Origin of the sequence: Colwellia sp. MB3u-55, assembly GCF_014076785.1 — a bacterium.
In the GTDB taxonomy this organism is placed as follows: domain Bacteria; phylum Pseudomonadota; class Gammaproteobacteria; order Enterobacterales; family Alteromonadaceae; genus Colwellia_A.
Genome location: NZ_JACGUS010000068.1, coordinates 173,014 through 216,162 on the forward strand (window position 1 = coordinate 173,014; position 43,149 = coordinate 216,162).

Below are 43,149 nucleotides of genomic sequence, written 5' to 3' on the forward strand. Positions count from 1 at the left end.
TAGCGGTACTCTTAGTCATAGCCTTGTTTGTTATTGTTGCTTTATCTCTTGCGGGTTTAGTTGGTAAATCACTTACTGAACTATCCCTTAAACTACCTGAATATCGCGAGCAATTAAGAGTACAGTTTATTTGGATAACTGAGCAGTTAGCCGATAAAAATATCATTATATCGTCAGCGTTATTAATGGAGTATTTTGACCCCGCTGCAGCCATGGGCTTAGCAGCCGATATGCTTAGTGGATTAGGCAGTGTGATGGCCAATTTATTTCTTATTATCATTACGGTTATTTTTATGCTTTTTGAAGCTTCCTCTTTACCTAAGAAGTTACATTTTGCCTTAGCGGATCCCGAAATGCGCTTAAAGCAAATAGACCGTTTTCTTACCTCGGTAAATAACTATTTAGCGATAAAAACCTTAGTGAGTATTGCTACCGGTACTATAGTATCAATAATGCTCTGGGCGTTTGGTTTAGACTTTTACTTGCTTTGGGGAGTGCTTGCTTTTCTGCTTAATTATATTCCTAATATTGGCTCTATTATAGCAGCGGTTCCGGCGATGTCACTGGCCGTATTACAATTGAGTTTACCTGAGGCAGGCCTTATCGGTTTAGGCTACATCACTATTAATATGGTGATGGGAAATATTGTTGAACCTCGTTATTTAGGAAAAGGCTTAGGGCTGTCAACCCTAGTAATTTTTCTGTCGTTAATCTTTTGGGGTTGGTTGCTTGGCTCTGTGGGGATGTTACTTTCGGTGCCATTAACCATGATCATTAAAATAGGCTTAGAGAACGCAGAAGAAGGTCGTTGGTTTGCTGTGCTATTGTCAGGTGAAGACGATATTAACGAACTTGAACATGTTAAGCGCTAAGCCTAAATTTAATCAGCTGTATCTGTTTTTACTTTTTTAAGCCAAGCTTACATTGACCATTAGATAAAAATTGTACCGCTTCTTTACGCTTTTTTCCGATAAGAAGTGGTCCATCATCCATAAAGAGAAAGTTCTTCCAACAACGTTGGAAAACAGCCCAAGTTGTTTCAATGACATTGTTTTTTGCACTACAAAAATAAACCACGGTATTATTGTCCCACGCTAAATGAGCAATAACTTCTGCAGGCAACTCTGCTTGTTCACTGTCCCAAACACTTTCCCAAGCCAATGTTTTCTGCCAGGTTGTTTCTTCAAATGGCCAATCACCCTTTTTGAAAAAATCAGGATGGTCAACTTGCCGACTAATAAAGGTATCCCAAACAACTTGTGCGCGTGCTTGAACCATAGGTTTTATTTTTGTTTTATCTTTATCATCGATCGGCAGGCTTTTATGTCTAAAAATCCAAGCATTTTTAAGGTCATCTAAAGGAATATAATTCATGAAGTCACTAGTATTGGTTTAATGTTATAAGCAAAAGTAGGCAGATGATACACCATTATGATTGAGTTTTTATCTTGAGACTGGGTTATTTTTTATATCGCCTGCACAGCCAAGCTAAATAAAACATATTTTTATAAATATTTAACCGCTTAGGGATCATCTAACTTAGCCAGTAGCAATTAAATTAACTGACTTAAATCTTTACGATATTGATTTGTCAATTTTATTGAACTAAAGTTATGGTATCTTGATTTAAAGCGCGATTTACAGGGACTAAAAGGGTCAGGTTTTATTGGCGATGGTAGCAATTGAACCCTAATATATCGAACTTTAACAATAATGAAATTGATGTTAATTATGTCTGTATAACGGGATAAAAATGAATAAAAATAACACACTATTTACATACCTTTTATGTGTTTTATTTGCTGAAAGTTTACTCTTGGCTTTCATCTACGACTCATACCTATTAGCACTTATTATTGGCCTACCCGCATTACTTGTGCCGATATACTTCTACAAAACAGCTGGAGCTGGTGCTATTTCAGGTCATGTTTCAGCGCTCGCAGTCATGATATTTGCAGCCTTGCATATTCACCAAGCACAGGGCTTAATTGAAGTTCACTTTGAAATCTTTATCCTTTTAGCGTTTTTAATTATTTTTCAAGATTGGCGGGTATTTATTACCGCTATTCTTGTTGTTGCCGTACACCATTTTTCTTTTTACTACTTACAGGTAAATGACACGGGTGTTTATATCTTTGACGAAGATAGATTACTCTTTTCAACCGTGATAATACATGCTGTTTATGCTATTACTGAGTCTATTATTGCTGGCTACATAGCACACTCTATGAAAGTAGAAAGTGAAGTCGGTAAAGAATTATCATCAGTTACCACTTCATTAACGGTAGATGTCAATGCGATTGACTTGAGTATCAAGGCAAGGGCCAATAATAATAGAACTTTACTGTCTTTTAATGAATTATTAGAATTATTATCAAAGGTTATTCAAGGGGTAAAAGAGCAAGTTATAGAATTAAATGCTAATTCACAAAATTTAAATAGAACCAAAGAAGAACTTGAAAGCTCGACAGCACAGCGTCAACAAGAAACTGAAGTGATTGCGACATCAGCAGAAGAAATGGCAGTGACAGTAGCATCTATCGCGCAAGAAACGACCCAATTAAGTGATCAGATGAAAGAAGCTACTGACTTTACGAAGGCATCTAATGAAGAAATTATTAGCATTAATAATCAAAACAAAAATTTAACATCTGCACTTGAAAAGACCAGTGAACAAGTGAACGATCTCGCTAACTCTACAGAAGCTATTTCGAAAGTGTTATCTGAAATAAGTGGTATTGCTGAGCAAACAAATTTATTAGCGTTAAACGCGGCAATAGAAGCAGCAAGAGCAGGAGAGCAAGGTCGAGGGTTTGCTGTTGTTGCCGATGAAGTACGTGCGTTAGCAACTCGCACTAAAGAAAGTACTGACAAAATAGGTCAAACGCTTTCCCTGTTAAAAAGTTACTCTAAGTTAACAACAGACTCAATGACCCATAGCATTGGGATTGTGCAATCGGTCATTGAAAGTGCTGATAAAGCTCAAAAACAAATAGCTCAAGCGTCAGCACTTGTGGAGCATTCCAGTGCTATATCGATTAATGTCGCCGCAGCGGTTGAGCAGCAATCAGTAACCACTGCAGATATAGCAAAAAGTGCCGAAACGTTAAGAGATACAGCTTTAGTCGACAGAGAAAGAGTCCAAGCATTAGCTTCAGAAGCGGATAGTGTTAGTGTTACCTCGAATGCAATGGCACTTAATATTGCTCGTTTTAAATAAACTAATGTCAAAACTTCAGTTGGGTGTACTTACCGTGTGGATAGCTTTTACGCTATCTGCATTTGGTTACCTGATAAAAGATAGGCTTGTTGAGTTTGATGAGAATAATAAATTAGTGGGTGTAGAGTATCAGGAGCTATCAAGTTATTTGCTACCTTTTGCCAAGCCGGCCAATATTACGGGTCAAAAAACACTACTACATTTTTCTACAGCTAGTTGTAAATGCCAACAGTACAGTGAAAAACATATTAAAGATCTCAATAAACTGGCGGGTGCTAATGATTTTTTAATAAAAAATGTTGTCATTAATGAGCACAATGTTATTCCCTCAACGCCCTCTGTAGCATTAATAGATGAATTAGGAGAGGTTGTCTATTTTGGTCCTTATGGACAAGGTTTAGCTTGCTCGCAAACATCAGGTTATGCTCAGACTATGTTAAATAATTACTTAAAAGGTTATGCCGCTAATCTTGTTGTTAAAGAAGCTAAAGGTTGTTATTGCAATGTATAAAGTTACTTTATGTTAATCTGTCGCTAACCATTTTTGTTATGGTTATTTTCTTTACTTAGGTTGTTTTTACTCGGTTTATACGCTGCAAATAATTTAAGTTATTTTACCAACAAATTTCAAGTGAAAAAATATGAATAAACATCTTAAATTAGACATTGTCTCCGACGTTTCCTGCCCTTGGTGTATTATTGGATATCAGTCTTTAAATCAAGCATTAACCAAACTTGCGGATGATATTTCAGTTGATATCACCTGGCAACCGTTTGAGCTCAATCCTGATATGCCAAAAGAAGGTCAGGATATTACCGAACACATTACTGAAAAATACGGCATTAGTGTTGAACAAAGTGAGCAAAATAGATTGATGATCAAGCAACGAGGCTTAGCGCTTGGTTATGAATTTGGTAACCGTGGTGGCGGTCGAATATATAATACATTCGATGCCCATCGGCTGCTTCATTGGGCGAAAGAATATAATAAGCAGACTGAACTTAAACTCGCCTTGTTTGATCTATATTTTAAAGAGAGTGGCGATCCCAGTGATCATCAAAAGCTACTCGATGTAGCGCAAAGTGTTGGTTTAGATAAAGAAAAGGCTCAACAAATATTGGCCTCTGATGAATATAAAGAAGAGGTGCGTACTTTGCAACGCCATTATCAATCGATGGGCATAAGCTCAGTACCTGCCGTGATAGTCAATGATAAGCATTTGATCAGTGGTGGTCAGCCAGCGGATGTTTTTGAACAAGCATTGCGTGAAATAGCTAAAGAAAGTTAAGAAACGTCCTAACAACCCTTTATAAATGAAGGTTCAAATGGTATTTAAGTGGATTTAATCGGCCTTACATAAGCTGCTATGAGTTTTACAAGGTTCTTATTCGAATGCGCTTAGGTTACATTTTTAACCAATAAACGCTGCCACTTAACTTATCGTCTCATTAATATCACCAGCTGTTGCGCGGCGAAAGCTTATCTAAACGTTAGCTAGTATAAATATCATAAAAGAAATATAGGGTGGTTATAGTACTCGCGAAAATAACAAAATACCTGACCTTGGCTTGTGGCAGTTTGCGTGAAACATTTGCGGCAATATAACCTCCAGCTAATGTGCCACACAGCACAATAGTTCCTTGATACCAGGCAATCACATCATTGTAAATAAACACTGTGATAGCAATTAGTGACACTGCCGAAGATATCAATAGCTTTAAGCCATTCATTGTATTGATATTAGTGTGACCAGCTAAGGCTAGATAGCTAAGAGTAATTATGCCTAAACCAGCATTAAAAAAACCACCATAAATAGCGATACCTAACAGAACAATGATCAGTAATAAACTACCTATTGATGAGGCATGTTGGTGATTGACGGCCATTTTTTTTAGTCCAGCATTAACCTTGCCGCCAAAAACAAACAATACACTCGCAAATAACAGTAACCAAGGGATAGCCTCACGAAACAGCACTTCAGGTGTTTTTAGTAATAACCATGCACCGATAATACCGCCGATTACGCTGATTGTTATAATGAATGGTAGTTGAGCTTTATTAGCAGCAATTTCTTTTCGAAAAGCATAAGTACCGCTCATATAGCCAGCACATGAGGCAAAAGTGTTGGTCGCATTTGCGATAATGGGAGGAACGCCAACAAAAATAAGTGCGGGGAAGGTAATAAAACTGCCGCCACCAGCAACTGAGTTAAGCACACCACCAAAAAAACCGGCTAAGAACAGAAAAATCAATTCAAATGACATTAAAAATAATAAACCTGAGCGATTACATTAGCTAGACGGTAACATATTTACATTGAGTCCAATAGCAACATATAGTTTACTGACAATCTAAAAATTAAAGGGGCTATAAAGGGTGGGGTAGTGCAGTAAAGCTATATAGAAAGGGGGCTATTAAGTTGCACATTGAAATAATATTTACTTACGCGAAAAAGTATTCATTGCACTAAATATTATCATGGCTGAGCACTCATTTTTGGTAAAAAAATCTATAAAGATAAAGTCTCTGGTGATTCTTATTTATATGACTATCTTGTATAGCATTTATCACTATTGGTGATTTACCTATCTACCCCTTTAGTTATAAAGTGTAAGATATAGCGAAGAAATGTTTTTTGGACAAATATGCCACAATTTCACCGAGACAGTAACCACTCAATTTTATTAGCAGGTATCTTAGCCCTTGTGGTTGGGGTTGGTGTTGCTCGTTTTGTTTTTACGTCGCTGTTACCGACTATGCTAGAGGAGTCAATCAGCATCGCCTTCGCTGGTGTACTTGCCTCAATCAATTATCTTGGCTATTTGATGGGCTCTGTTTTTTCTATTTTTATTAAAGATATACATGCCAAGGTTAGGTATTTCAGATTTGGTTTGTGCCTTTGTGTGCTTTCTTCTTTTGTTTTAGGCGTTACCGAAAATAATACTCTATGGATTATTGCGCGATTATTGGCGGGATTTGGTGCTGCAATGGCACTCGTTGTTGGCTCTGCTGTTGTTATGTTAAAGCTAAAAGCCACCAATAAGACTAAGGCGATGGGCATTCACTTTAGCGGTTTAGGTTTTTCAATTGTCATTACTGATTTAGTTATGAGAGCGGTATTTTATTTTGGTGGCGATTGGAAAGATGCATGGCTAGTACTCGCTATCCTTGGCGCTTTTTTATCTTGTTATTCGGCTTATATCTTAAGGTTTGATAAACAACCAAGCAGTGAAGTGGTGAAACACAAATTTGATAAAACGCTTTTTTCACCTATGGTTATTGTCTTAATCTTGGCTTACTTTACCGAAGGTATCGGTATGGTGGTACAAGCAACATTTCTGCCTGATATCGTCAATTCATTAGACGGATTAGCAGGATATGGTGGCTATGTATGGTTAGTCGTTGGTATTGCTGGCATCCCTTCTTGTATTATATGGATGCGGTTAGCACATCGCTTTGGCAGTATTAATATCATGATGGCTGCTATGTTGTTGCAGATTGTTGGTATCTTAATTCCTACTTTTTCGAATAATATTATTATGAACCTTATTAGTGGTTTGTTTTTTGGTGCAACATTTATAGGTTTAGTTGCTTTGTTTATGAATTTCGCTGGCCAACTGTCCAATAAAAACCCGGTCTTTATCATGGGCGCAATCACATCAGCTTACGGCCTTGGCCAAATTATTGCCCCCTTGTATTGTGTGGCACTTATTGAACAATTTACCACTTATAACTATGCCTTATATTTAACGGCTATTATCGTTGCGGGTGGTATTTTGTTATTGACTTATGCCAAGTTAAACTTCAAAGAAGCCAAGCAAACTCTGCTGTAGATTTCAGTGTGCGCTTTATCTGCAGGCACAGATAAAGCGCATTGTAGGTAAACGGTAAGTTTATTATCAAGTGTGACTGCGCATAATGATTGATATTAGTCTCATTTACGGTTGGTTTTTTTTAAAGGGATACAGTTAAGGTGGCTTGTTTGAACAAACGATTGTTCAGTCATAATATTTGAGATTCAATGGAGTATTTAGGATCACTTTCTGCACTTTACATAACGAGTTGAAAAATTTAATGTCTTCTTAAATACGATAGCAGACATTAGCATCAATAGATTTTTTTATCTGTTTGTAGTGTTCAGAAGACCTAGTTTACCTTTACGCTGACAGACAACTAAGCCACTATTGCGGTCGTTGATCATCAAATTATTAATGCTAACTTTGTGCGTAAAGAAGAAGTTATATTTTTATATTGTGAGCGTTGATGTAGGTCAACAGTACAACCGTTGGTTGATCTAAGCAGGTCGATAGCCAACCTAATGATCATCGACTAAGCGGACGTTGACAAAATAGGTTTTGCGACTTACTTAATTATCACAAAAAGCAATTTACTGTCTCATCATCAACGTATCTCTATAAGCCAATAAATGCCATCCTAATTTAGTTTTTACTGTGTTTACAGTTTTAGGTTAATTTCATACAAACTTAGTCTGAATTAATAAAACCCCATACCAAGTATCTGACGTTCAAAGGCAAGCAGTGTTTTTCAAGATATTTGGCACTGCTTACCCAAATTTGAAATAATATATTTATTGTCTATTGATCGATATCCTAATCAAAACCCATGCAATTCATACCTTTTGTATCTTGGTATATGTGGTATATTACACAAGTGATTTTTTCAAATTAAAAAGTTATTATCAAATTTATAATAATAAGTTATTATCAAATTCAAAAAGATAACTTACTATAATAAGTGGACTTTCTATGAAAAAATTACTTATTATATTTATTGCCTATCTCTTGTCTGCCTGTGAGCAAAAAACGACTGACAATACCTTGCAGTATAGTAGTACCTCACCCAATGACAATGGTGTTATAATCTATCGTCTTGCTATTCACCCGTTACATAATCCTCAAAAATTGTTCGAGGCTTATCAACCGCTGGTTGATTACCTAAATAGCGAACTACAATATATTAAGATTGAGTTGGAAGCATCTCGAGACTATCGTACGTTTGAAAAGAAATTTCGTGCCCGCCAACCGGAGTTGTTATTACCAAATCCTTGGCAGACACTGCAAGCAATGGATAGCGGTTATCATGTTATAGGTATGGCAGGAGACGCTGATGATTTTAAGGGGATATTTATTGTTCGTAAAGATAATGATATTATTGAACCCCTTCAATTAGAGGGTAAACGTGTAAGTTACCCAGCGCCCACAGCACTTGCCGCCGCGATTATGCCGCAATATTTTTTGTACACTCATGGCATCGATATCAATCAACATACTGAAAATGTTTATGTTGGTTCTCAAGAGTCTTCAATCATGAATGTTTATCTTAGTAATGTCACTGTAGGTGCCACTTGGCCACCATCTTGGCGATCATTTAAAAAAGATAACCCCGAACAAGCAAAGCAACTGAAAGTTGTTTGGCAAACGCCCTCATTGATTAATAATTCAGTAATGATAAGAGATGATGTCCCTGACAAAATTAGTAAACAAATACAGAGTTTACTCATCAATTTAGGTGATTCAGAGCATGGGCAAGTTATTCTCACAGGCATGGAAACAGCTCGAATCACTAGCGCCAATGATGAGGACTATGATGTCGTACGTACTTACATAAAAAACTTCGAAGATAAAGTACGTCCAGTGGAGAATAAATAATGTTTAAAACGCTGCAACAATTAATGTTAGGAAGCTTACATCGTCAATTAATTGTTGGTATGACGCTAACGGTGACATTAATGATGGGGTTATTTGTCTGGAATATTATCCATCACGCGCAAACGGTTAAAATCGAACAATATAAAGTTCAAGCCGTTGCCCTTGCTGACAGTTTATCGACCTCATCGGCAATCTGGGTCGCTTCACGAGACTTCAGTGGTTTACAGGACATTGTCGATGGTGTTTCTCGCTATCCCGATTTAAAACACGCCATAGTATTAGACCCTCGTGGACAAGTTATGGCACATACGGAGAAAGATAAAGTCGGCTTGTACATAACTGAATTACCAAAAGAAAACGAACATCAAACTGTACATTTGACCACTAATATTATTGATGTCACCAAAGCCATCATTTTAGCGGACCGAAAAATTGGCTGGGTACGTATTGGTTTAGACCGTAAACCCTTTGTCGATCAAATAGCAAAAATTAAAACAAATGGTTTTTATTATGCACTAATTACTATTTTATTGGGTACACTCATTACCACACTGGCTAGCCATTACTTGACCCGCCGCTTGTTTACTATTCAAAAGGTCGCTAATAAAGTACAAGCAGGTGCTAATCATTTACGTGTCAACATGCAGGGTACTGATGAAGCGGCATTACTCGCTCGACAGTTCGATCGTATGCTCGATAGTTTAACCCAAAGAGAAATGCAATTGGCTTCATTTTACTCATTAGATCTAGTGGGTTTAGCTATCACCTCTCCCGAAAGAGGTTGGATAAGTGTCAACAATTGCTTGTGCAATATGTTGGAATATTCCGAACAAGAGCTACAAAAGATGACTTGGGCTGAACTAACACACCCTGATGATTTAGAAACCGATATACAACAATTTAATAACATATTTTCTAATAAAGTTGAAGGTTACAGCTTGGAAAAGCGTTTTATTAGTAAAACAGGCAAAGTTATTACCACCATGTTAGTGGTGCGCTGTGTTCGTAAAATAGATGGCAGTGTTGATTATGTTATGGCAATGGTTGCAGACATTAGCCAACAAAAAGCTGATGCCATTAAAATAGAGCAACTTGCTTTTTATGATCCCCTAACGCAATTACCTAATCGACGACTGTTAAGTGACAGGTTAAAACAAGCATTAACGTTTAGCGCTCGTAGGCACCTTTATGGCGCTGTGCTGTTTCTCGATCTGGACGACTTCAAGACACTTAATGATACACAGGGTCATGATATAGGTGATATCTTACTCAAAGAAGTGGCTAAACGATTAACCGCTTGCGTACGAGATACTGACACGGTATCACGTTTTGGAGGCGATGAATTTGTCATTCTATTAGAGGGATTAAATTGTAACAGAATGACTGCGGAAGAAGAGACGAAAGTTGTTGCAGGTAAAATATTAGATAAGATTAACGAGCCTTATAAAATGGCTAACTATACCCATGTTGGTACTATCAGTATTGGCGCGACATTATTTTTCGGCCACGAGTTAACAATTGAAGAACTGTTAAAACAAGCTGATATTGCCATGTATGAGACTAAGAATGATGGCCGTAATGCCTTATGCTTTTTTGAACCACAGATGCAGACTACCATTAATCACCGAGTAGAGCTTGAACGTGATTTGATCTACGCACTAGAACATCGACAATTCCAGTTGTATTATCAAATACAAATGGATAGTTCAAATAAACCATCAGGTACGGAAGCACTGATACGCTGGATTCATCCTAAGCAAGGTTTAATTTCTCCTTTTCATTTTATTTCAATAGCAGAAGACTCAGGTATTATTGTTGAAATAGGAATATGGGTATTGGAAACCGCTTGTGCTCAACTTAAAGCTTGGCAAAGTAATGCTGATACCGCAGGACTATCAATAGCAATTAACGTCAGCGCTAAGCAATTTCATCAAATTAATTTTGTAGACACAATCAAAAATGCTATAGATATTTATGACATCAATTCGTCACTCCTAAAAATCGAGTTAACTGAAAGTTTATTGTTGATAAATATAGAAGAGATTATTGCCAAAATGAATGATTTGGCAGCAATTGGTATTCAGTTCTCATTAGATGACTTTGGTACGGGTTATTCATCGTTACAATACTTAAAGCGATTGCCATTGTATCAGCTTAAAATTGATCAATCCTTTGTACGTGATCTAGGTATAAATATTAGCGATGAAATCATTGTTACGACTATTATTTCGATGGCACATAGTTTGGGGTTGAATGTGATTGCAGAAGGTGTAGAAACTGAAGAACAGCAAAGATTTCTATTAAGTCAAGGGTGTAAAAATTTTCAGGGCTATTTTTTTGGTAAGCCAATACCTATTAATGAGTTTGAAAAATTATTATCTGAATCGAAGCCTAAATGATAAAAATGGTGATTTATACGCCATTTAATATGAATAAGATTAGCGGGAATTGCTCAATTAACTATAATTAATCAGTCCTGCTGAATGTGAAGCGCTGCATTATTATTTTCATTCTGCGACAAGGTAAGCTTAAAGTTTGACTGATGTCTTTAATATGAGAATGTAAAGTATCTCAAATATCATGTTACGTTAAAAAATCATTGGTTTTTTCGTATCGCTTCATAACGGTACCAGATAAATGCTCTTAATTAATATTAACTCACTGTTCGACTGTTTGTTGTATTGATGGCGGCGGTTCATCGTTCTTCAGTCTTATGAATTAAAAAGTATCGCTAATTCCAGTAAAGCACAATCAGTTTTGCTAATGAAATCCTGTGAACGACGCCACAGTCTATTTTACATTCAGGTTGAGCGATTCATAGACAAAACTCATCATTTTTTATATTTATGAGGAACGTCCACTATCGGGAAGTTGGAATAGTAATTTGATTGTTCAGCCATGTCCGCTCTAGATCAAAAAATACAAAATTTTTCAGTATAAATTCTCAAATGCTAATGTCTTCAGTGCGGCATTAGTTTGCGTTAAGAGGCGAAACACCAACAGGAGCTATGAGCTTAAAGCTGTCTGACAAACGAGCTATAAATTTCGGTTAGTATTACCCTAAATATCATCATGACTTTTGGCGTAAATGTTTCAAATAATTTAACTCAGTTTAGCTACAGCCCAGAAAATCCTACTCAAGAATTCTCATATACAGAAATTATATTAATCTGTGACTGCGCATAATGTTTGAGACTACAAATCACTAAATGATATTTGTTACTCAGTATGTCACGTATTGAAATTAAAGGATTTTAGGTAATATTCACTTATGCCACAAAGGGGGCATTTCATTTTTTTGCTGAAAAGTTGATTCAGATTAGAAATATTATATTATTATTTAGAAAAATGGCTCATCAAGTAATGATGATTGGCAAACCTAAAAATCATAACCATATCGTCTAACTATCTGCTCAATTAATTCATAGAACCATTTTGGAGCATTTGTTGAGATATACACCTTATGAATGAGCTTTTCTATATCAATGTTTATATTGATTCCAGATTCTGTATTACCCTTTGATTTTATCAACCCTCTTAGAATTATATTTCTTAGATGAATATTTAGACTTTTTTTAAATAAGTTGAAATAAATTAAATGACTGGGTTAGCGTTTGCGTAATTTATATTTTTTACCTATGATTATTTGCGAACACGGAAAGTTAACACTGACATGCTTTAGGAACCCTCCTTTTTTAGTGTTTATATGGTATAAGGATATCCCCCTTCATAATTAAAACATTTGGGTATCGCTTAGAGGTTGCCTCCGGAAATCGTGATTGAGTAATGAGGGTTAATTGTAGAAAATTAACCCACATGCCTTTCACTCTCTAAACTTTATTTAAGGTATAAATATGACTGCCACATCAACCCCAGAAATTAAAGCAACAGAAATTCAACCGCCTCCTAAGAACCCACATAATATTGAAGCAACAAAATATTATGTATTCAATCAGACAGGCAACATTATGATGTCTAGTACCATTGATTCGAATACGCCTATTTCAGAAGAGGTTCAAAAGATATTTGCAGAAGTATCAGTATTTTTCGCTGGTATGTCTCGTGCTATGTCAACGACATTAAACCCTATAACAGGAAAACCCTATTCACTTTATAATTATGCAGCTTTAAAAAGTGTGATAAAAGGGTCAGGATTATTTGTTCATGTTACAGAAGAGGATGTAACACATACCAGTAAAAGCGGTGGCGCGACATTCAGTAAAGAGCTTATTGAATCATTGCTTGGTTTAGCAACCGGTACTGGCGCATTAGGTTTTGCAACTTCAATGATCCACTCGATTGGTAAAGAAGGCTTAACTATTTCAGCAAGCAATGACCATACTGACAATAAAGTGTGTAACATAGTATTTGTATGCGAATATTTACTTGGAATGCCTTCTGTAAGCGCAATCGTTGTTTATGCTGACATGACTAAAAACGAAACGTCTTTTCAAGTAGGACCTTGTATAAAAGGACATTCAGAAAGCATTAAATTAGAGTTGCATAAAGATACTTATATGTTTGTCACGCCAACCTTCATTCATGAATATGCTGGTGATTTAGATTCTATTAATTCAGATGCAAAATATCTACAGATGATAAGTTGGTTGGAAGGTCTTCTGCTGAGAACCCCTACAATATTTAATTTAGCTGACAAAGGTAATAGTTACGCGACAATTGAGTCTGGGCAAGAATTAACACCGAGTCATCCTTATGTATTACAAGGCCAATTTTTACCTATAGCTGTTGCAAGTACAGGTGCTGGCCAAGAAGAAATTACAGTCGAACTTAAATGGGCTGATCCAAATGCAACAGCAACATTCACAGCTCCTGATTTCACTGAAGATCAAATTATATTCACAGTTGCAGGTGGTCCCCAAGAAGCTGAGTCAGCAATCCTTGTCGTTGTGAAAAAGGGGACGGGTGAGCCTAAAACCGTAGCAGTATCAAGTGGTGCATACAAGGTTGGAGCCAGCTAATTATCGTAACTTATAGCTTAGCTTTTGTAATGAGTAATTCAGAGGCTAAGCAGTCTAAGCGTATAATTTTTAAATAACCATTAGTGGGGCATTAAATCAACGGCATGCTAGCTCATCAACAAGGCTTGTGGATAATTGTAATCTTTGTAGTGCTAATTATTATTGTCAATACCACATTTATTCTAATCAAAAGAAAGATAAATAAAATCACCGGCAAGAGTAATGTTGTTGATGTGAAATGCTATGTTGTCTTAAACGAAACAGGTAATATTATTATTAAAACTAATCAAGATCCCTCTGAGAAACTACCTGACAATTTGATAAGAATATTCATGGAAGCAGTATCATGCCTGTGCATGATGACTAAAACTATTTCAACAACCATAGATCCAAATACGGGTAAATTCTTTTCAATTTATGAACATTCAGCTCTCGAACAGTTGCTGCAAAATCATCCACTTTTTTTACTTCTATCTAAGGAGTCTTGCGCATACAAAATCAAACACGAACAAGATTTTGCTGATAAACCTTCTAATGACCACTTAGGCTGCAATACTCCCCCTGACGTTAAGCGAAAAATCAGATCAATATATTCCAATATGTATATGGCATCAAAGCGTATTAAAAAGGAAGAAGGCCAAAGCGGGAACTCTCGATTAGGACACTTAACCCTATGTTGTGAAAGTCTTTTAGGTATTCCTTCTATTTCGGTGGTAATGATACATGTCAGTCGTACAGAATGTGAAAAAATCCCTTTAAAACAGAATAAGAATTGGTGGGACGTTTCTAGTGAAGTTGTTGAATTTAGAAAAGACACCTACCTTTTTAATAGTCCATCGTTATTTCTAGATTATGACAATTCTTTTCCAAGCAATTAACGATACATTAAGCGTAACTTTATAAGGAAATATTTATGCATATTACATCAAAGCAAATAATGGGTTGGACTCAAGATTTAATTATTAGTTCTCAATGCGAACGCTACAATAAACTTATAGCTGCATGTTTAACAAAAGGAGGCGCGGAATGTTGGGTACAAGTTGAACTTGACGCAAAGTATAAAACACTACCAGATGAGCCGACTGTTCAAAGAGAGCAAGCCATATATACAGATAAGAACCTATCAGTCGACTTTCTTATTTCAAATGTTGATGGAAGTATGTGTGTTGAATTAAAGGTTGAGTCTTTGTTCCAGAGTGCTGGAGATGGTCATGTGACGATTCCTCATGGAGGGTATAAAAAAGTAGAAAAAGATGTTGAAAAGCTCCGTGACAAAAGAAGTGAAGAATATAGATATATTGATGCCTGTGTTGTCGCCTTAGTCTGGTCGACACAATTAAGAGGTGCAATGGGTGAGTGGCTGATGGAATCAGGTTTGCATTATGAAGTAGAGGAAATTAAAGCAATTAACGACGGAGAGGAATACATTGTAAGCGTATATGTAATTGAGATTTGATGCATGTAGTCTGATCTGATTGTATATACCTTCATGTTAATCTCGTTATTGAAAGTAATAATAACTCTAACGGATCCTCTAATTAAATTGTACCGTCCCGTTACACATATGTGGATCGTCAAACATAATGAGAAATGCGTCACACGATGAGAAAATTTAACATTTAAGTTACACTAGATAGACATTTTGTAACTCGCCAACGATCCAATAAGGTCAGCTCAGATACGATAGCGGACCATTTGGATTTTAATACAGGAGCCGTTCAGTAAGCATTGCTGACACTATCTAAAAACTTTTTGTTTTATATTACTTATCTCATTCTATCAAATCGACGTCACTAATATTAAACTTTGGATGATGATTTTAATTAGAGGGGGATTTCAATTAAATATTTACTAATTCGCCATTTCGTTGATAACGAGTAGACAACGCTCTTTCTAGTTCTGTTATTAAAAGCGGTTTTGGAATAAAGTCATCCATGCCTACTGCGGCACAATCCTCTCTATCCTTCTTTAGTACATTAGCCGTCATGGCAACTATAATGGGGCGCTTTTGTCCGTAACGTTTGACGATTTCTTTTGCAGCAGTCAGCCCGTCCATTTCTGGCATTTGTAAATCCATAAAAATAATGCTGTATTTGTCACTATTTAACGCTTCTAATGCTTCAAGACCATTAGCGGCAACTTTACATTCAAAACCTAATTTAGATAACATCATTTTTATGATGGTCTGATTTATACGTATATCTTCAACAACAAGTATTTTATGATTAAGGTTGATAGCATCAGATAATTCACCTTTAGCGCTTTTTTTAACATAGGCTTCTTGAATATTCTGAATGGTTTTTAAGGGAAAAGATAAGTGGAATACAGTGCCTTTTTTTTCTTCGCTTTCGACTCTAATGTTGCCACCCAATGCTTTGGCAAGGTTAGCTGAAATAGCAAGTCCTAGACCTGTGCCTCCAAACCTCCTACTCATTGAATTATTGGCTTGAGTAAATGGTTGAAATAGATTTTTCTGATCGAGTCTACTAATACCAATCCCCGTATCTTTTACAATTATATTAACTTGATAGAGAGAGAGACCTTTTTTTTCACATTTCACAGCAATATTAACTTCACCTACTTCAGTGAATTTAATGGCGTTATTTAATAGGTTAATTATTATTTGTTTTATTCTTGCTATATCACCGCTAAGTATTATGGGTGTATCGCCATCAAAAAAAGTGGTTATTCTAAGTCTTTTAAGGTCAGCCGCAGCAGAAGATAGTTTAACCACCTCTTCTAAAGACTGAATAAGGTTAAAATCAACTTCATCTAACTCCAGATTACCGGTTTCTAAATTACTATAATCTAATATGTCATTGAGTATTCTTAATAATTCGTCGCTGCAATTCGTTACTGTACCAAGCATTTCTGATTGTTGGTTATTGAGCTGCGTATCTTTTAGTAACTGTACGACTCCCAAAATACCATTCATTGGTGTTCTTATTTCATGAGAGATAGTGGCCAAAAACATAGACTTTAGCTTATTGGATTCTTCTAAAATTTCTTTTTCATTGTGTAATTGTCTATTTTTAAATTCGTTATTCTTGGTTTCCAATAGTTTTTTGACGGATGCACAAAATAGCTCTAACACAATTGAACTTTGGGAAGAAAAACGTTCAGAACGTTGTAAAAAGAGTATCAATTTAGAGCTTTTACTGTCTTTATATAACACACTGTAAAATAGGTGATAGTTGTTTTCAGATAACGAAATTGGCATGTTTTTAATATAGTCTAAAATCGGTAGTTGGTTTAACGATTCGAAATCATGGTTTGTATCCTCGTTATTTAAAACGAGTTCAAGGTGACATTTTTTTGACTTTTCAAGGATAATACATAGATCAAAATTGATAATCCACATCAATTTATCGACAGACTGACTTATTATTTTACTGACATCTATAGAAGGATTGATACTATCTTCTGCCATTGTATTTGTTAATTCAATTAAAGACGCTAATTGGTATGTATCAATTAGGTTCTTAGGCATTATTAAGCAAACTCACAACTTTTTGGTCAACATCAATCATAATACCTTGCGCTAGTGTATTTGAATAATTGACCAAACTAACGAGAGCCATCAATTCAAATATTTGGCTTTTTGTCAGACCAGAGTCGAGTAAAATATGATGGTCTGCTTCAACAATTGATTCTGGATTAATAGCCATTTTTTTAGAAAAAGCAATGGATAGCTTAACCCTTTTGGGGTTTAAGTTAGTTGCCTTTTCTAATACTTTTTGAATGTCCCCTTCATTTACATTAAGAAGCTTACACATCGCTGTATGAATATCAGTGCAATAGCTGCAGTTTTTTTCATTTGATACCGCAACAAAAACTAGTTCCTTTAATGGCCGAGGTAATTCACCTTTCACTAAAATGTTTTTTAGGGCATGCCACGTTACTTCTAATACAACAGCGTTGTAGTTGCCAAGTACTTTAAAATAATCAACAAGACCTTCGTTGCCTAAATACTCAAATATATCATCATAAATCTCTTTAACTGACTCAGAAGCGTCTTCATATTCCAATAAACAATACATTTCTTGACCCTAATTAAAAAGTTACACTAATTGTAGTCCATTACTTTGATCTGATCCAATTGTTATGGATAGCTTGGTATTGTTGTTCTTAAGTCTATTAATAGCGCTCAGTTGACCTAAAGAGTAGCCAATAACTTACTTCCGCTTTTGGCTAAGAGAAGCATTCTTCTCTTACATACGCATAATGTCTGCTATATATAAATTTTAGTGTTTTAAACCATACTTATAGTCCCTTCAAGAAAAGGAGTACTATTATGTATAACAGCAAATCAACTTCACAAAAACCTGTTGGAATAAAGGCAAGCTAGTTTATGGCAAGTTTATAAGAAGCTATTAGACGGACATTGCTGAGAAGTTTACATAAGAAGTTTTAGCTTTATTATGCTTACTCTTTAATTACGCAGTTATTTTAAGGAAAAGTAAAATGAACAAATGGATTGGTGTAATATTAATAAGTTTTGTATTTATACATTTTGATTGTAAATCAAAAGAGGTACAAAAATTTTATTTTGGGGCATCAATAGTCATAGTTGGCTATGCTGATGCAGATATTACTCCTTATAAAGTAGGTGCAGGTTACAATTTTGATAAAAATTTCTCTATCGAAGTAAATTCTTTTAAATTTGGGGAGAAAGACCTATTTTTCGCTTCAGAAGAGTTTACGGGAGACGGATACTCTATTGAAATGCTCGCTAAATATCCTTTTGGTGATCTTTCTTTATATGGGAAATTAGGGGTTTTGCGGTGGTCAGAAGAATGAATGAAAAATGACTCTCCTATGGAGGAAAATAACTTAATTCACATAAAAGATATAGGAACTGATTTAATCTGTGGTTTAGGTTTTAGTTATAATATTACGGAAAATTTTTCTTTAAAAATTGAATACCTAAAAAGTAACATCAATAAACATGCAGTAACCCTTTTTCTATTGGATTCGATATTATTTTCTGATAAAAAATAAAAAGACATTCAAGCATGACAAATAGCAATTGGCTATTAATGGAGTGTTATTAATACTAATCCAAATTCAGTTTTATCGCATTAGTGCTAATGTCTCAAAAGTGGCAAAAATGATCATTAGAAGCCAATTTCATTTAGTTATTGGTAATCTCAAACATTATGCGTTTTCACACAAGATCATCATTTTAATATTATTCATATGATGACCTTGCTTATATTATGCGTCTATTTACTGACTTAATACTCTATTAACTAGTTAACTCTTTGCTAACTATAACTTTTAACTAAGTCTATCAAACGCTGCCAATACTCGTTTATAATCCAAGTGTCATTCTTAATAAAAGTATAAAAAATGAAAAATAAAATAGCTTTAACCTTATTTACTTTAGCGCTGGTAAGTGGCTGTGGCAAAGAAAGTAATGTTTCAAAAAATACCGAAGTAGATGTTGTGGCGAGTTATCAAAGCATTAACAAAGAACAACTTATTGAGCATATTAAAGTACTTGCTTCAGATGAGTTTGAAGGGCGCGCACCGTCAAGTAAAGGTGAAGCGCTTACGCTTGATTACTTAACTAAACAATTAACGGCAATAGGTTTTAAGCCAGGCAATGGTAATAGTTTCCTGCAAGCTGTACCTATGGTGTCAATTGAGGCATCACCAGACATGACATTGTCAATTGGTGATAAAGATTATCAATACGGAACGGATATGGTAATGGGCTCTGCTCGCATAAGTAACCTTGAACAACTTAAAGACTCAGAATTAGTCTTTGTTGGTTACGGTATTAACGCGCCAGAATACAACTGGAATGATTACCAAGATTTGGATGTTAAAGGTAAAACTGTTGTTATTTTAGTTAATGATCCGGGTTTTGCAACTCAAGACGCTAAACTTTTCAACGGTAATGCGATGACCTATTACGGGCGCTGGACCTATAAATATGAAGAAGCCAGCCGACAAGGTGCTGAAGGTGCGATCATCATTCATGAAACCGCTCCCGCATCATATGATTGGTCGGTAGTAGAACACTCGTGGTCTGGTCCTCAATTTGGCTTTGTGCGTGAAGACAAAAATAAAGACCGTGTTGCGGTTGAAGGTTGGATAAATAGCGAGGTTGCCAAAGAATTATTTACTCAAGCCGGTGTCAACTTCGAACAGGCTAAAGTTGCGGCTGCCAAGGGAAGTTATCATCTTGATATGGGCGACTTAACTGTTTCTGTTACTGTAAATAACATTGTGAAAGAATCTGTATCTTATAACTTTATCGCCACTTTACCTGGAAGCGTTAAGCCTGATGAGCATATTTTATATACCGCACATTGGGATCATTTAGGCAAAGATACCAGCTTAATTGGCGACCAAATTTATAATGGCGCTGTCGATAACGCATCGGGTACTGGGGCACTTATTGAAGTCGCTGAAGCCTTTGCTAAATTGCCTGTTGCACCAGCGCGTTCCATTACCATCATGGCAGTAACTGCAGAAGAACAAGGGTTGTTAGGTTCTAAGTTTTATGCGGCTAATCCTATTATTCCAGCGGCTAAGACAGTTGCAAATATTAATATGGATGCTTTAGGGGTGAATGGTCGCAGTAGCGATGTCTCTGTCTATGGATTAGGGCAGTCAGAACTTGATAACTTTCTTAGTGATGCAGCGAAGAAGCAAAACCGCACCATCGCCGGGGATCCTCGTCCTGCTGCGGGTATCTATTACCGCTCTGATCACTTTGCCTTTGCAAATGTCGGCATTCCAGCGTTATATGCTAAAACGGGAGAAACTGCCGTTGATGAAGCGACTAAAATGTTGCGAACCAAGTTAAAGGAAAGTCTTGGTAAGTGTTATCACAACCCTTGTGATGAATATAATGATACATGGGATCTTTCTGGCGCTGAAGAAGATATGCAAGCATTTTTTGACATTGGTTATCAGCTTTCTAAAGAAAATGTTTGGCCACAATGGAGTAAAACATCAGAGTTTAAACGCTAAACGCTAAACGCTGAATATAGCTAAGCGAGTACAAGTCTGCTTTATTGATGACTTTGCTCGCTTAACTCGTTAATAAAGTGTTTTTAGATGATTTTTATACCAGTCTTTCGGTAAAAAAGGCTAGGGTGCGATGCCAGGCAAGCTCGGCATTTTCTTTATCATAACGGCTGGTCGAGTCATTATGAAAGCCATGTTTGGCATTTTTATAGATCTGCATTTGATAGGGAGCTTGAACAATTTTTAAGTCACTTTCATAGTCAGGCCAAGAATTATTAACCCTTTCATCGAGTTCAGCCAATTGAATCAGTAACGATGCCTTAATATTTTTACGCAATTCTTTTTTGGCTGGTGTGCCATAAAAAGGTACGCCAGCAATAATCAAATCAGACTCCACTGCGGCTAAGTAATTGACTATGTAACCACCAAAACAAAAGCCAACAGCACCAAGTTTTCCATTACTTCTGTGATGTTTTTTGATGAATTTTGCTGCTGCAACAAAGTCATGCTGTATTTTTTCAGCATCCATCGACTTTTGCATAGATCTGCCTTCATCATCATTACCTGGATATCCTCCTAAAGGGAACAATGCATCTGGAGCAAAGGCAAGATACCCCGCTTTAGCTAAACGTCGAGCAACATCTTTTACGTAGGGATTTAAGCCTCTGTTTTCATGAATAACTAAAACAACAGGCAAGGTTCCTGCTTTGTTGGTTGGTGTTACTAAGTAGCCGACACCTTTACCGTAACCTTCGGGTGAATCAAAAGTTTCATAGGTAGCTTTTATTTCATCATCATTAAAAGAAACTTGTTCGGCTAGGGCATAATTTGGAAGCAATGCTGATGTTAGCACTGTCATTGAGTATCCCACTGCAACTAAAGTCACTAACTTTGCCATAAAGCTTCTGCGATCCATACCGCCATGAGCGTATTCGTCGTACCAGTCAAATGCTTTTTGAGGGATATCACTAGCTGATTTTTTTGACATTTATTTATCTCACTTATTATTTTAAATAACCTAACCGTTCATAAACAATTTATAAAATATATTTATTTAAGTATTTTCGCAAATTTATTAAGATAATTTAGTCCTGATCACTCAGACGTTATCCTGAACTTCGACAATAAAATTTTATAGTTTTTTTGCCATAGTTCATTGGTGAGCTTAGGCTATTACTAAAGAATAAGGTGACAGTATACTTGTAGCATAAGGGATGATTTTTTTAGTAGATAGGGTGGGTGTGACTATATTTTATCCATTTTTATTATAAATATGTTAATTAAACTGATCTTAGTTGTTTAACCGTACGTAAATAATGGTCGAAACTAAATATTATCTATTAAATAGGAATTAACATGTTAAATAAATTTATTACAACAGGTTTACTTGTAGTTGCCAGCTTAGCTTTTATGCCGACTTCTCATGCTGAACATCATGGTATGAAAAAAGACATTGTTGATGTAGCTGCGGCAAATGGTTCTTTTAATACCCTTGTTGCTGCCGTTAAAGCCGGTGGACTTGTCGATACACTCAAAGGCAAAGGGCCTTTTACTGTATTTGCACCAACTGATGAAGCTTTTGCAAAGTTGCCTGCAGGCACAGTAGAAATGCTATTAAAGCCAGAAAATAAAGATAAATTGGTATCTATTTTAACTTATCACGTCGTTGCTGGAAAAGTGATGTCTACCGATGTTGTTAAAGTAGACAGTGCTAGTACAGTACAAGGTCAAATGTTGATGGTGAAAGTAGACGGCGGCAATGTAATGATAAATAATGCGAAAGTAATTATGGCTGACGTTAAAGCAAGTAACGGTGTCATACATGTCATTGATACAGTCTTAATGCCTAAGTAAAAGTTATTATAAAGTATTGCTTTAACTGCTGATACTTAATGAATTGTTTACTATAAAGCCAGCTTTAGCTGGCTTTTTCTATCGCGGTGCGAATAAAAAAATTTTCACCCAATTATCTGTTTGCTGATAAATCAATAATAGTGGCAATAAACCTTGCTGCACCTCCAAATATAGTGATAATCGGGCAAGGTTCTATTTACTGAGTTTATAAAGTGCAACTATTAGCAGTAACGTGTTTGAACAAAACACTACGATTAGAAGGTTCAATGGCGGGATGGCAACAACTTTTTTGGGACGACCAGTGTGTCTCACAAATTGACGCTGTCGATGGCAACGATACCTTTACACATCAATTCTCTCTACAAAGTGAGCAAGGTGAATTACATATAGAACTTAAAGGCACACTGCATTGGCAGCCTTTTGTGCTTAAATACCAGCTTTTTATTGATAATAAACTTCAACAAGAAGATACCCTCATTGAAAAAGATATAGAACAACGCCAAGTTAGCAAAGCTACCAAGCAACCGATGAAATTTAGTTTCATTGGCATGGCTGGACTTGGCTTGAAATTGTTAAAAAGTGCCAAAGTCATCAAAGTGCTATTTGCTGCTGGTAGTTTGGCCGCATATAGTTGGTTATTTTCTATTGAATTTGCCATAGCACTTATTCTTTGTCTCGTCTTTCATGAATATGGACATATTAAGGCGATGAAATACTTTGGATTGAAAACCAAAGGTATTTACCTTATTCCTTTTGTCGGAGGCTTAGCATTGAGCGACGATAAAATTAATACCCGCTGGCAAGATGTTGTTATTTCGATAATGGGCCCTTTCTTTGGCCTAATACTCTCTATTGCTTGCTTGGTAGCTTACTGGCTAACTGATTTAGAAATACTGGCAGGTTTAGCGGTCTTTAACGCCTTACTTAATCTATTTAATTTGTTGCCGGTATTACCCTTAGATGGTGGACACATACTCAAGAGTATTGCCTTTTCAATTAATACCCGCGTTGGTTTAGTTGCTTGTGTATTAGGTGCAGCATTAGGTGTTTATATTAGTTATCACTCTGGTTTAGCGCTATTAGGTTTTTTACTTGCTATTGGTAGTATAGAAATTTTCTTTGAATATAAACGTCGACATTTGAGTGACCTATTACCTCTAAACCGTTATGCTCAAATTGTCTCAGTATTATGGTATGTCATTACATTAGGCGGACTAAGTGGCATTATTTGGTTTGTTGGTCAAACAGGCAACAGTGCGTTGTCATTACCGCTGAAAATACTGGGAAGTTAATTTAACAGCTCGACAATTACCCCGCTATTATTGCGTTAAGGGCAAACGGTCATCTTTTTAAAGCACTTTATTATCCTTTCTTCGTTAACACCACAATGATAACGGAGGATCGATAGCGACTGCTTTTATAATATCGGTACGCGAAATAATACCCACTACTTTGCCATTGTTTTCTAAAATAGGAATTGTATGCAAACGATTTTTTACTTGTAGCACCGCAATCCGTCGGATGTCTGTAACCGGTTCTGCGGTATAAATTTTAGAATGCTCATTGAGAAATAAATCAGCGACACTTTTTGATTTTGCACTTTTATCAACATCAGTGCCATGCTTTAAAAGATATTCGTACAGTTGTTGTCTAGATAAGCTACCCATAAGTTGTTGTTGGCTATTTACAATTGGAAATTCTTGATATGCCTGCTCGGTGAATATCTTAATTACCGTCGTTAAAGTGTCACTGGCTGATATTACGGCAACAGGGTAAGTCATAATTTGATAAGCGTGACATATTAACTCTTTTGTCTCAGTTTTACTGATAGCATCTTTATAAGCATTAATAGCTTTTGGCGGCGGCGAGTAACCTTTTTTTAGCGAAGGTGAGAATTCATCCAGCTCCTGAAAACTTCGTGTTTGCTCAGTCAATTGTGTTTTTTGAACATGATAAAGCTCTTCCAGTGGGCCTGAAAAGCTTCGTCCATTTGGTGTGTATATTGCGAACATGATTACCTCCTTTTACAAAATGTGCTTATTGAATGACCCATGTGCCAATATAATTATTGTCATTTAAGTTTCGAGCGTTATGGTGTTCACTAACCCAGTTATTAAATAAACGAGTAAATAAGTTGCGTTATTTACTCGATATTTTATTGGTAAGGGGTGAACACAGCGGATAGCATTGTTAGTTAACCATTAATTCAATACGCTCTAGTTCGACCCTTTTAGAGAGTTCAATATCACTTTTAGGAGACGAAGTTGGATAATTTTTTTTGCTGGCTTTTTACCTTTTTTAAAAAACTTGCTCTTGCTCTTGATAGGGCAATATTCACCGCTGACATTACAGAGCTTTGATTATCAGTAACAACAATATCAGGCATACCTTTACTGTAAATAACCACTCTACAGTGCTTATCTTTACCACCTTTGGGGCCGTTAATATCATCAATGGTCACTTTTATTACTTGAACACGATCATAAAATTTATTAAACATGTGACGTGCTTTATCTCGGATGTGCGATAAGTTTTCTGACGAAAGTTCAATTTTCAGATCGGTAATTGTTAATTCCATAAGTGCCTCGTTTAATTTTAAAAATGATTATTTACTATGACTCAGCGCCAAAGTGTTAACAACGATGTTATCGCTTAGACAACATCGTTGTTAACTGCTTAGCTGAGTTATTTATAACTAACTATTTACTGTAATTAAAGCCGATTGTAATTGTTTTGTTATCAACTAAAAGTTGATAACCTTTTTTTTAAGTAGTATGAATTACTGATAAGGCGCTAGGGAGTAAAGGGATATTTTGGCTCAATTTAACCATGCTGTTCAGTGGTACTTTTAGACGACAGTAAGCTAAAGTATAGTGAAAGGAGTGATTATTATTACTAAGTACTACATGCACTTAGTGTTCAATGACCTCTATTTTCTAATAATACGGCGAATACGCTATTTTATCAAAGGGTGAAATACCTGGCTGTTCAACCGGTATCAACCTTATGAAAACATTGATTTAATTGGCCCATCGTTTAACCCACTTTACTCAGTAGGCTAACTTAGCAGTGATTTAGCGAGATAAAATATCGTTTGATATCATTTCTTTTTGTAATAATGAACGGCCATTAGTTTCAATATGAGCAAGAAATTCAGCCGCTAATAGGGTTTGACGTTTTGATTTAGACCAAACAAAAAACCAATGAGCATTTATTGGCAGTTCCTTTATTGGTAAACGCACTAGCCCACTTTGTCCACCATACATCAAGGTATGCGCTGATAATATTGAGATGCCAAGCTTTGACATCACCAGATGTTTAATTGCCTCATTACTTTCAATGGTCATTTTCACATTTAGCTTAGTGTTATGATGCTTTAAAAACTCCTCTATGGCATACCTTGTACCAGAACCTTTTTCACGCATAATGAAAGGTTCCTTGCTTAAATCTTGTAAAGTGAGGTTATTCTTTTTAGCGATGGGGTGGTCTTGGTGTGCTATGGCTACCAGCGGATTGGTTAAAAATTCAATCGACTCAGTTTCAATATCAGATGGCGGATGACTAAACACATAGAAGTCGTCAATACCTTGCTTTAGGCGATCAATTGTTTGTTGTCGATTACCAATATTTAACTGTATATCTATATCTGGATATTTTTCTAAAAAAGGTCCCAACAAATGGGGAATAAAATATTTAGAAGTGGTGACAACAGCCAACCTTAAGGTGCCAGACTTAAAACCTTTAATATTGCCTATCGCCATATCAAGTCGTGAAAAACTATCAAGTACCTCTACCGCGGTTTTCACTAACTCTAGGCCTATATCCGTAAATAATATCTGTCTATTGGTATAGTTATATAGTGGAGCTCCCATTGCTTCTGCAAGCTTTTTCATTTGTATTGATACCGTTGGTTGCGTTAGAAAAAGCGCTTTTGACGCTTCTTTAATACTACCTTTATCATGAACAGACAATAATATTTCCAGCTGCCTGATTGTGCCAACATGAGCATGAAGCCTTGATTTCATAATTACACCCCATAAATAGATTTTTATCTATTTATAGTATAAGTAATATCAATTTTTATCTATTTATCTTTTTTGTCATAATATTATCAGAATATTTAATTAGCTGATTGATGCTTAACTTAAGCCAGCGCTTAACCATTAAAAATAAGGCCATTTACAATGAAAAAAATTAAAGTTGCGATTATCATGGGATCACAGTCAGATTGGCCAGTGATGAAAAATGCGGTTACAGTTCTTGAAGCACTGGGCATAGAGTATAAAGCTATGGTTGTTTCAGCCCATCGTACCCCGAAACGTTTATATGACTTTGCCGAGAATGCCGATAAAGAGTACAGCGTGATTATAGCTGGTGCTGGTGGCGCCGCACATTTACCCGGTATGGCTGCCGCATTAACTTGGTTACCTGTTATTGGTGTGCCGGTAATGAGCAAAGCACTCAAAGGAATGGACAGTCTATTATCTATCGTACAAATGCCTAAAGGCGTTGCAGTTGCCACCCAAGGTATTGGCGAAGCAGGCGCATTTAATGCGGGGTTAATGGCCTCACAAATCCTTGCCATTAATGATACGGTACTGCAAGGCAAGCTACAAATATGGCGTTCACAGCAAAGTGAAAGTGTCTCATGGGAGGTAGAATAATGCGCATAGCCATTGTAGGTTGTGGACAACTTTCTCGTATGTTGGCACTTGCAGGACTGCCACTAGGGATAAAATTCAGCTTTATTAATGATAATCTCCAGCAAGTAACTGATTGTGTTGACGGTTTAGGTCGAGTGGTTACACTGACTAAAAATTGGCAGGAAGAGCCAAATATTCATAAGCTCTATAACCTCCTTGGAAAGCCTGATGTAATTACCGTAGAAAAAGAACAAGTAGATATAGAATTGCTTAAAGCTCTGCAAGCATATTGTGATGTTTTGCCAAACATTGAAGCAATTTCTGCCTGTCAGCATCGTTATCGAGAAAAGCAATTATTAGAAAAATTATCAATACCGACTTCACCCTTTGCTTATTCGTTGCCAGCTAGTGAAGCATTGAAAGTCATACAGCTACCTATGGTGGTTAAATCTTGTAGTGATGGCTACGATGGTAAAAATCAATGGGTTCTAAAAACCTTGTCAGATATTGAAGACTTTGACCGTTTAAACATCGAAGATTATATTATTGAAGCTTGGATAAAGTTCGAACGCGAAATATCTCTCGTCTCGGTTCGTTCAAAAAATGGCAATGTCGAACACTATGCTTTAACAGAGAATACCCATAAAAATGGTATTTTGCTGCAATCTATTGCACCCGCTGTAGATGAAAATAATACGCTAGCACTTAAAGCTCAAACGTATATGGAAAGCGTATTAAATGCCCTCGACTATATTGGTGTTCTGGCGATGGAGTGCTTTGTCGTTGATGGTGAATTAATGATCAATGAATTAGCACCTCGTGTTCACAATAGTGGACATTGGACACAAGCAGGGAGTATAACCTGCCAATTTGAAAATCATATAAGAGCGGTTGCTGGCTTAGTGCTAGGTAGCACAGCGTCGCTTGGCACAGCGGGTATGATTAATTTAATCGGTAATGAAAAACCACCCATGACTTCGCTTTCAGCTTTATCAACATTGCATTGGTACAACAAATCAGTAAAACCACAACGAAAATTGGGTCATGTTAATTTTTTCGATAAAGACCGAGTAAGTCTTGTTCAACAAATGGATGATTTTGAATGCGCTCTCAAGTTGAATGATATTCGTTAGGTTATATGTTTTTTTTGTTTACGGGTCAGATAAAAGGTTATCTGGCCTGATCATCTTTTTTAGTAAGGATTTGCGCTGTGTTTGGAAATCGTTTTAAAGAGTTCAATCTCAAAGGAGATATGTTTGGTGGTGTAACTACCGCAATTATTTCTTTGCCTTTAGCGCTCGCTTTTGGTGTTGCGTCAGGAGCTGGCGCTGAAGCTGGGCTTTGGGGCGCGATAATGGTTGGCTTTTTTGCTGCATTGTTTGGTGGTTCATCTAGTCTGATATCAGAGCCTACCGGTCCAATGACCGTTATTATGACCGCCATATTAACCAGCATGATGGCAAAGTATCCAGAAACAGGCATGGCAATTTCATTTACTATTGTAATGATGGCCGGTGCATTTCAGATGTTGCTTGGCACACTAAAGCTCGGAAAATATATTACGCTAATGCCTTATAGTGTGATTTCTGGCTTTATGTCAGGCATAGGTGTTATTTTAATTATCTTGCAGTTAGCTCCGTTGTTAGGGCATCAGACACCTTCTGGTGGCGTTACGGGAAGCTTATCAGCACTGCCTAATATACTCGCAAATATTAAGTTCAGTGAATTATTTTTAGGAGCACTGACTTTAGGTATTTTATTTTACTTACCCAAGCATTACCGCAAGTATGTTCCAGCTCAACTGGTTGCATTAGTTGTTGTTACTGTACTTTCTTTAATTTTTTTCAACAGCGATGACATCCGCAGAATTGGTGAGATACCGGCAGGTTTACCTTCTTTAGTCATTCCTCATTTCAACGTCGACATCTTTACTACTATGGTAATAGATGCTTTGGTTCTGGGCACACTTGGCTGCATTGATACTTTATTAACTGCTGTGATTGGTGATTCACTAACACGAAAAGAACATGATCCCGACAAGGAGTTACGCGGACAAGGTATCGCTAATATGATCTCTGGCTTTTTCGGTGCTTTACCGGGCGCTGGCGCAACTATGGGTACCGTGACTAATATTCAAGTGGGTGCACGCTCACCTGTGTCAGGTATCATTCGCGCCTTGGTACTTGCATTCGTGGTGTTAGTGGCTGCTGGTCTAACTGAGCCTATCCCCATGGCTGTGTTAGCGGGGATTGCCGTTTATGTAGGTTTTAATATTCTTGACTGGAGCTTTATTCAACGTGCTCATAAAGTCAGTGTTCAAGGCATGGCCATTATGTATGGTGTTATGTTATTAACTATTTTTGTTGATTTAATTGTCGCTGTAGGTCTTGGTGTCTTCATTTCTAATATCATTGTTATTGAGCGTTTAAGTCGAGAGCAAGCCAGAAAGGTTAAAGCAATTAGTGATGCTGATGGCAATGATGTGCCATTAACTGTGCTTGAACGAGGCTTACTCGATAAAGCGAATGGTAAGGTGTTATTTTTTTACTTATCAGGGCCGATGATTTTTAGTGTATCAAAAGCTATTTCTCGTCAGCATACCAGTGTTGCAGATTTTGAGGTCATGATCCTCGATTTAACGGATGTCCCTATGATTGATGAAACGGTAGGTCTTGCGCTAGAAAACGCAGTAAAAGATGCTCAAGATGGTCAATGTGAAGTTTTTTTATTGTGCCCAAATAAGCAAACACATCAACAGCTCGAAAAGTGTAATGTATTGGATTTAGTCGCCAATGATAATATCTATTCATTGCGCTATGAAGCTTTAGAAGCCTCGCTAACTTATCTAGAAAAAAAGCACAGTAAGCTTGACTAAATGCTTGCATGACACAAAAACTTATCAACAGAGAAACTTGTGCAATGAATATGCTCAGCTTATCTTGGCTAAACTTGTTAAAATAATATAAAAGATAGCAGTTGCTTAGGTAAATAAACGATATACTGACAGCCTAAGTATAAAATACATAATGAATTTCTAGGGAATAACCACATGTACATGATAATTAAGCATCTACACATAACCATAATTACACTTACTTTTGTTCTTTTTCTCATTAACTTTGTGTTAATGATGAAAGGGTCTGAAAAAGCTAACAACAAACTGTTAAAAATTGGACCACATATTTTATATACGTTATTTGTTGTTACTTTTATTTATTTGGTGATCGTTAACCCGCTTAATTTGTATCCTTTCGTTAATGGTTGGGCATCATCTAAACTTGCGGGTTTTGTTATCTATGTCCTCTCTATTACGTTGGCGCTTAAGTGGGCTAAGACTAATTTGTGGCGTATTGCTGGCTTAATTAGTGCCATATTTTGGCTAGCTATGACGGCGCGACTTGGTTTTGCTGATCATATTAAAACCAAGGGAATGAATGAAGATGTTAACGCTTATATTGACCTTGGGCAGGCTATGATAGCGAATATTTGCTAGTTTCGAGCCGTATTTTTAATATTGATATTTTCTATGATCATAACGTTATGGCTTTATGAACATAGATATATCGATATATTTACTCTGCTTTTCATATAGGAAGATCCATGAGACACGAAGAATTACCTGAAAATCATTCAGACCCATTGTTAAAGGTACTGCATCGCTCGATTCGATTTGCGATAAGAATACTGGCCTTGTTAATGGTATTAGTGATCTATTGGAGTATCGCTGATGTGGTTTATGTACTCTATTTGAAACTATCGATGCCGCCTTATTTTCTTTTAGATATTGATGATATTTTACAAACTTTTGGCGCTTTTATGGTGGTGTTAATCGCGGTTGAAATCTTTATCAATATTCGTTTGTACCTTGGCTCAAACGTTATCCCGGTAGAATTGGTTGTTGCCACAGCATTGATGGCAGTTGCCCGTAAAGTTATTGTGTTAGATCTTAAACTTGTTTCTGCAGATCAAATTGTTGGTCTTGCTTTGGTGACTATTTCTCTTGGAGTAACGTACTGGTTAATAAAAAAGAAAAGTACGCAGGCTAACGAGATCATTAAGCCAGAATCATAATTTATTGACTTCTTATATATAATTTTGAGTTGCAGTGTCCGTTTACCCCAATGAAAACATTAATTTTAATGTTAAATTTAACGTTTTCTTATGCGGTTTATCTGCTTGTTAGTATAAGTTATTAAGGCTAAACTCAGCGTATAAGTTAGCCTTAATACTTCGATAAATACGAATTAAACACCTAGTATATTCGAATCTACATTAAATAAATCCGATAATAAATCAAGACTCCTGCTAAGGAATAAGCAGAGAGTCATGATATTTTTGTCTTTTAACTTTTTTCCCCTGTTACTGCCAAAGGTGGTCATGGCTCATTAGTCAATGAGCCTGCGGGTAAAAAATTTTGGCAGCACAATTATTAGGCTAAAGACCCGAGTTGATTATTGAGAATCGACTAGCTTGTCTTGAGTTTTAAGTTCAAAATCACTGGCATCATGGCGTTCATGTAATTGTTCTTCTAACTCTCCCCAAGTACGATTGACCATTAAACCACGCTTAACAGCTGCTCGATTGCCAACTTCTTCTGTCCATCGCAATAAGTTTTTATAGGATTGCGTTTGTAAAAACTCTGCAGCTTCATAGACTTTATTTTGTACTAATGCTCCATACCATGGCCATATAGCGATATCTGCAATAGTGTATTGCTCGCCACACATATATTTATTATTGGCTAAATGACGGTCGAGTACATCGAGTTGTCGTTTAACTTCCATAGTGAAACGTTCTATTGGATATTCAAATTTTTCGGGTGCGTAAGCAAAAAAATGACCAAACCCACCGCCTAAATAAGGGCCACTACCCACTTGCCAAAATAGCCATGATAAGCATTGTGCTTTAAGTAACGGCTCTTTGGGTATGAAGGCAGCAAACTTCTCAGCCAAATGCAGGAGTATCGCGCCAGATTCAAAAATTGGCAGTTTATTATCGCCACTATTATCAACTAAAGCCGGTATTTTAGAGTTGGGATTGATATCAACAAAGCCTGAGCTAAATTGATCGCCTGCCATTATATCAATCAAGTGCGCATCGTATTCGGCTTCAGCTATATTTAACGCTAATAGCTCTTCTAATAAAATGGTAATTTTGACACCGTTAGGGGTAGCCAGCGAGTATAGCTGGAAAGGGTGCTTACCTACGGGCAAGTCGCCTTGATGCGTTTCTCCTGCAATAGGGCGATTAATACTGGCAAATTTACCACCAGACTCTTTATTCCATTCCCATATCTTTGGTGGTACATAGGTATCTGTAGACATTGTAGACTCCGTAATTATGATTGAGACTATCATTGAATGATAGTGGGATTTTTAACTAAGTAATAGCAAATTATAAACGAATAATATTAGTTTAATCTGCTGAAAATAATGGTGTTAGTAAGTAAAACCCGCAAGCGCCGTTGATTAAGCTCTATTATTTAAAACTCAACTGATACTTATTGAGTAATTCTTGATAGTAAGGAGACGCCTTTAACTGCTCAGTGAGTTGGCCAAGTGTTGCTTTAATTGCTAGCGAGTCTTTTCTCTTCTTGGTTAGCGCCATATATACAGGAGTCATTGATATATGTGGCTCTATCGCCTTAACCTGGGCGCCAACCTTTTCTTTTAAAATTAATTGATTAAACACTAATGGGTTACTGATTAACATGTCTATTTGTTTGCCGAGCAACAGTTTTAAAAGTACTTCTTCTGTTAATGCGGGCAATTTATTTAGGTAGCTGACACCATCAAAATATTCGCCGTAGGAATATTCTCTAATAGTGCCGACAGAGTTGGGTGTTAGTTGTTTTAATTTTCCATCAAACTCAAAATTATTATCTTTTAAAGTGAATAATTGATTAATTTCATTAGCATAAGAAGGCTCAATAAAATGATACATTTGTTCGCGCTTCGGTGTTTTAAATAAGGTCAGTATTAAATCGATCCTGCCTTCTGCAACCAAGTGAACCGCCCTTGGCAAAGGGAGAATAATAAACTCAAAATCATAGTTTGAATGCGCTTCAATATAATTAAGTATTTCAACCGAAAAACCTTTTATTTCACCATTTTCTGGATAGTAAAATGGGTAGTAACCAATATTTTCCATAGCTACTGTTAGAATTATTTTGTCCTTCTCTAATAACGAAAAATCTGGCTTTGCGCTCCATTGTGCTAATGCACTTAATGAGTAAAGGAAAAGTAAAGGTATTATTTTTATAAATTTAATCATTATAAATAGTATAAAGCTTTATTTTTATTTATCTAGCAACTATTTATAGTCAAGTTAATGTGAGTAAAGCGCATTATTAGTTCTTAACGTTTACACCAGTAAATTTTTGATCTTTAATGACTAAGTCTGTTGTTGACTCATCTTTATCAATAAAAGTTAAGCCGTTTAAATGGTCTAAATTCTGTTGAAAAAACTGGCCAATAAAACCGGTTAGTTCTTTTTGTTGTTCAATACCTTTTCAGTGATAATATCGTACCCTGATGTCACTATGCCTTGGCACTAATGTGATGGAACTGCGGCGTTGCATTGCCAACAACACCGGCTTCGGCTAACAGCCTTTTATTAATTGCTGGCACTCCTCATCCTAAATCTTTCAACTCAGCTGCACGAGGCCTTAATACGGCATCGCCTAATTGCGCGATAGAGTAGGGATCGGGCTTTAGTTGTTTTATCTTTTAATCTTTTGTTTTAATAGTTATTTCAATGTTTTTATTGTCACCGGCAAACCATTTCTGCACATAGATAGACCCTAAAACGGGGGGCATTCCATTCTCAGGTACTTCTTGATATCGAATACTGTTTTTATTATGCTTTTCAAACTCGAAGTTAATCACTTTCTCAGACACGGGTAATTCAACCTTTATTTACTATAAAGATGTATTGTATAAGTGCTGTTAAATAAACTCTAGTACTAGATACTCTCTATATCTAAGCGAAATATCAGCTTACGTTACTTAGCCTTAGGGCTCTTTTTTATTATTGGCTATTTTTTATTTTGCCAACACTGATAATTTAAAAATATGGCTTAGTGATACATTTCAATAAAAAATAGCGCTATCATTGACGTAACATCCTTTAATAATGCTATTTTGACAGTAAAACCAAGTCACTATTGCTAGATAAACAGCCATTGGCTGGCGAGAAAAACGCAATTGAATACTGATATGAAAATTAATTTTCTTAACCATATTGACAAAATAAGTGCTATTGATTGGCAGGCCTTAAATAATTCACCTAGCCCTTTTCTTGCTTATGAGTTTTTTAGTGCGCTTGAAAAAAGTGCCTCAGTTAGTGTTAAACAAGGTTGGCAAGCTCATCATTTAGTGACATCAAAAAACGGTGAATTCACAGGCTTGATGCCGATGTACTTGAAAAGCCACTCTTGGGGGGAGTATGTTTTTGATTGGGATTGGGCCGAGGCTTATCAACGCAATAAGATCAATTATTACCCTAAATTAGTCGCAACTATCCCCTTTACACCCGTAACCAGTAATAAATTCCTTTCAGGAAAATTACAAATAAATGAGTTATTTGCACCGCTAATTGAACATTGCCAGCAAGAAAATATTAATAGTTGGCACATATTATACTGTGATGAAATAAAAACAGTTTTACCCGCGGATATTTATCAACGTAATACGGTGCAATTTCACTGGTTTAATCGTGATTATAAAACCTTTGATGACTTTCTAGGTACGTTTACTTCGCGCAAAAGAAAAAATACTCGCAAAGAAAGGCAGTCTATTATTCAACAAGAGATTAAAATTCGTCAGCTGAAAAATAGCGAAATTAGCCAACAAGAACTTGATTTTTTCTATCTAACTTACCAATTAACTTATTTAAAACGAGGTCATCAACCACATTTAAGCTATGATTTTTTTAAGCAAATAGTGCTTAGTATGACTGATAATATTTTATTGATCATCGCCAGTCATCAGCAAGAAGATATCGCCTGTGCACTCTTTTTTTATGATGATACTCACTTATATGGACGATATTGGGGCTGCACTAAACATTATAATAATTTACATTTTGAGCTTTGTTATTATCAAGGTATCGAGTTTTGTATTGAACACAACTTGCAAGTTTTTAACCCGGGTACTCAAGGTGAACACAAAATTCAACGGGGCTTTGAGCCAATATTAACCTACTCTTATCATTGGATAAAACACCCAGCTTTTAAGGCAGCAATTAAGAATTTTTGTCATCAAGAGCAACAGCATATGCTAACGTACCAGCAGCAATGCAAGCAGGCGTTACCGTTCAAAACGTTATCTAACAATGAATCAACTTAAGAAAAAATAATGAATAAACCTTTTTCCCAAGCATGTGAAAACAATAAATCACCTATTTTGAATGTTTTAACGAAAGTGTTTGCAAGTGCTAAGCATGTCCTTGAAATTGGCTCAGGAACAGGGCAACACGCAACCTTCTTTGGTCCAAATCTACCCCATCTAATCTGGCAAACCAGTGATTTGCTAATAAATCACCAGGGTATTAATGCGTGGCTTGATGAAAGCAAGGGGTTGAATGTAAAAAGGCCTATTGTCGTTGATTTAAATAGCGCTTGGCCTAAGCTTAATCAAAATGCACCCCTTGATGGCATATATACTGCTAATACACTGCATATTATTAGCTGGCCATTAGTGGTTAAGTTTTTTGAGGGGCTTGCGCAAAACTTATCACCTTCAGCAAGTATTTGTATATACGGACCTTTTAACTATCAAGGGCAGTTCTCTAGTGAGAGTAACGCAGACTTCGATGTGTGGCTTAAAGAAAAAGACAAGGATAGCGGTATTCGCGATATTGAAGCAGTCTTGTTATTGGCAACGTCAGCAGGACTTGAGTTAACTGACGATTATCCAATGCCCGCCAATAATCGGCTATTAGTTTTTTCTAAAATATAAAAACTCAATACCGACAATATTTAACGCCTCTATGGATTTTAAGCGGTTAACAAAAATTACTTACTAGATGAAAGCCGCTATTTGAAATCGCCGATGTATTTATTGACGATTTTCTGGATCTCACCATTACTTTGAAGCTTTTCTACTGATTTTTTTAATATTTCCATGGTCTGGATATTTATTTTCTTTTTAGAAAAATGAAGTACAAAGTCTTTGTAATTTAGTTGTAATGGTGAATTCAATATTTTAGGTTTTATGCCAAGTTGCTTAGCGTTGTAATATAGTCCAACACTGGTAACAATACAGCCATCAATTCGACCACGGATTAACAGTTTTAGCATTGTGTATAATTATTGACTTCAACTTTATTAATAGCAGCGTCATTATCAAAATTGACATCGAATTCACCGCCTTGCACCACCCCCACTGTTTTTCCATGGAAATCCTTTAGGCCTCGATAGTGACTTCCCGCCCTAGACAGTATAATAATCGGCATGGTGATCACTGAAACTAATGGGATGGATACCTTGGGATACTGATCATTATTGAAACGTAGCACAAAATCTGATTTGCCTTGTTTGAGGTGAATAATAGTACGAGCATAATGAATTATCCTATTGGTATAGTTAACCCCAGCTACTTCGGCAATCCTATTACTTATTTAGAACATCATTTCAGTTGACTTACCATTGTCCTCAATATGGCCAAATGGAGTGACATTAATTGTTTCAATCTGGAGTGTTTATCTATAAAGTGATAAGATTGCCTATTGACGCCATCAATGTAATAAATTTTATTAGCATATTTTTATTATTTTTTTTCATTATGGCTCTGTTATTATGTAAAAATATCTGTTCAATGGCGATTAAATGTTTTACGAGAGTAGTGGTAATAGCACACAGGTAAGCATCAATTTTACTGAGAGTGTGTATTTAGTTAATTAAACTCACCATGTTTTTCCCCCACCTCTTCCTAATAGTTAAAAACACACCACTTTTTTCAAGTAGCTTCATTGCATTGATAAGATTATCTATAATGACTTGCTCTGTATTTAAACTGCAAGCGAAATGAAAGTTTAGCATTAACGTCTTGAACTGAAATACATTTTTATATTTTGATGTTTCTCCCAAATTATTTACTCTATTTCTAAGTAAATCATCATTGAGAACAACCAAATCAATATGGCGACTAGATAGGTCTAATAATTTTAACAAGGAATCATAATTGTCCACCACATAAAGGTTTTGGTTTTCAATAAATTTTTTTGATAATAAAAAATGGTGAGCAACATCGTCACGTATCACCGCAATATTATATTTTTTAGCTTCCTCGATAGTAGAGATAATTATCTGACTATTCCTAAGGGAATAAAGAGAGGTGGTACTTGAAGCAATATGTCCAACCCACTTAAACAAAGACTCACGCTGTGGGATACGAGCAAGTGAATATATACAGGTGTTTTTTCCATGCTGTGCTCTTCTATAAGACAACGCCCATGGGTGGGCACTGATGGCGTATTCATACTGAGCTTGTGCTAAAGTCGCTTCGACTATTTCTGTTGACAAGCCTTCTATTGCATTGGTCGTGACAATTTGAAAAGGAGACAAATGTTCAGTGAGTATGCTGACCTTAGTTGCCGATACCTGGCCGCAGAAAAACACCAATAACATCCTTAAGCCTAATGCTAAATTTTTCTTTAGTCCTTTCATAAGTTTTATACAATTTCATCCATCATATATATGACTATAGCTTAGATAATCATTTTACCAACACCCTCAGGTAATTAATGTTAGCGGGGTAAACTGTAAATAGCTGTGGTACTTCTTAATAGATTTTATAAGGTTAAATACCGTAATAATAGAGTTATTGACTTAATGACCCCATAACCACTTATACCCTTATAGCAACTTTGCGGTTATCACATATCTTTCATTGCTATTACTGCTCGAGTCATTAAAAGGGTAGCAAGTGATTAATATTAATGATGAATCATCAGCTAGCAATGGCATTTGGCCTGTTGAAGCGTCAACAATGTTAACCGCTTCAACTTGATAAAGCTGGCTTTGACCATATCGGTCAGTTAGTGAAATAATATCCTTCATATCTACCTCTTCTAAAAATGAAAAGTGGCTATCTCTATGTCCAGCAACCACAAAAGGTTGGACACGGCTGACCTGGTTAAAAGGAGTAATAGCCCCGGCTGAAAAAGCGAGTGTGGTTGAGTCGCCGCCATTAAGTATCACCAGAGACTTTGCTAAGCGTTTAAATGAAAGCTCGGCAATAGGGTAGGTATCAGCCCATGGCCAAGGTTTTATCTTTTGCTGTAAAGTCAGTGTCTGATGCCAGCTATAATTGATTAATTGCTGAGATAACCAGGCTTTAGTAGGCAACCAACTGGCTTGTAAACACAGCAAGCTGCCTATTATCAATAAGGATGTTCTAATTAATTTTTTCAAGTGTCCCCCTTAATTTAATACAATTATACCCCCGCAATATAATAGCCTCACTCATAGTCACCAATAACAAGAGTGCCATGCCAAGCAGAAATTGTAATTTCCACCCTAATGCTGTTTTAGGCATAGCGACCATTAAACTTTCATGGGCTTGAAAAACGCTATGCTTAACGAGTAATAATCCGTCTTTTTGCTGTTTCTCCAAGGCTATAAAGCTGGTATAGGGCGATATGATTTGATGCTTGAGTGAGGTAGTAATCACCTGAAACTTCACCTTAGCTTTATCTGCTCCGCTGACTAAGCTATCAAGTAAGCTTTCTATTTTTCTACGCGCCCAAAGAGAGGAAATACCTGCTGATGATTGCTCGCTATCAATAATTAATTCTTGGTACCAAGGCGCAATGACGGTATCACCCGTTAATTGCAAACTCGTTATAGGAAACTGAGATTTTATCGCTATTTGCAAGGGCTCGTCGAAATATAAATCAGGGATGCTTTTAGGATAAACCTCGAGGTGTTGATGAACTTGGCTGTCAATAATTAAGTCGATATTCGTGATGGCGGGTTGACTTATTTTAGTCATAAAATCGCTCATCTTTTGTTGAACATCACTTTGGCTTTGAATAAAAACATAACGACCCCTACCAAATTGAGCGGCTTTCTTCATAAAGTAACCATTGGGTGCAGCGCCTATGCCAACGGTGTATAAACGAAAATCACCTTGGGCATTTTCAAGCAGCTGCATAAGTTCAAATTCGTTAGCGACAGCGCCGTCGGTAATAAAAACTATTTGGCGAATAGCCTGTGCTGCTTGCACAGCACTTTTTTTCATCAGCAAAGCGTTACTCAAGGGGCGGTACATTTCAGTGCCACCATCGGCCATTAAGTTACTAATAAATTGTTGCGCTTTTTTAATATGATGACCTGCAGCCATTTTGGTGCTGGTAAAGAGTAATTCGGTAGTGTCATTGAAAGCGATAATATTAAAACTGTCTTTATCGTTAAGTTGTAATATGGCTAACGAGAGACTCGCTTTTGCTTGTTCCATAGCTGAACCTTGCATAGAGCCTGAGGTATCAATGATAAAAATGATATCTCGTGCGATCACTTGTGCAAGGTCTGTCTTTGGTGGAAAAAAGGTCAGCAACGTATAATATTCATCTGCTACTTGTTCAGTAAAACTGCTGATTTTAGCTTGCTCACTGGCTAATAATTGCCAGCTTAGAACAAAAGTTTTATTAGCGTTCACTTCGGCCTGACTCAAGGTAATAAAGTAAGCATTTTGATGGGGGGTTAACGCACGCATTACTATTTTATGGCTAGCACTAGTAATCGCAGTAATCGCAATACCTGAATTTAAGGAAATATTAATTGATGATTGACTGCTGGCCATTGAAGGTAAGTGGCTAGGCGCTTTTAGGGTTGATGTGTGTAGCTGTGCAGGTGATTTATGTGCAGAGTACACTGTTCGTTGCTGTGTAAGCTCAGAAGCTTTTGCTACTTGTGGATTTTCAGATAATGGCTGGGATAATTTGGGTTGATACCTTTGAGTCATTGCTAATGGTAATCGTAGATCAAAATTACCCTGTGAAAAAGAAACTGGCATGATAAAAGTTAGCGTAACAATAACGCTTGCCTGTGGTGGAATATTAGCAATTTTATTGATAAACAAATTAGGTTGTTGTTGCTCGAGTAAGCTTACTTTTCTTCCCTGGCTTTTCGTTTGTTGATATAAAGCCTTAGCGGTTTTTTTTGCCATTATCTCGCCAACTATCTCATTATTGCCAACCTTTATCATTAACCGTTTTATGGCGGCATCTTCAGGTAAGGGAAACTGATAGGTTCCTTCTAGAGCAATTGCATGAGGATTAACGAAGGTTTGTTTTATTTCTACATAAGCAATTAAACCATTAATCTCAACATTGGTTTGAATATCAAGGGGTAAATTGACTTGCCTTGCTGGATTTGGGTGATCAAATAATAATTGTGGACCGTAAATAAGCGTATTGTTATTGGCTGTATCTTCAGTCAAAGCCATTTCACTACTTTGCGCATAACGCACTAAAGCCAAAGAAGACAATAGGATAAGAAACACTAGTAGTGATAACTTTAACCATTTATTTCGACGTTTTTTATTCTGTTGTTGGTAATAGTATGAGTCTTGGTAATCTATAAATTGTCGGTTTTTTTTAGAAGTAAACATCACTTGCTCTTTTGTGTAAGTAGTAGCCGATATTAAAGCAAAGCATTGAGCTTTAGCGGGGGCGGTATTAGGGCAAAGTACTGACCAAATATGTCAATAATAGGGCAATTAAGCTTTGCTAACGGTTAACACTCTCAGAACATTACAAAATTCTTACAATTTACTCACAATTATTGTATTGCCTATTGGGCTGTTTCGTATTAATTTTACATCTAGCGAATCAAGCGCAGGCTTAGCTAGTAAAGTGTTATAATGTCTTCATCATTTAGGGTTACTTGAAAATTTTATGTGTAAACAGTTATTAATAAAATTTTGTCTTATGTTTTCAGTAGCGACGCTTGTTGGCTGTACATCTATAGGCATGAGTGATTTGTTTTTTGGTTACAGTCAACAGATGCAAGAATCTCGTTCAGCTCAGTTAAGAGGTGATTTCGTTGTTGCGACAACATCAGTTATCTCGGTTAATCGCCAGCATAATAATTATGGCTTGAGCCAACTAGAAAAAGCCCGCTTACAGTTTCTTTCTCATGATTGGCTGGCGAGTCAAAAAAGTTTTGAATTAGCCTACCAACAAGTACAGGATCAAGAACAAGCAGCTAAAATACAAATAAGCAGTGGCTTGAAAAAAGTCAGTGCGGTGGTGACTAATGACAATGCCATTGGCTATGAAATACCTTCATACGAGCAAGGTATGTTGCATTCTTATCAAGCGTTAAATTATTTATATCAAGGCAGTTTAGAGGGCGCTTTGGTTGAAGTGCGCAGAGCTAATTTAGTGCAAGAACGTGCATTAAAAACCAATCAAGCTGAACTCTACAAAGCTGAAGAAGAAATGGCCGAAAAAGGCATCAACAGTAATAAATTATATGATAACTTCCCATCAATGGATAACCTGATTGGCGATCTAAAAAACAGCTTTCAAAATGCTTATACTTTTTATCTTTCGGGTTTATTGTATGAAACAGCTAAAAAGTTTGATGATGCCTATATTGACTATAAGCGAGCGTTAGAAATATATCCCAACAATACTTTTCTGCAACAAGATGTCTTACGATTAGCCAATAAGCTAGATATGAATGAAGAGCTTGCGCGCTTTGAGCAAAGGTTTGGTCGCTATCAAGGACAAAATAAAACAAACACAGGTCAAATAGTCGTTATTTTCGAACAAGGAATTGTTAGTGCAAAAGAAGAAGCAAGTTTAAATTTACCTATCTTCAATACTCGCTCAGATTTTAAATTTTTTACTTTTGCTTTACCTGTTTATCGAGGGCGCTTATCGGCATTAATACCTTTGAGTATCAGTATTGATGAAAAAAGTTACCTTTCGCAAGAAATTGTCAGGCTACAGTCTTTAGCAAGCAAAGACTTAAAAGAAAAATTACCGGGTTTGGTAACAAGACAAGCGATACGTTTAGTCGCCAAAGAGCAGATACGTCAGAATTTGAGCAAGTCGGGTGGCGATGTCGGTAATATTTTAGCCAGCCTTTATAATATTGCTTCAGAAAAAGCCGATACTCGCAGTTGGTCAAGTTTGCCTGATAATGTACAAATAATGAGGTTGGATAATGTTGCAGTAGGTCAGAAAAAATTGATGATTTCATATGCTGGTAAAAAGCAGGTCGTTGACATTGACGTATCAGAAAATAGAACAACGCTCATTAATTTTACCGCTCTGGGTAACTTTACCGGTTATCAAACTATAAATTTGTAAGGATAAAAATATGCATTATTTTATAAGAATTTCAGCTATTACGGTGTTCAGCTCAATATTTTTTCTGGGTTGCGCTGCGCCAATAACCTCGGGGATCGGCACCAGTGCGATGACACAAGGTGATGAGTTTTCGAAGCATTTAGAGGTCCATAACCCTAAATTAGCACAACAGCTAAAAATTATTGATGTAAAATCAAGAAAAACCAATGGTTTACTAGAAATAAACCTACAGCTTAACAGCACCTATAAAAAGTCATTGAAATTGCAATACCACTTTAACTGGTTTGATGCGCAAGGATTTGTGATTGAATCACGAAAAACACCCTGGAAGCCACTTGAATTAGATGGTTTTCAGTCAACAAGCTTAAGTGGACTGGCACCGAATGAACAGGTTGCTTCGTTCACTGTTTATGTGAGAGAAATCCCAGAAAAAGCTTATAGATATTAAATATTAAATATTAAATATTAAATA

The 43,149-nt window shown here is 36.4% G+C and carries 40 protein-coding genes (1 of these 40 only partly in view); 23 read left to right on the forward strand and 17 right to left on the reverse strand.

What is annotated here, in order from left to right; translation table 11 throughout:
- Positions 1–872: the 3' portion of an AI-2E family transporter gene (locus H4J66_RS02675; protein ID WP_182170352.1), read on the forward strand. It extends 178 nt beyond the left edge of the window; the window shows 872 of its 1,050 coding nt (coding positions 179–1,050); its start codon lies beyond the left edge, outside the window; the stop codon is at positions 870–872.
- Positions 873–900: 28 nt separating this feature from the next.
- Here H4J66_RS02675 and H4J66_RS02680 read toward each other — a convergent pair whose 3' ends face one another.
- Complete coding sequence (locus H4J66_RS02680; protein WP_182170204.1) at positions 901–1,374, reverse strand: DUF2947 domain-containing protein; 474 nt, start codon at positions 1,372–1,374, stop codon at positions 901–903.
- A 379-nt stretch (positions 1,375–1,753) separates the two neighbouring features.
- On the opposite strand from H4J66_RS02680, the gene H4J66_RS02685 reads away from it, so the two are divergent.
- The 3 genes from H4J66_RS02685 (at position 1,754) to H4J66_RS02695 (ending at position 4,509) form a co-directional block, all read left to right on the forward strand.
- Positions 1,754–3,220: a methyl-accepting chemotaxis protein gene (locus H4J66_RS02685; protein WP_182170206.1), complete on the forward strand. Its 1,467-nt coding sequence runs from the start codon at positions 1,754–1,756 to the stop codon at positions 3,218–3,220.
- A gap of 4 nt (positions 3,221–3,224) precedes the next feature.
- Positions 3,225–3,731 carry a DUF6436 domain-containing protein gene (locus H4J66_RS02690; protein WP_182170209.1) on the forward strand — a complete coding sequence of 169 codons (507 nt, stop codon included), beginning with the start codon at positions 3,225–3,227 and terminating at the stop codon, positions 3,729–3,731.
- 130 nt (positions 3,732–3,861) lie between these two features.
- Positions 3,862–4,509, forward strand: a complete 648-nt coding sequence (locus H4J66_RS02695; protein WP_182170211.1) for a DsbA family oxidoreductase — start codon at positions 3,862–3,864, stop codon at positions 4,507–4,509.
- Between the two features lie 202 nt (positions 4,510–4,711).
- Here H4J66_RS02695 and H4J66_RS02700 read toward each other — a convergent pair whose 3' ends face one another.
- A complete protein-coding gene (locus tag H4J66_RS02700; RefSeq protein ID WP_182170212.1) occupies positions 4,712–5,485 on the reverse strand; it encodes a sulfite exporter TauE/SafE family protein in 774 nt (257 codons plus the stop codon).
- Between the two features lie 381 nt (positions 5,486–5,866).
- Between H4J66_RS02700 and H4J66_RS02705 the strand changes: the two genes are divergently transcribed.
- The 6 genes from H4J66_RS02705 to H4J66_RS02730 all read left to right on the forward strand — a co-directional run bounded on the left by H4J66_RS02705 (position 5,867) and on the right by H4J66_RS02730 (position 15,325).
- Positions 5,867–7,054 (forward strand): YbfB/YjiJ family MFS transporter, encoded by a 1,188-nt coding sequence (locus tag H4J66_RS02705; protein ID WP_182170214.1) that lies wholly within the window; start codon positions 5,867–5,869, stop codon positions 7,052–7,054.
- Between the two features lie 933 nt (positions 7,055–7,987).
- Positions 7,988–8,890 carry a phosphate/phosphite/phosphonate ABC transporter substrate-binding protein gene (locus H4J66_RS02710; protein ID WP_182170216.1) on the forward strand — a complete coding sequence of 301 codons (903 nt, stop codon included), beginning with the start codon at positions 7,988–7,990 and terminating at the stop codon, positions 8,888–8,890.
- Positions 8,890–11,289 carry an EAL domain-containing protein gene (locus H4J66_RS02715; RefSeq protein WP_182170219.1) on the forward strand — a complete coding sequence of 800 codons (2,400 nt, stop codon included), beginning with the start codon at positions 8,890–8,892 and terminating at the stop codon, positions 11,287–11,289. The genes H4J66_RS02710 and H4J66_RS02715 overlap by 1 nt, the downstream gene beginning before the upstream one ends.
- Positions 11,290–12,744: 1,455 nt before the next feature.
- Positions 12,745–13,869: a hypothetical protein gene (locus H4J66_RS02720; RefSeq protein ID WP_182170222.1), complete on the forward strand. Its 1,125-nt coding sequence runs from the start codon at positions 12,745–12,747 to the stop codon at positions 13,867–13,869.
- Between the two features lie 104 nt (positions 13,870–13,973).
- Positions 13,974–14,747 carry a hypothetical protein gene (locus H4J66_RS02725; protein WP_182170225.1) on the forward strand — a complete coding sequence of 258 codons (774 nt, stop codon included), beginning with the start codon at positions 13,974–13,976 and terminating at the stop codon, positions 14,745–14,747.
- A 35-nt stretch (positions 14,748–14,782) separates the two neighbouring features.
- Complete coding sequence (locus tag H4J66_RS02730) at positions 14,783–15,325, forward strand: hypothetical protein (protein ID WP_182170227.1); 543 nt, start codon at positions 14,783–14,785, stop codon at positions 15,323–15,325.
- Positions 15,326–15,709: 384 nt separating this feature from the next.
- On the opposite strand, the gene H4J66_RS02735 is transcribed toward H4J66_RS02730, so the two are convergent.
- Positions 15,710–17,299, reverse strand: coding sequence for an ATP-binding protein (locus H4J66_RS02735; protein WP_182170230.1), 1,590 nt, complete (start codon positions 17,297–17,299; stop codon positions 15,710–15,712).
- 52 nt (positions 17,300–17,351) lie between these two features.
- Positions 17,352–17,909 carry a carboxymuconolactone decarboxylase family protein gene (locus H4J66_RS02740; protein WP_182170233.1) on the reverse strand — a complete coding sequence of 186 codons (558 nt, stop codon included), beginning with the start codon at positions 17,907–17,909 and terminating at the stop codon, positions 17,352–17,354.
- 424 nt (positions 17,910–18,333) lie between these two features.
- Between H4J66_RS02740 and H4J66_RS02745 the strand changes: the two genes are divergently transcribed.
- A complete protein-coding gene (locus tag H4J66_RS02745) occupies positions 18,334–18,669 on the forward strand; it encodes a hypothetical protein (RefSeq protein WP_182170236.1) in 336 nt (111 codons plus the stop codon).
- A gap of 552 nt (positions 18,670–19,221) precedes the next feature.
- Positions 19,222–20,856 (forward strand): M28 family metallopeptidase, encoded by a 1,635-nt coding sequence (locus H4J66_RS02750; RefSeq protein ID WP_182170239.1) that lies wholly within the window; start codon positions 19,222–19,224, stop codon positions 20,854–20,856.
- A gap of 94 nt (positions 20,857–20,950) precedes the next feature.
- Here the strand turns inward: H4J66_RS02750 and H4J66_RS02755 are convergent, their stop codons facing one another.
- The gene (locus H4J66_RS02755; RefSeq protein WP_182170242.1) at positions 20,951–21,841 is read right to left on the reverse strand and encodes a dienelactone hydrolase family protein; all 891 of its coding nucleotides are present in this window, start codon (positions 21,839–21,841) and stop codon (positions 20,951–20,953) included.
- Positions 21,842–22,209: 368 nt separating this feature from the next.
- On the opposite strand from H4J66_RS02755, the gene H4J66_RS02760 reads away from it, so the two are divergent.
- Positions 22,210–22,707, forward strand: a complete 498-nt coding sequence (locus tag H4J66_RS02760; RefSeq protein WP_182170245.1) for a fasciclin domain-containing protein — start codon at positions 22,210–22,212, stop codon at positions 22,705–22,707.
- A gap of 212 nt (positions 22,708–22,919) precedes the next feature.
- Positions 22,920–23,999: a site-2 protease family protein gene (locus tag H4J66_RS02765; RefSeq protein WP_182170248.1), complete on the forward strand. Its 1,080-nt coding sequence runs from the start codon at positions 22,920–22,922 to the stop codon at positions 23,997–23,999.
- An 84-nt stretch (positions 24,000–24,083) separates the two neighbouring features.
- Here the strand turns inward: H4J66_RS02765 and H4J66_RS02770 are convergent, their stop codons facing one another.
- The 3 genes from H4J66_RS02770 to H4J66_RS02780 form a co-directional block, all read right to left on the reverse strand.
- Positions 24,084–24,719 (reverse strand): HPP family protein, encoded by a 636-nt coding sequence (locus H4J66_RS02770; protein WP_182170251.1) that lies wholly within the window; start codon positions 24,717–24,719, stop codon positions 24,084–24,086.
- A gap of 239 nt (positions 24,720–24,958) precedes the next feature.
- Positions 24,959–25,285, reverse strand: a complete 327-nt coding sequence (locus tag H4J66_RS02775) for a hypothetical protein (protein WP_182170254.1) — start codon at positions 25,283–25,285, stop codon at positions 24,959–24,961.
- Between the two features lie 496 nt (positions 25,286–25,781).
- On the reverse strand, positions 25,782–26,732 hold the full coding sequence (locus tag H4J66_RS02780) for a LysR family transcriptional regulator (protein WP_182170257.1): 951 nt from the start codon (positions 26,730–26,732) through the stop codon (positions 25,782–25,784).
- Positions 26,733–26,891: 159 nt separating this feature from the next.
- Here H4J66_RS02780 and purE point away from each other — a divergent pair, with 159 nt between their 5' ends.
- From purE to H4J66_RS02805, 5 genes are all read left to right on the forward strand, one after another.
- On the forward strand, positions 26,892–27,371 hold the full coding sequence (purE, locus tag H4J66_RS02785) for a 5-(carboxyamino)imidazole ribonucleotide mutase (protein ID WP_182170260.1): 480 nt from the start codon (positions 26,892–26,894) through the stop codon (positions 27,369–27,371).
- Entirely contained in the window at positions 27,371–28,483 is a 1,113-nt protein-coding gene (locus tag H4J66_RS02790; RefSeq protein WP_182170262.1) for a 5-(carboxyamino)imidazole ribonucleotide synthase, read from the forward strand. The genes purE and H4J66_RS02790 overlap by 1 nt, the downstream gene beginning before the upstream one ends.
- A gap of 119 nt (positions 28,484–28,602) precedes the next feature.
- Positions 28,603–30,225 (forward strand): SulP family inorganic anion transporter, encoded by a 1,623-nt coding sequence (locus tag H4J66_RS02795; protein WP_220463184.1) that lies wholly within the window; start codon positions 28,603–28,605, stop codon positions 30,223–30,225.
- A gap of 180 nt (positions 30,226–30,405) precedes the next feature.
- Entirely contained in the window at positions 30,406–30,843 is a 438-nt protein-coding gene (locus H4J66_RS02800; protein WP_259369042.1) for a SirB2 family protein, read from the forward strand.
- A gap of 107 nt (positions 30,844–30,950) precedes the next feature.
- Positions 30,951–31,421, forward strand: coding sequence for a phosphate-starvation-inducible PsiE family protein (locus H4J66_RS02805; protein WP_182170271.1), 471 nt, complete (start codon positions 30,951–30,953; stop codon positions 31,419–31,421).
- 380 nt (positions 31,422–31,801) lie between these two features.
- Here H4J66_RS02805 and yghU read toward each other — a convergent pair whose 3' ends face one another.
- The 4 genes from yghU to H4J66_RS02825 form a co-directional block, all read right to left on the reverse strand.
- Positions 31,802–32,674, reverse strand: a complete 873-nt coding sequence (yghU, locus tag H4J66_RS02810; protein ID WP_182170274.1) for a glutathione-dependent disulfide-bond oxidoreductase — start codon at positions 32,672–32,674, stop codon at positions 31,802–31,804.
- A gap of 154 nt (positions 32,675–32,828) precedes the next feature.
- On the reverse strand, positions 32,829–33,623 hold the full coding sequence (locus H4J66_RS02815) for an ABC transporter substrate-binding protein (protein WP_182170277.1): 795 nt from the start codon (positions 33,621–33,623) through the stop codon (positions 32,829–32,831).
- Between the two features lie 76 nt (positions 33,624–33,699).
- The gene (locus H4J66_RS20715; RefSeq protein ID WP_182170355.1) at positions 33,700–33,855 is read right to left on the reverse strand and encodes a hypothetical protein; all 156 of its coding nucleotides are present in this window, start codon (positions 33,853–33,855) and stop codon (positions 33,700–33,702) included.
- Positions 33,856–34,078: 223 nt separating this feature from the next.
- Positions 34,079–34,249 (reverse strand): hypothetical protein, encoded by a 171-nt coding sequence (locus H4J66_RS02825; RefSeq protein ID WP_182170279.1) that lies wholly within the window; start codon positions 34,247–34,249, stop codon positions 34,079–34,081.
- 318 nt (positions 34,250–34,567) lie between these two features.
- Here H4J66_RS02825 and H4J66_RS02830 point away from each other — a divergent pair, with 318 nt between their 5' ends.
- Complete coding sequence (locus tag H4J66_RS02830) at positions 34,568–35,698, forward strand: GNAT family N-acetyltransferase (RefSeq protein ID WP_259369044.1); 1,131 nt, start codon at positions 34,568–34,570, stop codon at positions 35,696–35,698.
- Between the two features lie 9 nt (positions 35,699–35,707).
- Positions 35,708–36,310, forward strand: a complete 603-nt coding sequence (locus H4J66_RS02835) for a DUF938 domain-containing protein (RefSeq protein ID WP_182170283.1) — start codon at positions 35,708–35,710, stop codon at positions 36,308–36,310.
- 77 nt (positions 36,311–36,387) lie between these two features.
- On the opposite strand, the gene H4J66_RS02840 is transcribed toward H4J66_RS02835, so the two are convergent.
- The 5 genes from H4J66_RS02840 to H4J66_RS02860 all read right to left on the reverse strand — a co-directional run bounded on the left by H4J66_RS02840 (position 36,388) and on the right by H4J66_RS02860 (position 40,966).
- Positions 36,388–36,651, reverse strand: a complete 264-nt coding sequence (locus H4J66_RS02840) for a transporter substrate-binding domain-containing protein (RefSeq protein WP_182170285.1) — start codon at positions 36,649–36,651, stop codon at positions 36,388–36,390.
- Positions 36,645–36,869 (reverse strand): hypothetical protein, encoded by a 225-nt coding sequence (locus tag H4J66_RS02845; protein WP_182170287.1) that lies wholly within the window; start codon positions 36,867–36,869, stop codon positions 36,645–36,647. The genes H4J66_RS02840 and H4J66_RS02845 overlap by 7 nt, the downstream gene beginning before the upstream one ends.
- Before the next feature lie 373 nt (positions 36,870–37,242).
- Positions 37,243–38,019: a transporter substrate-binding domain-containing protein gene (locus H4J66_RS02850; RefSeq protein ID WP_182170289.1), complete on the reverse strand. Its 777-nt coding sequence runs from the start codon at positions 38,017–38,019 to the stop codon at positions 37,243–37,245.
- A 189-nt stretch (positions 38,020–38,208) separates the two neighbouring features.
- Positions 38,209–38,766, reverse strand: coding sequence for a class GN sortase (locus tag H4J66_RS02855; protein ID WP_182170291.1), 558 nt, complete (start codon positions 38,764–38,766; stop codon positions 38,209–38,211).
- Positions 38,750–40,966 carry a marine proteobacterial sortase target protein gene (locus H4J66_RS02860; protein WP_182170293.1) on the reverse strand — a complete coding sequence of 739 codons (2,217 nt, stop codon included), beginning with the start codon at positions 40,964–40,966 and terminating at the stop codon, positions 38,750–38,752. The genes H4J66_RS02855 and H4J66_RS02860 overlap by 17 nt, the downstream gene beginning before the upstream one ends.
- A 319-nt stretch (positions 40,967–41,285) precedes the next feature.
- Here H4J66_RS02860 and H4J66_RS02865 point away from each other — a divergent pair, with 319 nt between their 5' ends.
- Positions 41,286–42,677 carry a COG3014 family protein gene (locus H4J66_RS02865; RefSeq protein WP_220463181.1) on the forward strand — a complete coding sequence of 464 codons (1,392 nt, stop codon included), beginning with the start codon at positions 41,286–41,288 and terminating at the stop codon, positions 42,675–42,677.
- A gap of 10 nt (positions 42,678–42,687) precedes the next feature.
- On the forward strand, positions 42,688–43,125 hold the full coding sequence (locus tag H4J66_RS02870) for a YcfL family protein (protein ID WP_182170296.1): 438 nt from the start codon (positions 42,688–42,690) through the stop codon (positions 43,123–43,125).
- Positions 43,126–43,149: the final 24 nt, after the last annotated feature.

Bases quoted from the DNA above. Each gene is read 5' to 3' on its own strand.
- H4J66_RS02680 (WP_182170204.1), bottom strand. From the start codon at position 1,374: ATGAATTATATTCCTTTAGATGACCTTAAAAATGCTTGGATTTTTAGA.
- H4J66_RS02685 (WP_182170206.1), top strand. From the start codon at position 1,754: ATGAATAAAAATAACACACTATTTACATACCTTTTATGTGTTTTATTT.
- H4J66_RS02690 (WP_182170209.1), top strand. From the start codon at position 3,225: ATGTCAAAACTTCAGTTGGGTGTACTTACCGTGTGGATAGCTTTTACG.
- H4J66_RS02695 (WP_182170211.1), top strand. From the start codon at position 3,862: ATGAATAAACATCTTAAATTAGACATTGTCTCCGACGTTTCCTGCCCT.
- H4J66_RS02700 (WP_182170212.1), bottom strand. From the start codon at position 5,485: ATGTCATTTGAATTGATTTTTCTGTTCTTAGCCGGTTTTTTTGGTGGT.
- H4J66_RS02705 (WP_182170214.1), top strand. From the start codon at position 5,867: ATGCCACAATTTCACCGAGACAGTAACCACTCAATTTTATTAGCAGGT.
- H4J66_RS02710 (WP_182170216.1), top strand. From the start codon at position 7,988: ATGAAAAAATTACTTATTATATTTATTGCCTATCTCTTGTCTGCCTGT.
- H4J66_RS02715 (WP_182170219.1), top strand. From the start codon at position 8,890: ATGTTTAAAACGCTGCAACAATTAATGTTAGGAAGCTTACATCGTCAA.
- H4J66_RS02720 (WP_182170222.1), top strand. From the start codon at position 12,745: ATGACTGCCACATCAACCCCAGAAATTAAAGCAACAGAAATTCAACCG.
- H4J66_RS02725 (WP_182170225.1), top strand. From the start codon at position 13,974: ATGCTAGCTCATCAACAAGGCTTGTGGATAATTGTAATCTTTGTAGTG.
- H4J66_RS02730 (WP_182170227.1), top strand. From the start codon at position 14,783: ATGCATATTACATCAAAGCAAATAATGGGTTGGACTCAAGATTTAATT.
- H4J66_RS02735 (WP_182170230.1), bottom strand. From the start codon at position 17,299: ATGGCAGAAGATAGTATCAATCCTTCTATAGATGTCAGTAAAATAATA.
- H4J66_RS02740 (WP_182170233.1), bottom strand. From the start codon at position 17,909: ATGTATTGTTTATTGGAATATGAAGACGCTTCTGAGTCAGTTAAAGAG.
- H4J66_RS02745 (WP_182170236.1), top strand. From the start codon at position 18,334: ATGAACAAATGGATTGGTGTAATATTAATAAGTTTTGTATTTATACAT.
- H4J66_RS02750 (WP_182170239.1), top strand. From the start codon at position 19,222: ATGAAAAATAAAATAGCTTTAACCTTATTTACTTTAGCGCTGGTAAGT.
- H4J66_RS02755 (WP_182170242.1), bottom strand. From the start codon at position 21,841: ATGTCAAAAAAATCAGCTAGTGATATCCCTCAAAAAGCATTTGACTGG.
- H4J66_RS02760 (WP_182170245.1), top strand. From the start codon at position 22,210: ATGTTAAATAAATTTATTACAACAGGTTTACTTGTAGTTGCCAGCTTA.
- H4J66_RS02770 (WP_182170251.1), bottom strand. From the start codon at position 24,719: ATGTTCGCAATATACACACCAAATGGACGAAGCTTTTCAGGCCCACTG.
- H4J66_RS02775 (WP_182170254.1), bottom strand. From the start codon at position 25,285: ATGGAATTAACAATTACCGATCTGAAAATTGAACTTTCGTCAGAAAAC.
- H4J66_RS02780 (WP_182170257.1), bottom strand. From the start codon at position 26,732: ATGAAATCAAGGCTTCATGCTCATGTTGGCACAATCAGGCAGCTGGAA.
- purE (WP_182170260.1), top strand. From the start codon at position 26,892: ATGAAAAAAATTAAAGTTGCGATTATCATGGGATCACAGTCAGATTGG.
- H4J66_RS02790 (WP_182170262.1), top strand. From the start codon at position 27,371: ATGCGCATAGCCATTGTAGGTTGTGGACAACTTTCTCGTATGTTGGCA.
- H4J66_RS02795 (WP_220463184.1), top strand. From the start codon at position 28,603: ATGTTTGGTGGTGTAACTACCGCAATTATTTCTTTGCCTTTAGCGCTC.
- H4J66_RS02800 (WP_259369042.1), top strand. From the start codon at position 30,406: ATGATAATTAAGCATCTACACATAACCATAATTACACTTACTTTTGTT.
- H4J66_RS02805 (WP_182170271.1), top strand. From the start codon at position 30,951: ATGAGACACGAAGAATTACCTGAAAATCATTCAGACCCATTGTTAAAG.
- yghU (WP_182170274.1), bottom strand. From the start codon at position 32,674: ATGTCTACAGATACCTATGTACCACCAAAGATATGGGAATGGAATAAA.
- H4J66_RS02815 (WP_182170277.1), bottom strand. From the start codon at position 33,623: ATGATTAAATTTATAAAAATAATACCTTTACTTTTCCTTTACTCATTA.
- H4J66_RS02830 (WP_259369044.1), top strand. From the start codon at position 34,568: ATGAAAATTAATTTTCTTAACCATATTGACAAAATAAGTGCTATTGAT.
- H4J66_RS02835 (WP_182170283.1), top strand. From the start codon at position 35,708: ATGAATAAACCTTTTTCCCAAGCATGTGAAAACAATAAATCACCTATT.
- H4J66_RS02840 (WP_182170285.1), bottom strand. From the start codon at position 36,651: ATGCTAAAACTGTTAATCCGTGGTCGAATTGATGGCTGTATTGTTACC.
- H4J66_RS02850 (WP_182170289.1), bottom strand. From the start codon at position 38,019: ATGAAAGGACTAAAGAAAAATTTAGCATTAGGCTTAAGGATGTTATTG.
- H4J66_RS02860 (WP_182170293.1), bottom strand. From the start codon at position 40,966: ATGTTTACTTCTAAAAAAAACCGACAATTTATAGATTACCAAGACTCA.
- H4J66_RS02865 (WP_220463181.1), top strand. From the start codon at position 41,286: ATGTTTTCAGTAGCGACGCTTGTTGGCTGTACATCTATAGGCATGAGT.
- H4J66_RS02870 (WP_182170296.1), top strand. From the start codon at position 42,688: ATGCATTATTTTATAAGAATTTCAGCTATTACGGTGTTCAGCTCAATA.